The organism is Oceanipulchritudo coccoides (assembly GCF_010500615.1).
Lineage (GTDB): Bacteria > Verrucomicrobiota > Verrucomicrobiia > Opitutales > Oceanipulchritudinaceae > Oceanipulchritudo > Oceanipulchritudo coccoides.
Genome location: NZ_JAAGNX010000001.1, coordinates 1,043,559 through 1,101,229, shown reverse-complemented (window position 1 = coordinate 1,101,229; position 57,671 = coordinate 1,043,559). Strand labels below are relative to the sequence as shown.

Here is a 57,671-nt window from a genome sequence, read left to right as displayed (position 1 = left end):
TAACCAACATCACTTGATCACCGATGCCGTTTCGACAATCAATCTGGTCGATCTGGTATTTCAAACCTACAAAAGCCTTCTGGAGGGGTCAGCAACTTCCGCGGACGGACCTGACTATCTGGATACGATCAATTCCATCCAGAATAAGGCAAATGCGAGGCTGGAGTCTGCCCAGGGACACTTCGATAAACGTCCTGAAAGCCTTTTTACCAAGCCCCTGTTCTGGGGACGGCCCAAGCTATCTGAAACAACTGAAACCGAGCGCATTGTCATTCAACTGACCCCCGAAGAATCCAATAAATTCCGGAAGGTCATTTCAACGCCTCCGTTTGCCAGCCTCTTCCAGGAACTGTCCGTGCTAAGTGGTTTCTCGGCCATCCTATCCGCATGGCTCTACCATGTCTGTGGTCAGAGAACCTTTCGTTTTGACATGCCAATGGCGAACCGTCCGAGCCCTGTATCGAGAAAATCACTCGGACTGTTTCTCGAAATGTTGCCTTTCTGCGTGGAGATTGATGAGGAGGACACCTTTGCGACGCTTGGGAAAAACTGCCTCGCAGAAACGCAATCCCTGCTCAAAGCCTGTGGGCCCGGCAGCAGTTTTGTCGGTCAACGCAACGCAAGCAGCGCCATCCTGAACTATTCTCCCCAGCCATTCAAGAAGGTTGACGGCATTGCCCTGGAATCTGAGTGGATACATTCCGGACATTGCGACAGCGTTCACGGATTCCAGATGCAGATCCATGATTACAATGGAACAGGAGCATTCACGTTGTACCTGGATTTCAACAAGTCGTGCTTCTCCACTACCGAGCAGGAACGGGGAACCTTCCTCATGCGTTCCATTATCAACGCCTTTCTTGAGAATTGCGATACTTGTATTGGAGAAGTCCCTACGCTTTCTGAAGCTGATAAAGAAGCATTCCTTTTCAACTTCAATTCAACGGATGAACAACCGTTTCCGGAGAAGACGGTCGTTGAACATTTTCAAGCCCAGATAGACACTACGCCCGACAGGATTGCAGTCCGAGAGGGTCAAGAGAGCCTTTCCTACTCTGAGCTCGGTGAGAGGGTTGCCTCCCTGTCCGCGCTCTTGATTGAGCGAGGCGTTGGCTCGGGAACAGTCGTTGCGGTCTGCATGCGGCGCTCAATTGATGCCGTGACCGGGATTTTTGCCGTCCTCAACTCCGGTGCGGCTTACGTCCCGCTTGATCCGGAATACCCACCTTCACGACTTGCCTACATCCTCGGCGACTGCGGTGCCAAGTTGGTCCTCACACACCGCGGACTACAGGAGAAGCTCCACGGGTTTGAGGGGAATGTCTTGGACCTCGACAAGCCAAGGAACAAGGTTGCCACCACGGAAAGAAGCATGCCATCGCTTTCAGACCAAGCCTACATGATCTATACCTCCGGTTCGACAGGTCAGCCAAAAGGTGTCCCGATAAACCATGATGGGCTCTCGGATTACCTCGAATGGGCGGAACGTCAGTATGTCCGCGGGGAACAACTGGCCTTTCCCCTGTTTACTTCCCTTTCCTTCGACCTGACCGTCACCAGCCTGTTCCTTCCCCTCATGACCGGCGGTACGCTTGTCATTTACGAGGAAAGTGACGGACCAGTCGACTCAGCTGTCGTTGACGTGATCAGGGATAACCAAGTCGATCTGATCAAGCTGACGCCATCCCATTTGTCCCTGTTGCAGCAACTGGATCTCTCGACTTCCCGCATTCGGAGGATGATCCTCGGTGGTGAAGACCTGAAGGTCCATCTTGCCGATACTATCTCCAGACAGTTTCCCAAGCCGGTTGAAATTTTCAACGAGTACGGACCAACCGAAGCTGTAGTGGGGTGCATGATACATAAATTCGATTCGAAGGCCGACCGGGAAATCAGTGTTCCGATAGGGAAGCCTGCTGATCATGTGCAATTATACGTCCTCAATGGCAGGCTCAATCCTGTCCTTCCGGGAATACCTGGGGAACTGTGCATTTCCCGGCACGGATTAACCAGCGGTTACCACGGACGGGATGAACTCAATGCTGAGAAATTTGTCCCCCACCCTTGGCAGGAAGGGCAGAGACTATACCGGACAGGCGATCTGGTGCGCTTCAATGAGCGCGGGCTCCTTCAGTACTTGGGAAGGATCGACCGGCAACTAAAGATTTCCGGCTTCCGAATTGAACCGGGTGAGGTCGAACGCTCGCTGTTGCAACATCACGGAATTGAAGCCTGTGTCGTCAGCAGTTACCAACCCGGTCGGATGGTCGGCTACTATGTTGCAGTGGAACCTCTCAGGGAGGAAGACCTGCGAATCTATCTATCGAACCGCCTCCCTGATGAGTTAATTCCCCACCGCTTCATTCCTCTCAAGAGCATTCCCCTCACCCCGAATGGCAAGACTGACTTCAGTGCACTCCCGAATCCAGACGAGGCAGACCTTGAGGACATTGGACAGTTTATCGCGCCTTCCGGAGAGGTTGAGGAACAGGTGGCCGAAATCTGGAAATCCGTGATTGGAGCGGAACGCATAAGCGCCACCAGTAATTTTTTCCAATTGGGCGGGACGTCGCTGGCCGCCATGGAAGCAATGTTATTGACCGGCAATGCCTTTGAAGTGGACCTCCCACTACAAACCATCTTCCAGGAGAGCACGATCACTCGCATCTCCGAAAAGGTTAAAGAAGCCATCAGGCGGAAAGCATCATCGACTTCGGGAGAGGAAACGGAACCAAAGGCAAAGGGGTCACTCCGGGCGGATCACAAACAAGTTGATGGCATCATTAAGCGCCCCGCCAATGAACCGGCTCTGGCTTCCCCTGGGCAGCAGCGGATATGGCTTCTGCACCAGGTTGAGCCAAGCTCGCCTAACTATAACATCGCCCAGTATCTGGAATACCCCGTCGACACCATTGAGGTTGAGCGGATCCGTCAAACCATGGATGAGATGCTCCGGCGCCACCCTGTGTTGAGAACAACCTTCACGCTTCAAGATGGGCAACTCGTGCAGGTTATCGATCAGAGCACGCCCGCCCGGATGGATATCGTTGAGGGGGATAATGCTGAACTGCTCGAGGCTAAAGTATCCGAATCTCTTCTCCTGCCCTTCGACCTTGAAGAAGGTCCCCTTTACCGGCTGGTATGCGGAAGTTCGGATGGAAGAACTCTCATCGGGTTTTCTTTCCACCATATCATCTTTGATGAGTGGTCCTCTGGAATCTTTTTCAGGGAGTTCAGCAGAATCTTTAATGCCCTCTGTAAAGGGGCTGGACACGGATTGCCAGAGCCTCAGTTCGACTATACGGATTTTGCCTACAGTCAGATTCTGGATAACCAGTCGGGAAAGCTGGATCAGCAATTGGCATACTGGAAAGGCGTCCTTGAGAATCCACCAGGCCCACTCACTCTTGCCACAGACCGGCCGTACCCAGCTGAACTGACGGACATTGGATCGACGGAAAAGATCATCCTGCGAGGTCAGCTTGTCGACGCCATCAAGGAACTCGGCACAAGCGGGGGATCCTCCAGCTTCCCGGTCTTCCTTCTCGGGTTCCAACTCCTCCTCAGCCTGTACAGCCGGACAGATGATATCCTCATTGGAACACCGGTTGCCAACAGACGTTACCGTGAAACCGGTGGCATGATTGGATTTTTCCTGAACACACTGTGTCTAAGGCAGGAATTCTCTTCCAATCCCACTTGCCGTGAAGCCCTTCAGGCCGTGCGAGAGGCCTACCTTGAGGCTATTGCAAACCAGGACGTCGGGCTTGACCGGGTCTTGAAGGAAGTGGATTACGAGCGTGTTTCCGGGCGCCATCCACTCTTTCAACACATGTTTGTTTTCCAGCAGGAAGACGACGTTTCACCATCGGTCCGCTTGGGAGATTCAACTTCAACCACGAAATGGGTTGAAGGGGAAAGATCGAAGTTTGACCTGACTCTCTTCGTGATTGAAGGCAAAGACAGCTTTGAATTGGCTATCGAATACAGGTCCTGCCTCTTCAACGCGGACTCGATAAGAAGATTGCTTGGGAGATACTCTGTCATCCTCAGGGAACTCGTTTCTAATATGGGAACCCCTGTATCCAAAATAAACTACATGACTGATGAAGACATCAGTCAGGTCGATACCTTTAGTCAGGGAGCCGTTATTCCCGAAATCCTTAACTCCGGCATTGGTTCCCTCCAGCTGGAATCACACGAAGCCGGCGGCGAATCGCTGGCGATCATTGGACCGGAAGATTCACTCACCTATGCGGATCTAAAATGCCGTGTGACCGCGCTGGCCAAGGCCATTTTGCAGCGATGCGGCGGACAGGATGAACCCATTGGCGTGCTAATCCCAAGATCAGCCGATGCCATCGTCGCCCTGCTGGCCGTGCAAAGGGCGGGAAGGCCGTACCTGCCGCTTGATCCAGACTATCCGGATGAGCGGTTGCGCTTCATGGTTGAAGATTCGGGAGCCGGTATGGTTATTACCACCCCCGATTTGGCTGGAACAATTGCTTACGGATCATCCATTGAGGTATTGACGGAATCCGTCCTCGTTGCCGATGCGGATTCCGGAGCTTCTCTTCCCCTACCTGCGGAAGAACAGGCTGCCTACATTATCTACACCTCGGGCTCATCGGGGAAACCCAAAGGCGTATCGGTCCCATCAGCCTGCTTGATGCATTCAACCGGAGCCCGCTTCCACTACTATCCGGAGAATCCTGGAAACTTTCTTTTGATTCCCAGTCTGTCATTCGACAGCTCCGTTGCGGGAGTTTTCTGGACCTTGATGAGCGGCGGGACCCTGTGTCTTCCTGACCGTCAAATGATTCAGGATCCTGAGCAACTGGGTGCCTTCATCCGGGAACACAAGGTAAAATCCCTTCTGTGCGTGCCAAGCTACTACAGGGAAATCCTGCGATTGAACGGGTCAAACCTCCAGAGTTTGAAGATGGCCATTGTGGCTGGGGAAAGCTGTCCCCCGTCACTTGTGGAGGCCCATTTCGAGAATCTTCCGGACTGCCGTCTATACAATGAATACGGTCCAACCGAGGCAACAGTCTGGTCGACAGTACATGCCATTGATAGGGTTGAATCAGCGACTGGGAGAATTCCAATCGGGAAGCCTATTCCGAATTCCATTGTTCATGTTGTTGACAGGCACAATCGCCTGATGGCTCCCGGATTGCCCGGGGAAATCTGCATTGGGGGCAAAGGGGTCACGCCGGGCTACCTGAATCGACCAGAATCCACCGCGGAATGTTTCCACGAGCTTCCCCCGATCGGCCGAATCTATCGCACAGGTGACCAGGGAATCTGGGACTCATCCGGAAACCTGCATTTTCTAGGCCGTCTGGACAATCAGGTGAAAGTCAGGGGCTACCGTATTGAGACAGGTGAGATTGAGGAGGCATTACTATCAAATCCCCATGTTACAGCTGCTGCGGTAATCATCGTTGAGCGTGAGGATGCCCCCAGCTACTTGGTTGGATTTGTCGAAACCAAGGAGAAGGCCGAATCATCCATCACGCAGGATTTAAAAGCACATTTGGCGACGAGGATCCCTGAATACATGATTCCGGCTCGGCTAATCGCCTTGGCCCAGCTCCCTTGCCTGCCCAATGGCAAGGTCGATCTGAGGGCCCTTCAATCCCACCTTCAGCTTGAAGTGCAGGTATCGGTTCCCGGCAGTGATCTCGAACACAGACAGGAGAGAGAAGATTCAATTTCGGAAATCCTGAAGGGAGTGTTGGGAATTCAACAAATAAGTCACGAGGACAATTTCTTCAATCTCGGCGGCGATTCCATTCTGGCTATCCAGGCAGTAGCCCGCGCCCGGGAGGCTGGGCTATCCATTACGGTTGGACAACTCCTCGCATCCAAGTCCATCGGCGAACTGGCTAATTTAGCCAACCCTGCCACTCCACCAAAAACACTTAAAGATAAACCGATCGGCGAAGCTCCATTGACGCCCATACAATCGTGGCTGCTCGAAAAGAAAAACTTGGACCCCAGTCATTGGAACCTTTCCGTCCTCTTGAAAGTGGATGCTGTCATTAAAATTGAGGACATACAGGAAAGCATCCTTAAGCTGATTGACCACCATGATGCGCTCCGGACTGCTATCTGCAAAAAAGACTCTGAATGGAAACAGGTTATTCTTCCCAACAATGGCAGGTCCTTCCAACTTGAATCTGTCCATTGCCCCGACGGGGACAGGCAATCCATCATCCGACGCACTGCAGACGAGCTTCACAAGTCAATCAATCTTGAGAAAGGTGAGCTGGTCAGAGGGGCATTCTTTCACAGCGAGGACAGGGAAGAAAACCAACTCCTCCTGATCATTAACCACATCGCTGTCGACTGGGTTTCCTGGAAGATCCTTCTGGAGGATCTTCAATCATTGCTCGATATCAGCCCTGGCGCCCCCTCTGCCCTTCCTCCAAAAACGGCCCCCTTCCGGACATGGGCAAAGGCCCTCGCGGATTTCTCGGGAAGCAAGGCCATTCAAGGGGAAATTAATTTTTGGAAAAACCAGGCCTATAGAAGATGTCCTAAGATCCCTCTCGATTCAGGAACTCCTGAGGATAATCTGGAGGGCAGTGAGGAAATCCTCCAACTGGAATTCAATCAAAAGGAAACTGGGCAAATCATTGAAGTTGCCAGCAAGCTTGGCGTCACTGTACAGGCAATCCTATACGGCGGAATTATTCGGTCCTTGGGGAAATGGTGCTCTTCCAGTTCGATCCTTGTCGACCTCGAGGGACACGGCCGGGAAGACTGTGTTCAACCTCTCGATACAACACGCACCGTCGGCTGGTTCACCAGTCAATTTCCGGTAGTTCTGAATGCCCGGAATTCCTCCTCTGACCGTGTCTTTTTCAAGGGCATCCAAGCTGAACTGGATGATATCCCGAATCGAGGCGTGGGATTTGGGATATTGAAGTACCTTGCACGGAACGACCCGGAAATTTCCGCGGTTCCTGATGCTGAGGTCACCCTCAACTACCTTGGAAGACTGGAAACGGCCGTCGATAAAGGGCCCCTCAGCGTAATAAAATGGTCGATAGGAGATGATCGAAAGAAGGAATCACCAAGAACGGCCATCATTGAGGTAAACGCTTTCCTGTCAGCTGACAGGTTGGTCGCAAACTGGTCTTTCAGCAGGAACCTCCACCGAAAGTCCACGATCACAAAACTCGCGGATGATACCCGCGCATTTCTTTCACAAGCGACTGATACCATTCTCCAACAGGAAAGCGGGCAACTGGCCTATCCGCTGACCAATGCGCAATCAACCCTCCTCGCCCATCACCTCCAGAAGAACTCTGAGGACCAGGGTCAAATTCAGCTAAAGCTTGCCCTGACGGGTGTTTTCAAGGAGTCCCTGTTCCGCGAGGCATGGCAACACGTCGTCGAGACATTCCCTGTAATGCGGACAACTGTCCATTGGGAAGAATTGTCTGAACCCGTGCAGTTTGTTCACCAAAAAGTGGAGTGGGACGTCTCGATTGTCGACTGCATGAATTGTTCAGATGAGGAGACCGCATCACAATTGGCATCGATCACGGAAAAGGAGGTGGCCACTCCGTTACAATTGGCCACGGCCCCGACCTTCCGCTTGTCCATTCTCCGGGCATCGGAAACATCCACATGGCTGCTCTGGACCTGCCACCATATCATCCTCGATGGATGGTCAAGTGCACTGATCCTCCGGAGGATGGTGAAGGCCTATAACCAACTGCTTTCCGGAGTGGCTCCTGAAAGGGTTGAAAGCGCTCCTTTTAAGGATTACTGCGAATGGCTTTTCTCAAGGTCACATACGAGGGCGCGCATGTTCTGGAGGTCCCAATTCAAGGGAATGAAAAACAGCCCGCTCGTTTCAGCCACCCTGCAACTTGAAGCAGATACGGACAACCAACCCAGGGAGCGGCACAGGGTCTCCTTGAGGATGGAAAGTCTTGAGCAGGGCGGGTTGGAAAAGGTCGCCGGAGAATGCCGCATCACACCGTTCGCCGTCTTGCTCTCGACTTGGACAGTTCTTCTGTCCGAGCTGCTCGAGACTGACCGGGTCGTAACTGGCTTAACGGTCTCCGGCAGGTACGACCGGGTTCCGGGGGAGGAAAACATGGCTGGAATGCTCGCCAATACAATCCCGGTTGTCGCCCATCTAAACAGGAGGTTGACATTCAAGGAGTGGTGCCGCGAATTCTTCGGACAACTCCAAAAGTACCGGGAGTTTGATTACTGTAGTGAAAAACAGATACTTGAATGGACAGACCTTCCGCGGACTCTCCCGTTGTTTGATTGCCTTTTTATTTTTGCAAACCAGCCAATTGATCAGAATAAAGAGGATGATCCAGATTCGCTTTCCATATCGGATATCAAGGGAGGATTCACTTCGGGTTACCCGTTGACGGTCATTTTCCGGAATTGGAATGGATTCTACATTGATGTCATTGTTGACCGGGAGGCTATCGATCCTGCTGTGGCTGATCATCTTGCTTCACGCTTTAGCGACATTTTCTCAGGCTTGGACAAGGTCTTGGACCAGTCGCTTGCAGACTTGAAATGCGCTCCCAGTCCCTTCAAACGCGTTGATCCGCTGGAATCTGAGCCCGAGAGTGCATTTCTGACAGGAGGAACAGTTCCCGGAAACCCCGTTGAATCACACATTCAGGAAATCTGGCAGGCAGTCTTCCAGAGGAAACCCCTGGGACTCGAAGCCGATTTCTTTTCCATCGGAGGAAACTCCCTGCTGGCCACTTACCTGATCGCGGAGCTCAACGATGCCCTCGATCAAGAAGTTGCCATGGACGCAATTTTCCAAGCCCCGACAATCCGCTCACTAGCCAATCTTGTTCAGACCAAATCCTCTGCAAGCAATAATGCAAAAGACGACTCCCTGCTTGTTCCAATCAAGGCAATGGGTGACAAGATCCCCCTGATAATGATTCACCCGCTGGATGGGGATATTTACCAGTACCATCTTCTCGGACAACATTTGCCGGATGATCAGCCCTTTTATGCCATTCGCGCACCAAGTAGGACATTCACAAACGTGGATGAAATGGCTGAACATTATACTGACCTTGTCCTTCAGAATTTTCCGGACGGGCGATTTCTTCTGGGTGGCTATTGCTTCGGAGCGGGGGTCGCACTCCAGATGCTGCATAAAATGAGCGAGCAGGGCCTGAAGCTGTATCCGCTTGTGGCCATCGACTTCATGTACTTGAACCTGGTCCGCTACCGTCCGAGATATCTTCTGAAACTCCTGCGCGACGAAAACCTGCATAGCCTCACCCAGCGGATACGAGGCTGGAGTTACAAGATCGGGAAACGCCTGAAGCGGCTCTTCAATTCAAAAGGAACAGGACTTGAGCGGGATATTGAAGACCACTTTGAATTGCCGGAACTCCCGGAAGCCACCCGCCAGCAAATCGAGGCGAATTTTTTCCTCTTGGATGCCACCAAGCCAAAACCCTACTATGGGGATGTCGCCTTGCTGTTGTCCGATTCGGTTTACTCAAGGAATGACAAATGGGTTGGCTGGGACCGATTCGCGAAGGGTCGCCTTTACCGGGAAATTGTCGATGTCGAGCACACGCAGATGATGGAGGAAGCCCGAATCGGGAAAGTCGCCAAAGCTCTTGTCAGGCTCCTGGATCAAATACACACCAAAGCCTGAGGCAGACCACGGCTAAGTGGATATCAACTTGTCCATCAATTGACTGAAGCGCTTGCCTGCCTCTTCGCCCTCATACTGTGAGGCGGTTTCCTGCAGTTTCCGGGCAATTGATTCGTCCGTCAGGATTTCCTCGATGCGTTGCACGATTGCCTCAACACTATCTGATTTATCTCCCCGCAGGCCGATGCCGTGGTAAGCAACGCGGGCAGCGCATCCATTCTGGTCGAACATCCCACCGGAGTAGACAAGTATCGGAACCCTGAATACAAGACACTCGTTTATGGAGTTGATGCCACCATGGTTGATGGAGCAATGAGCCTGCCTTAACACCGCCAGCTGCGGAATCATTTCAAAAACGTGGGCATTCGGCGGGATATCCTTCAACTCCTCGAGAGTCGAGGCATGCCCAAGGCCGCCAATCAGAACCCAGTCAGGCCGGGAGCCCACAGCTTGGAGGATACGGGCAAGGAAGCTGACATCACCTGCATGCATTGACGTTGCCGCAAGATGGATGAGCCTTCTTCCGTTTTGCCGACAATCCTCAAGTACGCGTGTGACTTTTTCTCGAGTCCCTTCATCAACGCGCGCTTCCGCCCGTCGGGTTTTTACCATTGGGCCGATATATTGAAAATTTGGACGTACTGAGTGAGGAAAGTCCAGCTCACCGGCAGTCATGCTCAGCACGGGAAGTTCACTGTAAGTAAACGGCGGAGGCCAATTATAATTCTGTAGAAGCCTGCGTGGAAAGCCAATGGACTTGGCATAGCAACGCAGGGCCGAACGACGATCCGTGAATCCCGATGACCATGCCGAAGACTGGTTTTCCTTCCATCGCTTCATCATTCTCCTGGCCCAAGCCAGACGGATTCCCAGCCGGCTTCCCTTGAATCCGTTACCGGGAACAATTGTTGATTCGATCGGTGGAAGACCCGGCCGATTCCAAATGCTGAACCATGAGCAGAACAGGATAACGTTGAACTTTTTCGCTACCGAAGTGATGATAAATTCGTGCAATTCGACATGGGCGAGCACCACATCGGGAGAGAGATCGTCCAACATGCCGGAGAAGGATCCCACACCCAGTCGGTCAACTGCCTCTGCTTGCCGGATTCCTTTACGACGGACCTTCCAAAGGAAACGTCGGAAGTCGCCCAATTGTTTGATTCCCTCCGGCAACGGAGGCTCCGTTTGGCCGGTAACAGCTGGCAATTGCAGAAATTCAACCCCTTCCGCTTCAATAATGTCCCCAACCGGCCGGGGACTCGCATAGGTGACCCGGTGCCCCAATGCCTGTAACCGCGCCACCAACTGCAAACTGGAATTCAGGATTCCGGATGTGCCGGTCGACATGCAAAGAATGTGAGCCATTATCTGTTTCTATGGAAGGATCAGGGGGTGCGGCAACAATTCAATTATTGAATGTCCATTGAGGCCTCCCTTCTTTTATAGAATTGCTTAAAGACGGGTCGGCCCTACCCTGCATTTTCATGACACCCCTCGGCATTCAGTTACGTCTTCGAAGATACGCGAGTCTTGTCTACCAGCGAATCGGCTTGCCAAGCTGGAGCCCGGAGGCCCGATACCTCAAGCAGTCTACTTCCCCGAAATTGCATATCGGTTGCGGACATCATCCGTTGGATTCCTGGCTGAATACAGACATGCATCTGGCCAGCAAGAATTCGTTCTACCTGAATGCGACAAGGCGGTTCCCATATCCGGACAACGCCTTTGACTATATCTTCAGTGAACATCTGATCGAGCATCTCTCCTATTCCCAGGGGCGGGTCATGCTTGACGAATGTTTCAGGGTCCTGCGACCGGGAGGAGTCATCCGCACCGCCACGCCAGATCTTGCCTTTGTCATTGGCACCTATTTCGCCGAGCCCGATGAGCTGACGAAGGCTTACCTTGATCACCAGCACAAAAGCAGCATGCCATGGGCACCTGCCGATGATCCGGTTTATTACATCAATAACTTTGTCAGGGACTGGGGGCACCAATTCATCTATGACCGCGAATCCCTGTCCCGGTCGCTGGCTGATTCAGGGTTTATTGAAGTCCGGGAACTCCCAGTATGCGAAAGTTCCGAGCCTGCCCTTTGCGAGTTGGAAAACACCACCCGCAAACCAAGGGAATTCTTTGAATTGGAAACAATCGTCATAGAGGCGCAAAAACCGCCTGTTTCAGAATAACAATCGTTCCTTCGGTTTATTCGGGCGATTCCCGGCGAATTACTGCGCTTGCGAAGACATGGGTATCCGTCATGTCGTACTTCCCTCCAATTTGGGCACAATATTGAGGCGTACCGGATTTCAAACCCGTGAAAACAATCTCGTAGGTCTTTGCCCCCGGATCGAGCCGTACCTCCGCCTGGTGGAATTCAATAAACTGACGGGTAATGGGATACTGGCATTTGTAGGCTGCCTCCTTGATACAAAATACCAGTTTGGCAAAAAGACCTGCCTGCCCAACCGGGTAACCGGATAACCAACCCTGTTCCCCCGCAGTACAAATCCTGCGGATCAACTTCTCATCAAGTGGCTCAGCCAATTCAATATCCAGCCCCAGGCCGATTATCTCCCCTCTTTGGCAAACAGCTGCCCCACAAAAACCCTTTGTATGGGATATCGTGCCAACAACCCCCGCAGGCCAGCATGGCGACCGGTCGGGATTTGAAAGAATGGGCGTCTTGGCTATGCCAAGCTTTTCCAACGCCAGATGTGCACTGACCCGGCCCCCGCAAAACTCAGCCTGGCGCTTGGCAACAGCGGACTCGACCAATGCCCATTCCTCGGGAAAGACCTGGTCCCGGAAGATTCCGGGCTCGGAACAGGAAGTGCTTATCTCAGGGGGAAAGAGGCCCTGCAGCAGCGCTTGATCAGTCGTTCTCATCCAGGGTAAACCCGATCTTCACCCCTACCTGCCAATGATCGACTTTGCCGTTGTCTATGTGTCCACGGATTTCCTGAACCTCGAACCATCGCAGGTTGTGCAGGGACTTGGATGCGCGACTGACTGCATTCTCAACGGCCTTTTCCACCGATTCCTTCGATGAACCAACTATTTCCACTTTTTTATATATATGATCTGACATGATTTTTCCTGAATTGAGGGTTTACCATACCCAAGATACGAAGGGAAAAGGCGCTTATCAAGCGTTCGTGCTTCCCCATCGCATGATAAACCATGTTCCTCCCGCAGCTTGACCGCTTTGACTGCAGGAAAAGTAAAAAACACTAGTATCCCGCAGACCGGGACAAAATTCCACCCCTATGAGACAATTTCACCGGGCAAATTATGGTGGAAAATGACATACTAGGTTGTCCAAAACTAAGTCTAACCCTTGGAATAACACCCCGAAGTCGAATTAATATGAAAAAACTCATTCTCACTCTGCTTGCGGCAAGCATAGCTGGTCTGGCAAGCCACGCCCAAGTAACCATTTACTCCACCGATTTCAGCTCTGACACGCTGATATTCGATGATAACACGGATGGTGGGCTACTTTATAAGAGCCAATTCACCGGTGAGGGCACTTGGGGAGCTTTAGCCTCGGGTGCGGTGGACATCACCACGACAAAAGGAAGTGCGGCTCTTACCTTGAAGGGACACGAAAATGGCAGTAATCGGTCGGCCGCTATGTTCATCAATTCCGCCACCATCAATGGATTGACCGGATTGAATACATTCGAACTAAATTTTGACATTCTCGATATCAATAACGCCGCGGGATCCACACTCTACGTCTCTGTGTTTGAGGCTAAATTCGGTGTGGGCTCTCCAAATGCCTACTACATGGATGTGGTCACTGCAGCAGGTGTAAATGGATCTGTAGGTAAATTTGCGGCATCTGATGCCTCTTTCAACCAACTGGGGACTACTGTCACCTATACTGATGCAGATACGGCTGGCGGAACTTCTGGTTTATTGGACCAGACAATCTCCTTCACCCGGTCAGATTCATCGTTTGATCTAGTGGTTTTCTTCGGATTCGACAGGGACGTGACCTTCTCCAATGCCGCATGGGTGGACGATGTCAGCATAACCGCTGTCCCTGAGCCTTCCATGTATGCCCTGTTGGGCGGATTCCTCACCCTCGGGTTTGTGCTCATCCGCCGGCGGCTGAAGTAAGGACCATTCAACCTCTTTTTATCGAGAGCTCCGGATACCCCGGGGCTCTTTTTTTTTGTTTAATCCATATACCCTGATTCCTCTACCCCTTGTGCCACTGGCCAGTCACTTGTGATGAATGGACAAGGCATTCGATACACTGGGACAAACATCTCCTTCCCAGTTGTGCTACAATATCCACGCTTTAACAACCCAACGGCTACCCAACCCCCAAAAGCAAACCCTATGAAATTCCGATTAATCGCCTCCCTGACGATCCTCCTTGCGCCCTTCGTCATGCATTCCGCCACCATCCAAGCTGGCGATGTGACCGCGCTCCTCGGGCCCGATTTCCTGATAGATGGTGCCTCCACCGGCGGAACCGACACCAACTCGGACGGATCCGGCAACATTTACATTCGAAAGACTCTCGACCTGAGCCAAGGACCCGATGGCAGCAATGTCTCTATCACCGGCATTGGCTGGGCTTCCTCGGGCACCGGCACCACGGCGACGGAAGTCACGGTGACAATCACCCATCTGGGTGCTGACGCCGTATTCGGCACGGCTGACGATATCGAGCTCGGAAGCCAGACCGATACGCTCAGCTTTTCCGGAGCGAGTGAATATTATTGGACCTTTGACACACCAATATCTGGAATCGTGACGTCCTCCACCCGGGATTTCCGGTTCAAGCTGACGGCCAACGCGCCCCTCAGCCTGAAGGGAGTCGACTTTGTCCCAAAACTCAGCGCCGCCGGAACATCGACGGCTATTAATCCCTCGGGTTATACGCCGGCAGAGATTGACCTGGGCGATGTGACCGCACAGCTCGGACCCGATTTCCTTCTGGACGACGCCGCCACAGGCGGGACCGACACCACGACCAGCGATCTCTTTGCCAAGCGTGTTCTCGGAGTCAATCAAGGTATCGATGGCAGTGAAGTCACTATCACGGGCATCGGCTGGGCCTGCGCCGGGGCTGCTGCAACAACCGCAACAGAAGCAACCGTTACAATAACCTACCTGGGCGCCGATGGCACTTACGGCACAGGTGACGATATTGATTTTGGGACCCATACCGCAGCCTTCAATTTTGCCGGGGCAGGTGAATACTTCTGGGCCTTTGACTACCCGCTGACCGGAACGATCGACGGCTCCGTACCCGAATTCCGCATCTATATCGCGGCCGACGGCAACATTCGCTACAAGGGCATTGATTTTGCTCCGAAACTCAGCCTTGCCGGCACCTCGAAGCCTATCAATCCAATCAATCAAAACCTTGCCCGCCTCGCCAATGTAACCGCTTCATCCGGACAAAGTCTTGCCCGCTACGCAACCGACGGAGTTGTTGGAAGCGATTTCAAATGGATCATGCCCAATACTGAGCCCGCACCAAGCTTTTCAGCCCCGCAGACGCTTGAAATTGAATTTCCGGGGCCGGTCGAAATTGGTAGCTACCACCTTTTCCACGGCGTCAATAACGGCCAGACAACTCGCAAGTTCCGCATGGATTATTACGATGAGGGACTTGTCGACTGGGTCATCATTCCGGGCTCATACAAGGACAATTCAACAGCGGACTCCGAGCACAACATCATCTTCTCACCCATTACCGCCAAAAAGTTTCGCCTCACGATTCTTGAAAACTACGGCGATGGCCGTCCCAGAATACGCGAGTGGGCACTCTTCCCGTTCAACGCCGGTGTCGGATATCCGCTCGGGACCGGGGTCACGCTCAATATGGCCAAGGATGGCCGCACAGAAGTCAGCGGAAGCGCAGTCGGACAGGCCCCGCGCCTTGGAGTCGATGGTTACCTCGGAAGCTACTGGTTGTCCGGAGCGACCGGAGGCCACACCTTTGAGGTCTACATCCGTGATGAGATTGACATCAAGTCGGTGCACTTGCATTCGGGGACTTCATCCTCCGGCACGCCGATTGCCGACTTTGATATTGAGTACCGTGACGACGCCGACGGCCTTTGGAAAGCCGCCCCGGGAGCAACCATCACGGGCAACACGGAGACCGATCTGGTCGTCGACTTTACCTCTGCCGTGCGAGCCAACGCGGTCCGGGTCAATATTAGCGATACCGCCCAGGTGGCCATCCGTGAACTCCAGGTTTTCCCGGACAATGGCGCCAGCGGATACCCGCTCGACATAAATGCCAAAAGCAGCACCCCGCCAGCTGAGTCATATGAGGACTACAGTGACGGCTTCTACCAGCTCCTATCCGTCGTCGATGGCAACGCAATGACTGCCGATTCGGTTGGCGCCAGCGTGGTGACTCCAGACACTGAGGACGACGCGCAGCTTTATAATGTCCTCCTCAATGCCGGATCTGAAAATTACCGGATATTCAACGAGGGAAGCCGGGAGGTACTCGCTGTCGCGGATGCCTCCAAGGCAGCTGATGCGGCCGTCATTGAGGAACCGTATACTGGATTTCAGAGCCAGCAATGGATTCTCGAAAGCGCCAGCGGTGGCTCTGTTAAATTCAGGAATGTATTTTCGGGTCTCTATCTTGAGGCAGATGCCGGCACGGTCGTGCAACGCGCTGAAGCAGCTATCGATGCCCAAAGATGGGATGTGAGCTTTGTCAGGATTTTTCCCAAGAAGGGAATGGCCGGTACTGAAAATGTGAATACACCTGCCTCGCCTACCCTTGGCGACGACATGGGTGCCAACTGGTGGTACGGCTGGACCGCCAATGACTTTGTCACACTCGATACCACCAAGACGGATTATACGCCCATGCAATGGGGCAAAGCCAATCTCGACGTGGACAATTACAATGCGGCAACCCAGCTGCCCTTGACACTGCGTTTTCCAGACTGGGCCACGCGCGGTTATCCGCTTATTCTCATGGGCTTCAACGAACCGGACAAGTCGGAGCAATCCAATATTCCGGTTAGCGAAGCAGTGGAGCTCTGGCCGCAGGTCATGGCCGGTTCGCTCCCGCTTCTCAGCCCGGCAACAGCCCAATACAACAACACATGGATGCAGAATTTCATGGCCGAGGCGGATGCCCGGGATTTCAAGATTGATTACCTTGGCATGCACTCCTACCGCGGACCGGACTTGAGCAGCGGAAAATACAACGATCCCAGCCAAATCATTTTGAATATCAATGATCTCTCCGCAACTTATGCTGACAAACCAGTCATCCTGTCGGAATTCGGGTTCTCCGCATTTGCCAATACGGTTTCATGGACCGAAAACGATCTCTACCATGCCATGCTTGAACTGCTCTGGCGTCTGGAAAACAACCCGGTTGTAAAGCGCTATTCAATGTTTGGATTCAAGGAGGTGAGCGATGCTGACCCAACCAAGGATTTCAGCATGCCGGTTGATCCCACCGGGCTCCTGCGGCGCAGTAACTGGAAATACTCGGATGGCACCTTTACTTCAATCGGTGAGCTCTACATGGGCTGGGACGGCACGCTCAGCCCGTTGGCCGACAAGCCCTACATCCTGCACAACCGTGGCTTTGACATGCGGGTGCATAACGATGGATCAGCGGTCGTTGACCAAGCCGATATCCGCACCGGGGGACCATCCGCGCAAGTCGTCTTTGAGGACATTGGTAATGGCTTTTACTACATTACCTCGGTCATCGACGGCAGCCGCCTGCGCCAGTCCAGTGCCTCGACAGTCGAATGGGCCTCGCCCTCAACGACAGGCACCGACGCCCAATGGTCATGGAGCCAGGTGGAATTTGGTTGGTACTTGATTACAAACCGCTCGACCGGAAGCCATCTGCGATACTCCGATCTCTCGGGGATCCATATTCAGGCCAATGCAAGCCCGGGGGAATTCTACCATTGGTGGTGTGTCCCGGCCCTTTTGCCGAGCACTTATGAAAACTGGGGCATCTACGCTTTCCAAGGCGCTCCCGGAGGCACCGCCGTGCTCGCTGGGGATGATCCCGAGAATGATGGTAAGACCAATTTTGAGGAGTACGTCCTGCTGACGGATCCCCTCAATCTGGATCCCGACATCTTGACCATTTTCCCGGGGCCAGCGTCAACCGTGAGTCTGGCCTTCGATATCAATCGCTACGCGACTGGTTACTCGTGGGACTTGTACAGCAGCCCGGATCTCTCCACCAGCGTCTCTAGCTGGCCAGCGGCTCCGTTTACAATGGAGTCCCAGACAGACGACCTGAGTTTCACACGAATGGTGATCCAGCCCACCGGTGCCGTCACCGACAAGCAGTTCTTCGTGATTCGGGTTGAGTGATCAATCCATCGCACTGAACTCTCGGTTTATTTTAAGAAGCCTCCCTGACACACCTGTCAGGGGGGCTTCTTTTTATCCGGGAATCAATCCCGATAAGCCATCGGGTTAATTCCAAACGACCTGCTCAGTTGTTGGACGGCACCAACCGGACAACCCGGCTTGGACCACCGTTACGGTTTTCATTAAGAATTAAATAGAGTGCCCCATCCGGACCCGTCGCAACATCCCGCACCCTGCCCTGCCCCTGAAGGACAATCTCGTGCTCTTCCACCTTGTCCCCATCCAGTTTGAAGCGTTCAAGCTGCTCCGATCTCAGGCCGCCGACAAACAAATCGTTTTTCCATTTCGGAAAGGCATCTCCCTCGTAGAAATCAATCCCGCATACCGCAATACTCGGTGTCCAGTAATGAACAGGCTGCGCCATTCCGGGAGCAGCGGTACGGCCTGTAATAGGCTTTCCATTGTAGTTGATACCGTAGCTGATAGCCGGCCAGCCGTAGTTGACCCCTCGCTCAATGCGATTCAACTCATCCCCGCCGCGCGGTCCATGCTCTGTCGACCAGATTTCACCGGTTATCGGATGCAGATCAAGCCCTTGGGCGTTCCGGTTACCATAGCTCCAGATAGAAGGAATCGCGCCCTCCTCTTCAAGAAAGGGATTATCCGACGGAATGCGGCCATCCTCGTGAATGCGATGGATTTTGCCATTGGGAAAACCCAAATCCTGAGCCTCCTGCATGACCCCTCGATCACCGATTGAAAAATACAGGTAACCATCCTGAAAAACAAAACGCGTTCCAAAGTGTACCCCGGACCGGCCATAGAATTTATCGGGCGCACGAAAGATATCCTCATGATCAATCCATTGACCATCCTTGATTCTCCCCCGGGCGATTACCGTCATGTAAGCATTTTGGCCGGAGGCAGCTTTTGATCTCTCAGAATACCCGAGATATATCCAACCGTTTTCCTCGTAGTCTGGATGGGCTTGGGCCTCCAGTAAACCGCCTTGCCCGTACCGATCCACTTCGGGCAGATCTTTAATCGGCTCACCAAGCTGGCCATCCCGCGCAACGAATAGTTCACCACCAAATTTCGCCAGCAACATGCCGCCATCCGGAAGAAAACTGATGGACCAGAAAATGTCTCCCTCCAACTTCAGCACCTCCTCCAATGTGAAGGAATGATGTTCGGAAGTGAAAACGCCTTCAACCGGTTCGCGGGCTTGGGTAGCTGTCTCTGCGAGGGCAATTTGCCTCATCTCGCGTATGTAAATCACCAGGGACTGGATTTCCTCGTCCGAGAGCACTCCCTCATAAGGAACCATGCCTTTATCCAAAACGCCTTCCCGGATCACCCGCGCCATGTCCGCATCGCTATCCCCGTGGATCCACTCATCATCGACCAGATTTGAGCCAAGGCCGCCCTCAAGGGATTGACCATGGCAAGCGAGACAATGCTGCTCGTACAGGTCGACGACGGCGCCCGTCCCTATTCGGCTCTGCGCCGGCAGGTTGCACGCCAGAAGGAACAGACTTACCACTAGGCATATCCTTTGCATTAACCCCTAAGCAAATTGAGTTTTCGGTGATTCTCAAGCAGCCAAAGTCCCTTAATCGCTTGAATGCGGCATTTTTATCAGACTTGACACTAGGGTTTTTACCTTATATTTACAGAACCAGTACTATTCCAACAGGCCGTAGCTGTCTGTCGTCTGGCCTTGGGCAACTGCGGGATAAAAGCCGAATTCATTCAAAGGAGAATACAAGATGAAATACCCCGTTGTCGCAATCCTCACTATCGCATTACTGGGTGGTGTCCCTCAGGCATATCCAGCAAAGATTAAAAGCCCCATCCTGCCCGAAGGCGATGGTAGCCAGCTTGTCAAAGGTCCTCCTGCCGAGCTGCAGCTCCCCTCCGTGGCAGTGGCAAAAGGGTTTTATAAAGACAAGAATCCCCCCAACGGATTCAAGCGTGTTGCCTTGATGTACGTGGCTCACGGCGAGCCGGCGACGGTCGAGGATGGCGATGAAATTATTGTCTTTCCCGATGGATCACCATTCGGTCCCCACGCGGTTGAACTCAATGTCCCCGAGGCATACCAGTACACCGAATGGGCTGCTGCGTATGAGGAAATCGCTACAGCGATGAGCTACATTTTCTGGGACATCAATGGAAACGGGATCCCGCACGAAGTGGGTATTGTTCCACATGGTGACGTTCCCGGATTTTTCACATGGGAGGCATTCCATGCATCCATTTACGAGCATTATGCACTGGTAAATAACTACAGCCCGCATAATGATGTTATTCGCGCTCACTTTGATTCTGTAGACGTCCAGGTCAACGGAGCCAAAGTCGATACCTTCCTGGCCTATCTTGATGATATTCCGAGAATTCCCGACGTCGTCTATGAAATTGCAGCCGGTGACTATGATGAACTCGTAGTCGTTCCGATGCTCGTGGCAAACTCCACCCACACGGAGGAAATTACCGGGATGATTGAAGAAGTCGGGCACCTCGCGGAAGGGATTGAGATTCTCGTCGCCGAGCCATTCTTCGAAGTTCCCTATATGAGGAAGAGCTTGAGGGACAGCATCCTTGCAATGGCTTTCCAACTGGCTGACCACATCCCGATGGAGGTCGAGGATTACAACATTGGTGTCGTCCTTGCTTCCCATGGGACTCCTTATGTTCCACCGATGCCCGAGTTCGGATGGGTAGAGGGAGAAATTTTTTCCGAACTCATTCCCACGGAAGACGCCTTCCACGAGGAAATTGCCAAATCCCTTCCATGGGCCTCCAAGACGGGCCGGATGAACTATTCCGAGCCTGCCATTGAGGATGCATTGGCTGACTTTGAAGCGGAGGGATATACCGATGTGATCGTTGTGCCGTCGGCATTTCCGACCGCAGCCATTCATACAATGTATGATGTGGCCAGTGCTGCCATGGAGCGGGCTGTTCTTCCCGAAGAAGGTGTTGTCACGCATGAGCGGTTTTCCGGAATGCGAGTACACTATACTTCAAGGGGCTTTGCTGACGCAGAACCCGGCGTGAGTGAGTTTCGTGATGGTCTGGCCTTCCTTGGAAGAATAGCCGTCATGGAAGCACTCAAGAAATCCCCGCCGGATATTTATGAGGAAACCCACTTTCCTCCCGGGGAGATGTTCATGATCCTCGATTCGGAAATGGATCCAGGCACCGGACTGCAATTCCTTTTCTATGAAATCACCGATGGTAATTGGCCTGCGGATTATGAAGGCATCCCTATGCCCGATTGGGTACTGACGGATCCTCCGTCCGCTTCCGGTAACTCCACATCGCGTATGATGATTTCACTACAAGACAACCTGACATCCCTCACAGGAAAAGACCTCAACGGCGCACAGCTGGGCCTTGTCGTCCTGGCATCGGATTCGATCACCCCGACTGACGAGGATCTCCGTGGATTCTCTACCCTCACGGGCACATACAACGCCGAAACGGGAATCGACTTTGGCCGGGTGGAATTGTCCCTGCCCAGCTCGGGAACTCCGTGTCAACCGGGAGATGTCTGTGTCACGGTTTATGCGGATGAGGTAACGGGTCCCGACTTCAAGCTGATGCTGTACAAGACAACTGAGGGCGAATGGCCACAGGACTTTATCACCCTCCCAACCCCGACTGCAGTGGTCACACAAACCGTTCCCGTTCCGGATACTTCCCCGGTGGAAATTCACATTCCGCTGGAAGGTAACCTCTTTACCTTCTCGGGAGAGGAACTGATTGGCGAACGTCTGGGTTTGGTCGTCGTGACAGGAGTCGCAGCCAACTTCGTCGTCGAAGCGACGGATGCACGCGGATTTTCAGCAGGCACAATGATCTATGTGCCCGGTGAAGCAATGGACTTTGGGGAAATCGAACTAACCATTCCGCTCGGCAATCCCAGCGACCTGAACCCGTACCATCCGCATCGCTTGTCCGGTCCCCTCATGTGGACCGAACACATGCTCGGAACGGATGACTTTGTCCCGGGAGCCATTTACCTGGATGTGGCCGATCTCGACGATGATGGCGTCAAGGACATCATCATGGTCGGCGAGCCCCACTTTGAAATGCCAGAGCTGCCTTTGACAGTCCTGAAACTCGGGGTCTACTACATGAACCCAGACATGACCATCAAGGATCAGGAAATAATTGATTCCTGGTCGGAATCCGATCCCGTGCTCTACAGCCCGTGGGGTGTCAAGGTGATCGAACACAGTGGCGCACCAATGATTATTGTCGGGTGCAACATTCCTGAACTGGCTCCGCTGGAGGATGGATCGGGCGCCGTCCTTTCCTATCGTCGTGTCGGCGATAACTGGGTCCGCTCGGCAGTGCGAAGCAATCCGAACCCGTTGGTGACAAATTACAATGCCATGATCGTCGTAGCCTCGGATATCGACCAAGACGGGGATGAGGATCTCGCCATGAGTGGCGCTTTCGCGACCTCTTCGGTTGGTAGTTGGTTGGAGAATACAGGCGATCCTTCAAACCCGTGGATTGAGCACCTGCAGCCGATGGCTCCCGGTACCGATCCGTACATCCGCGGTACCCTCGCCTACAAGAGTGCCGATCTCAATGGTGACGGCTACCCGGAGGTCTTCTACAATGCCATGTTTGACATTGCCGATACCAATCCGCCCCGATACCGCGGGGAAATCTGGATGGCTATCAATCCGGGACCCGGTGGCTGGGACAGCCCATGGGAAATGGTGGTCATTGATGATGATAACTGGGCCGCCGCAGACATGTGGGTCCACGACTTCGATAACGACGGATACCCGGACCTGATCGCCAACCAGATCTTCAACCAAACCGTCACCCGCTACTGGAATCCGGGTGGCACACTTACTGAGGCCTGGACACCTGAAGTCATAATCGATGACCTGACCTCGCCCAGCGACATGTGGCTTGCCGATATGGATATGGATGGACTGATGGATGTCTGCAGCGCCGATCACACCGCTCACCGGGGATTCTGGCACAAGAATCCCGGATTGGCCGGGACGGGTATGTGGAAACCAAACCTCATCTTCCGGAATATCCGCCTCCCGGGTGACTTCGCGATGGTGGATATGGATAGCGATGGCGACACCGACTGGGTGGGCACCTCCATGTCATACGGAAAGGCCTTCATTATGGAACAGATCCATCCCGAGGAAAGCCTTGTCGTGAATATCTCACTACCCGATGGGTTCTCTGGAAATATCAGTCAGCTCATGGTCACGCTGGCAGGAAGCCTTCCGGTAATGGGTCCGCCCGCAGCGGTTCTTGCCCAGATCCAGAATGGAGATGTCGATGGAGATGGAATCGGGGATGTGGATAATATTCTCAACACCTCAACGGACCTCACCCTCGCCTTCGAGGATGTTGGCCTGACCGGCGAATACCATGTCGTCGTCGCCCTCTTCATGGAGGGAGGAGGCGTCTTCGCACCGGTTCCCGGGGTGGATTATATGGGATCAACCCAGAAACTGCTCTTTGGACAGGGAGAAGTCGATGCGAGTGTGGAATTGCAGCTGGTTCCTCCGATGTAAATCGGAGGGGCCTGTGCCCTAAAACCGCGACGAGATGCTCAATGCGGCCACGGGAGTTGAATCCAAGTCGTCCGAGCCGATCTTTTTGCCCTTGCGATTCTCAACGGTGATTTCACCGGAGATGAACTGGCCAGCGTAGAGATCTATGGAGACAGATTCGCTGGCCATCCAGGTGAGCCGCAGAAAAACCGGAATTCCCTCGATTTCACCAATGCCGTCCGGATTCGTTCCATCTTCATCCAGGCGGAACCGGTTTGAGCGCCAGCCGCCACCCAAGGCAACCTCCCAATCTGTATTGGGGGAATAGACCATTTCCAGGCCGGCCGGTCCCGCAGGGCCTGGGCGGAATGGATTGCCTACACGCCAGTTGTCGTTGATCTGCCAGTCAACCAGCAGGACGGGAAAGGCTGAAGTTTCCTCCAGCCCGGTAAATACGCCGGCACCAACTCCAATTGTCAGGGTCTCTGAAACCCGGTATCCGTAGCTGAGGATTGTCCCGAATGTGAAAGATTTGCTCCAGTCAGCTCCCTTACCCCGCGCAATTTCCATGCTTGGTGCAATGAAGAGGACACCGTCATCCCCGATAGGCCGGCGCCAGCCCAGTCCGATTGAATAGTTGACCACATCCCCCCATGGAGCCACGAAGTCGGCCGAACCAGCCTGTCCAAAGTCGTAATCCTGGAAGCTTGCTCCAATCGAGAGACCGAGGTTTGAACCCCGTCCGAGGGACCAGTCGACCCCGACCTCAAGATCGGTTTGATCCACTCCCAGTTCACCGCCCTGATCCAGATCCGCCTCGCTGATCCAACTCTGCGTGACCGAGAATTCGGTCCGGGTCTCTGAGCCGACTAAAGAACAGGCCCAGAACAAACTGGCAATTAGACTGAGATGAACTCTTTTGCTGAAATACTTCGACATGAATGAAAGATTTTCCATCTAAATGGAAATGGCAAGGCAGGCAGATGCTTTTACCCCAGCCTTCAGGATCCTATCCCCGAATTTTCCTCAAATTGCTTTTGCTATTCCCGAAATGGAAGCATAATTTTCCCCACAATATTCCCACCAAATATGCACCTTTTTAAAAAGTACTCTGACGCCAGCAAGGCGAGCCGTTGGGATCGATGGCGGAAAATCTTTGACCTGCTTGAAGACCGCCATGTCATCCATATCAGCGATATCATTGCAGAGACGGACGCCAAACCCAGCGTCATCGAGAAGGATATTGCGACACTCTCCTCGCGCGGTTTGGTCAAGCGTACCGCAAAGGGCGGCCTGACTCTCGAGCGCTATCATGGGGAAAAGTCCTACGATGAGCGCTTAAAGGAGGACGTTCAGGGTAAGGAAATCATCGCCGCTCTAGCTTCCGAGAAATATATCGTAGAGGGCATGACACTATTTCTCGATGGAAGCACAACGGTAAAGGCAATCATCCCTTTCATCGCCAACCAGAAACTCCGCATCATCACCAATAATCTCTCCATTATCTCCGAGCTTAGAAAAAGCAATTTTCCCGGAGAGATTCTCTGCACAGGAGGCCATTTCCGGTCCAACGCCAATACCGTCGTCGGCGAGAGCGCCTGCATCATGATCAACCGCTATAAGTCAGATTTGACAATCTTAGGCGTCGAGGGCGTGTCATCCGAAATGGAGCTCATGGAGGCCCATCCCGGCGAAGCCCTCCTCAAGCAGGTCATGATCGAGCATTCAAGACGCACCATCATCCTCGCCATGCCTAAGAAATTTAATGATGATTCCCTCCTCACCTTCGCCACCCTGAAGGATGTCGAGGCCCTCATCTCCACTCGCTTCCCACCAGGCCCGTTTGCAGACGCTGCCAAGGCTCAGGGAGTCCGCCTCGAATGCCCCGCTTCATCGACCGGTAACCAACAGGTCTAGTTCTCGCAATACAACCCGTGAAGGGTCGCCAGAATCTCCATCACGTCTTCGCGCCCCACCCGGTAATATATTGTCTGCCGGTCCTTCCGCGTCTGCACAAGGCCCTCCTTGCGCAACTTCGCCAGATGCTGTGACAGCGCCGAGCCGCTCAGGGGAATCCGCTTCAGGATCTCCCCCACGTTCAATTCTCCCTCAACCCCCAAGTGACACAATATCTTCAGCCGCTCAGGATGGCTCAATAACCGCATCATCGTCGAGGCCATCTGCACCCCCTCCGATTGCGCCATCCCGTCCAATAGCTCGCTCCCAATTGTTTCCTCGCGGTTCACGTTTTTCTTTAATTTAGATTTGACTAAATTAGAAAATGCTAAAGTTATGGAGGGATGCAAGGAAAAACAGAAAAAAAGCTGAGTATTGAACAAGGGGTAATGGCGATGGCGGGGAGCTTTGTGCTAGTGAGCGTGATTCTGGGGATAATCTGGACACCATGGGCACTTGGGTTCACGCTATTTGTGGGAGCGAACCTGTTGCAGGCGGCCTTCACGGGGTTTTGCCCGGCAGCGATGGTATTTGCGAAGCTGGGCCTGCGCGGGGGCTGTGTATTCAACAAGTAAAGGGGAATGAGGATGCGAGTAAAAGGGATAGTGTGGCCATGTGTGGTGGCGATTTTTCTGGCGGGATGTGGGGGTCATGGAGACGCCCCTGGGCAGGAGGAACGCTTACCGGCATTGGAAGTTAGGAGTTTCACCGTTGAAGCGAAGGAGCATCTGCAGCGGCAAGGGCTGCCTGGCACGGTCAATCCGGCTGACCAGGCAATCATCGCCTCGAAGCTGATGGGAACGGTGGCACAAGCGGATGTGGATATTGGCCAGCGGGTCTCTGAAGGTGAGCTGCTGATCACCCTGAGCGCGGGAGAGATTGAAGCACAAGTCGAGCAGGCGGAGGCCCGTCTGGCGCAGCTGACGCGCAACCTTGAGCGGGAGAAGGCCCTTCTGGCGCAACGGGCGACCACAGCGGAATCCGTTCGGACTTTGGAGGACGAAATTCGCCTGGCGCAAGCGCGCTTATTGGAAGTGCAGACGATGGAAAGCTATATCAGCATCCGCGCACCCTATGACGGAATTATCACGACAAAGAAAGTGCGCCGGGGAGATCTGGCGATTCCCGGAGTACCTCTCCTGACAATTGAAGGTATCGGAAGTCTGGAAGTGCATGTACAGGTGCCCGATTCCCTGATGCCACTGCCCTACGGGGCAGAGGTGAATCTAATGGCGAAAGGCATTCCGGAAAAGGCCCGTCTGGTGGAGTGGTCACCTGCGGCGGATCCGGCCAGCCGGACGCGCCTCGCGAAACTTGAATTGCCGGAGGAAACCACCCTCCGCTCCGGGCAATACGTGCGGGTTGATTGGCCGGTTAAAACAACCCTTTCCATCTGGATTCCGGAATCCGCACTTTCCCTGATGGGCCAGATGGAGCGGATCTTCACGATAGAGGACGGCCGGGCTGAATTGAGGCTCATCAAGTCGGGATTGAGAGAAAACTCCATGGTGCAAGTTCTCGCCGGTCTTGAGGCGGGCGAACAGGTGGTCATGTCCCCCACCCGACAGCTTAAGGATGGTCAACAAATTATTGTAACACCGTGAACACGACTCCACCACTTGGAAACGCCGGGCGCTTTGCCGCGCTCTTTATCAATTCGAAACTGACATTGATCGCGGTCATTGCCTCGATTCTCATGGGCATCTTTGCCGTCCTGCAGCTTCCCCGGGAGGAAGAGCCACAGATCAAGGTGCCCATGATTGACATATTCGTCTCCATGCCGGGGGCCAGCCCGGAGGAAGTCGAGAACCGGATTACCCGTCCGATGGAAAAGCTCCTCTGGGAGATACCGCGTGTTGAATACCTGTATTCCACATCCAACCCGGGCGGCGCAATGGTCATTGTCCGCTTTGAAGTGGGAACAGATATTGAATCGGCCCTTGTCCGGCTGAACCAGAAATTGCAGACAAATTTTGATCGAATTCCGCCGGATGTGAGCCAGCCCTTGGTGAAGCCGCGAACGATTGATGATGTGCCGATCCTGGCCCTCACATTTCACAGTTCCGAGTACGATCACCTGACCCTGAGGCGCCTTGCCGCGCAAGTGGATGATTCCATCAAATCAATCGAGCAGGTCGCGGAAACGACCTTGATTGGAGGCAGCACCCGGCAAATTCGTGTCCAGCTGGATCCCGCCGCCCTGGCGGCACACCAGATCAATCCATTGGACCTCATACCCGCCTTGCAACGGACCAACCGAAGCATCCAGCTGGGCGCCCTGCCCTTTGACAACAACTCCGTTCTTTTGGAGACGGGCACCTTCCTGACCAGCGCGGAAGATGTCGGGTCCATCGTGGTCGGGGTGTTTGCCGATCGTCCGGTTTATCTGAGGGATGTAGCGAAAATCCATGACACCGCATCCGAGCCGTCAAATTACGTACTGCACAAGGATAATTCAGGAAAGCTGGAAGCAGCTGTCACGCTGAGCTTGGCGAAGAGGCCGGGCGCCAATGCCATTGATGTGGTCAATTCAGTCCTCAAGAAAGTTGATAGCCTGAAAGGCAGCCTGATTCCCAATGAAGTGGAGATCACGGTCACGCGTGACTACGGCCACACCGCCGCGGAAAAAAGCAACGAGCTTCTCCTGCACATGGGGATTGCCGTGTTCGGGGTCGCCTTATTGATCCTCTTCTTCCTTGGCTGGCGCGAATCCCTGGTGGTCCTGCTGGCCATCCCTTCCACCCTCGCCCTCACGCTCCTCGTATTCTATCTCTATGGATACACCCTGAACCGGATTACGCTTTTTGCCCTGATCTTTTCCATCGGGATTCTCGTTGATGATGCCATTGTCGTCGTGGAAAACATCGTCCGTCATGTGCGGATGAAAAGGAACCGGAACCGGTCAGTTACCGAGGTTGCCCTCCAAGCAGTCGATGAAGTGGGAAATCCGACAATCCTTGCAACCTGGGCAGTCATAGCGGCGATCCTTCCCATGGCCTTTGTCGGTGGATTGATGGGCCCCTACATGCGTCCCATTCCGATTGGCTCAACGGCAGCCATGTTGTTTTCCCTCGTCATTGCCTTCACCATCACACCGTGGGCCGCCCTGCGGGTCCTCAAGCGCCATCTTCCGGCGAAGGAGGAACCGACTGGCGAGGCCAGTGCACCCGTGGATACGGAGGACCATGAAGTCCCCGATGACTTTTTCACCCGTCTCTACCACAAGGTCATGGAACCGATGCTCGATAAGTCCATCTGGCGATGGTCCTTTCTAATGGGAATCGCGGTGCTTCTGCTGGGAAGTGTTGCCTTGGTTCTTATCGGAAAGGTGGAAGTCAAAATGCTTCCCTTTGACAATAAGTCAGAGTTCCAGGTGATTATCGATGCACCCGAAGGAACAACACTCGAGGAGACGACCGATATTGCACTGGCAATGGCCAATGCCCTCCGGAAAGAACCGGAAGTCCAGGACATCCAAGTTTATTCTGGGACAGCCAGCCCTTTCAATTTCAATGGTCTCGTCCGGCACTACTTTCTACGCAGTGGACCCAATGTGGCAGACTTGCAAGTCAACCTTGTCAGCAAGGAAGAACGAAGTGAACAAAGCCATGACATCGCCAATCGTGTGCGGCCCATGCTGGCAAAAATTGCCCATGCCCACGAAGTAGCCATTGCCATCGCCGAGGTTCCACCGGGACCTCCTGTGCTGCAGACAATTGTCGCGGAAATCTATGGCCCGGATCCGCAACAGCGCCTCGAGCTGGCTAAAGCCGTTCGCTCCATCATGGAGGAGACGGAGGGTGTCGTCGATATCGATTGGTATGTGCAGGATCCCCAACGCAAGGACCGGTTTGTCGTGGACAAGGCCAAAGCCGCCCTTCACGGCCTTTCAGAGGCCGAAGTGAGCCAGGCCCTCGCGATGGGCGCCAGTGGAATTCCCGCCGGGCTGATCCACCTTCCCAGGGAAGTGGAAGATGTCATGATCCGCTTTGAGATTCCGAATTCCGGAAAGTCCAAGCCCGAGGATCTGCTTGCCTTGCAAATCCGTTCACCGCAGCAACCCGGTGCGCCTCTTGTTCCTCTATCCGAATTGGTGACCTTGGCAAGTGAGCCAGCTCCGCAATCGCTCTACAGGAAAAACCTCAAGCCGGTGACCTATGTCACGGCCAACGTGGCCGGGGCGATTGAAAGCCCGGCTTACGCGCTGTTCAAGATGAACAAAAAGTTGGCCGATCTGAATCCTGCGGACTTTGGAGGAAACAGCGAAAGTCTTCCCATCTACAATCTGAACCTGCCCTTTGATGATGAAGAACCGGCAATGAAGTGGGATGGCGAATGGCACATCACGCTCGAGGTCTTCAGGGATCTGGGAATTGCCTTTGCCGCCGTTCTTGTCCTGATCGCCATGCTCATGGTTGGCTGGTTTCACAGTTACAAGACCCCGCTTGTCGTGATGGCGGCCATTCCGTTTTCCCTTGTCGGGATTCTTCCCGCCCACTGGGCCATGGGGGCATTTTTCACCGCCACCTCCATGATCGGATTCATGGCCGGCGCTGGCATTGTGGTGCGGAACTCCATTATCCTCGTTGACTTTATTGAGCTGCGGCGGGAACAGGGACTCTCCCTTCGCGATGCAGTCGTTGAGGCCGGTGCGGTCCGCTTTCGTCCAATGCTCCTCACCGCCTTGGCCGTGGTCGTGGGAGCCAGCGTCATCCTTGCCGACCCGATTTTCCAAGGCCTTGCGATCAGCCTGATGTTCGGGGAAATTGCCTCGCTCCTGATCAGCCGGATGGCCGTGCCCGTCCTTTACTTCATGTCAGAATCGAAAAATTCCTAAATCTCCAGCAGGGAATTGCAGGCAAGCGGGGGCAACTCAACGGCACAGGTGGCCCATGACAGCCCCACCCCGAATCCGGAAAGGAAAAACCGGTGGGAGGCCTTGGTCAGTTTATCCCCGTAATGATCGGTCAGCGTTGCCGGTATGCTGGCACTGCTCTGGTTGCCAAATCTTTCAACCGTCCCGGAAGGCACCTGCTCCGGAGGCAGTTTCAAGCGCCGACGGATGTTGTCGATGATGTAGCGATTTGCCTGATGGAAGACAACTCCCTCAACGGACTCGGGTTCCCAAGCGGTAGCAGCGAACATGTCACTGATCGCCTTCGGTTCAACTTTCAGGGAAAAATTGAAAATCTCCGCCCCATCCATGTGAAGGTTACAACGGCTGCGCTGGATACCTTCACCCAGCGTCTTCACTTCCGCGCTCTCAACTGACCACGGTTCACGGAAGGCTCCTCCGGGTTGCCAGAGCGACTCGTAGCCTGTTCCGTCGGATTGCAGATCAAACAGGGCTTCAGGTGCTGACGGGTCCGCCTCCAGAAGAGTCGCACAGGCCGCATCGCCAAAAAGCGGCCGCAGGGCGCGGTCGTCTTTTGAAACAATCTGGCTGATGGTGTCGCCAACAACAAGAATGACGCGCTTCAAACCGCCACCCGCGATAAAACTATGGGCCGCCCATAGTCCGTAGACATATCCCGAGCAGCCAAGATTAAAATCCATCGCAGCGCATGTAGTGGGCAGACCAATACGTCCCTGCAGGAGAACGGCATTCCCCGGCTGAAGATAATCGGGCGTCTGCGTGACCATGAAGATGCCGTCAATTGATTCGGGATCTGTTTCGGTTTCCTCAAGGAGTTTCCTCACCGCGGCTTCCGCCATGTCGTTGGCCGTCATCCCCGGGGGTGCGACCCTGCGCTTGTCCAGTCCGATGGTTGCCTTGAGGCGGTCGATCTGGGCGTGGTTGTTGTCAAAAAGATAAGCCTCGTCGCTCAGGCTGACCTCGTTTTTTGGCACGACTGTCACCAATCCGCCAATACGCACGCCACTGATCCGCAACAAGCCCATCGATCAGCCTTCCACGCCACCAAGGTAAATCACCTGGCCGGTTACAAAGTCACTTTTTGGAAGGAGGAAAAAATCAACCACGTTGATGACATCGTCGAACTCCCCAAGGCGGTGAATTGCCTGACGCTCAAGAAGCCGCTCAATCGCCGCGTCGGAAACCCCGCGGATCAGGTCGGTCTTCACGGGCGTCGGGCCAACTGCGTTGACGGTGATCCCGTTCGGCGCCAGCTCACGCGACATGATCTGGGTAAGGCTTTCCACAGCCGCCTTGCTGGCGGCATAAGCCAGTTCTCCTTCAAGGCGGAGCGGGCGCGCCACAGTGGTGAAGAAAACAATGCGCCCCGTCTTCTGCTTAAGCATGAGCTTGGCCGACTCGCGGGCAAAATAGAAGGCGCCGAAACAATTTGTCCGGAAGACCTTTTCCATTGTGCTTCCGGGGGTCAGCAAGGCTGAATTCATGGAAGCGATGCCGGCATTGTTCAGAAGGGCATCGATCTGTCCGTACTTTTTCCCGCACTCGCGAACCATTGCCGTGACAGCCTTTTCATCTCCCACATCCAAGCAGGTGTGGTGGTATGCCGGGTGGTCAATGGTCGATTCCCCTCGGCTGCATCCGGCAACTTTCCATCCGCTTTCCAGATAATACTCGGCCAATTTGGCCCCGATGCCCTTGCTCGTGCCGGTGATGATGATAACTCGACGATGGGTGCTCATGATTGCGGGGTGGTTTCGATAACAAATTCACTCAGGTCGGCCACGCTGCGGAATGGCGAGCGTTTCCGGCTCAGGGCACGCTCATCGGCGAGAATCCAGTTTTTGCCAAAGGCTTCCTCAAGGCGGCCTTCCAAGTCCACGATCAGGTGAACCACCGCCATGCTGTCCAGATCGGAATCTCCTCCGAGAATCGGGGTCGTGCCCGAAATCTGACCCAACTCGGGAAGGGCGAGGTCCTGACGCAGCTGCACCAGGCTGGCTGCGATAAGACTTTCCACCTCTTTGCTTTCGGGGCTCATGAATTTTGTGCCTTGGACGCCTGTACTTTCGCGTAGAGGTCGGAAACCGTGTCGCAGGCTTGTAGATCGGCCCCGCTGAGGACAACATTGTATTCCTGATCCAACATCGAGAGCGTCGTCAGGATTGCCAGGGAATCCCAGTTGGGCAAATCCTGCAGTTTATTATCGGGAGAAAATTCAGCCCCGGGCTGGTTGATGGCCTCCGCCAGGTTCTTCAAGAAATCTTGCATAATGATGCTTCAGCAAACGGCCAACGACGTGGAAAATCAAGCCTTTCCCTGCTGGCGGAGGCGTTTACCGACAGCAGTCTTGGCAAGCTCTGTCACGGCTTCAATCCGGGTTGGGACATGCGCAAGAGAGAGTGCCTTCTCACGCGAGGCCTGTCTCAGCGCTTTCATCAGGCCTTGCACATCAGGTTCGCCCGCAAAAATCACCTTTGCACAAAGGGCCTGACCGGTGAGCGGATTGGGGATTGCCGAAACGGCTGCATCCCGTACCCCGGGCTGCTCAAGAATCATCGCCTCCACCACTTCCGGCACGACTTTCGTCCCGCCGATATTGATCAAGGCTTCGCGACGACCCAAAACGCGGATTGAGCCATTCGGCGTTTTTTCCGCCAGATCCCCGGTCCGGTGCCAAACACTTTCCGGATCGGCAAGTCCCTCTTCGAGCGTTCCCAGCATTCGCGTCGGGCTTTTGATCAGGAGCTCCCCGTCCTCAACTTTCCAGTCGTATCCGGGTTCATCGAGAAACATGGCATCGGGATATTCCGGGTCAGCGCGCACCGGTAGCGCGCCCAGCTCGGTCATTCCAAACCGTTGCAATAAGCGGGCATTCGGAAAATGTGCGCTGATCCGCTGGCGCAGGGCTGCTGGCATGGGTTCCGCTCCGTGGGGAATGGTTGTCACGCTGCTGAGGTCGCGACCCTCAAGCTCACCGCTGAGAAGCAGGAACTGGAGGAAGGTCGGCGTGGCTGGCAAGACCTGCACGGATTGCTCTTCAATGCACGAGGCAAGGGCTTTCGCATTCATGCTGGAAGGGATGACCAGCGTGCTTCCCCGATGAAGGGCCTGGAAAAAGGCATCAATACCGGCGATGTGGTCAGCGGCATACAGGACAAGAAGCCGGTTCTGCGGGCGCTCCTCAAGCGCATAGGGTGTGAGAAGTGTATTGACCGAGTGGACAACATGTCGCGGCTCGCCGGTGGTTCCTCCCGTTTTCAAAATCAGGAGTGGTGCAGATGCCGCAAAAAGCTCAAACCCGGATAGCGTGCTGGAGTTGCCCAGTACAACTGATTGGCCAGCGAGAAATCGCGCCAGCAAATCGGCAAATGAATCGGCACGCCATTCGAGTCTGTGAAAGTGAATCGGCTGGCTGGATGAATCCGAAAGTGCCTTTGATCTGGCTTCCACCAGTTCAAGGAAGGTGCGGTAATCAATTGATTGTCGCGGGCCGGCAAAAAGGCACCGGTCCCCGTAGGCAGCAACAATCTTCTGCAGGTCAATCATGCCGGGACAACAAACGTGCCGGGTTTCCAAAGACGGTCACCTTTTCCGGGACATCAGCCACCACGACCGAACCCGCACCAATTACTGACCGGTCACCGACTTGCTTGCCCGGAATAATTGACGCGCGGCTTCCAAGAAATACTTCATTCCCGATTTTCACATAGCCGGTAATATCACAAAAGCTGCTAATCTGACAATCCGTGCCAATGGAGGCATCATGGCCCATCGCCGTGCTGACATTCATGGCCGTGTTGGCCCCGATGGAAATATCGCATGTCAGGACCACGCGCGGGCACAGGATCACACCTGTCCCCAGCTCGACTCGACTCCCGACAACACAGCTTTCGTGAATCAATCGAGTAAAGACTGCTCCTTTGGCCTCAAAGCGCTTGCGCATTTCCATCCGTAACTGCGGTACGCCGATGGCACACAGGAAAACATCATCTTTCCGGGGCTCGTAGTCGTGCGTGTTGCCAAGAAGTGGAAGCTCCAGGCCGGAAAAGCGCTCGAGACAATCCGCCCGGTCGTCCAGAAAACCGGCAATTTCCCACTCGCGCCGGTAAGCAGGCGATTGTTTAGCCCACTCTAGGACTTCACGGCCAAATCCGCCGGCCCCGATGATGATGAGTTGTTTCATTTTGCCGCCACTTCGGTCGTAGGCTCGGGTTCGGACAGGCAGAGATCGGCCAGATCAGCCATCACGGTCTGGAAACCGGGCATCTCCCAAAGTGCATCCATCGGTTGGGCACTGACCACCCGGACAAAGAATTGCTCACGATGAACATTCAGGCCGAATTTGCGGAAATCTTCCCAGATGGAGGAAAGCGAGGATCTTGTATTGATCCGCTCGCCTCCGTACCAGTGAGCCTCTTCGCCGACAATATGCCAAAAGTACGTGTAATTCTTGCTGTCACCCAATTCATAGACGCCCCACTGTGCGGGTTGAAGATTCTCCCCCTCTACGCTTCGCAGGACATTCCAGTCCCGGTCAATGCAGGTAAACCCGACTTCCGTCCAGCAGCGGTCCGGCGAATGCTGGTTCACAAGGCGCACAGGCATCTTGCCGGGCTTCCAGTAGGCGACATAGACGGAGAAGGACTTGTCTCCCCGCGTGTACTGCCGGTGTATGAAGTCATCGAGCTTCAAAAGATTATACGAACGCTGGGTGACCGACTCGGTTGGTCCAAGGTCAAGATCCTCGACATTCCAGCCGGACAATTCAGCAGGAATGGAATCCGCGAGCGGGGCCTCAAGGCTCCCCTCCGGAACAGGCTTCATGCCAGCCACCAATTGAATGCCGATTGCCCCGAGCAGGACAACCGCAGCAAGAGAAGGAATCCCCCATCGCTTGAACCAAGATATCATGATACTTAAAGAAAGAGGTTTTCAGCGCATTTCAATGCTGAATCGGTTTCTCCCAGAACTGGGCCGCCCCGGTTTCCGGGTCCAACTCGTATGGCTGGAAGCCCCAGCGCTGGTAAAGGGCCTTGGCTCTTTCATTCCCTTCGAGCACTTCAAGGGTTAATTTACAACAATCCCGCTTGAGGGAGACCTTCTCAACTTCACGGAACAGCGCCGAGCCGATTCCCTGGCTCCGGTAATCCGGATGCACAGCCACATCGTGGATATTCATCAACGGGCGCGCGGCAAAGGTGGAAAAGCCCTCCATCGCGATTAGAAGGCCAACAGGCTGGTCTCCAATCAAGGCCAGCAGCGTGACCACCCAGGGGCGCCGGCGCAGCTCCGGCACCAAGTCACGACGGGTAGTCTCTGGGAGTGGCTTGGCCCCGCCCATTGGATCCTGAGCGTACAGGTTCAGGAGTTCGAAAATGGCCCGCGCGTGGCTCACATCCGAATATGGGTTGATCAATATGCGAAGCGGCTTGCCGGAAATCAGGTTATCTGTGTTGGACATGAAATCAAAGGGGAATAATTAAACCGGCAACTTAAGTTGGCTCATCAATCTGGTCAATGGGCAATCCCACCCACCTTGACAGCGTGGTTGGAATTACCTAGATCTCCCCATGTCCAATCGGAAGGGGCATTTGCATGAACAGAAAAGGATCATCATGAAAACACTCGGATTTCTTATACAGCTCGCTACCGCAGGCCTGATGGGCTATCTCGGCTATATTTTCTTTCTTAATCTGGCCATTTTCCCGGTGGCCGCCTTCGGGATCCTCTTTGGGCACATCATGCGCCGGAATGCCAAGCTTGGTATTTCCGATTTCTTCTCAGGCTATTTCGTGGCCTTGCTCCTCTGTGTGGTTTTCTTCGGCGTAGGCTATGGAATGATGCACATCCTTGACTTGCGACCAGCCGAGGGCGTGGGCCGTTACTAGGCCTATTCGGGCTTTTTGAAGACCAGACGAATAAAGCGCGGTGCTCCGGGAAGCAGAGGTGTCGCGTCACGCACGGTCAGTCGATCAGCGGTATCCTCCAGAATCTCCAGCGCGGGATGATTCCCCGGCACAGCCGGGTTGGGACTCCAGTTCACCAGATCAGATGAGACCTGGGCCACATACCAGAGGCCGCCTTCAGCAGAGGCCTTGTCCACACTGATCTGGAGATAGTCCGACCCACCCGAATCAATCGGCTCAAAGCTACCCATCAGGTTGTTTGCATAGACCAAATAAGCGTCGGCAAACTTGGGATCTGTCCCAAGAGCCAGCTCGGTGATATTGTCAAAGCCGTCACCATCCAGATCGAAATCCGGGTCAGCCAAGCCCGCAGCAATCTGCGCCCTGGTGAAGGTCTCACCTGCCCAGAATTCATAAGGGGAGACCCCACTCGCCAGCCGGACAATCGGACGGGAGCTTGTCCCGTTGTATCCGAAGAAGTTCCCGCCAACCCAAAGGGAGCCGTCGGGGCCATGGACCAATGTGTAGACGCGGCTTGAAGGCCCGCCAGAGGAAGTAAAGGCCGTATCGTGGCTCAAACTGGAATCAACCCGCATGAGCCTCGAATCCGGGGAGTTGAATTCCCCACCGAATAACACCCCGCCAAAGGGTTCGACCAGAACCGTCCGGATCAGACTGTTCAAGGGTGAGGCCAAGGTGCTGTCAAAGGTCCCGTTGGTATTTACGCGGGCAAAATTTTCAGCGGAATTTTCATCATACGCTGAGAAGGATCCCCCAACGATGATATCACCGTCCGGACTGATCCCCATCGCATATCCTGTCCGCAAACTTGAAACGACCGTATCCGCATGCAATCCACCGTCCGGATCAAATCCAACATCCCTGGACCCATCGATATTCAGGCGTGCAATACCCGAGCGGAAACCCGAGCCAGTCCAGCCGATATAAAAACTTCCGATCACCAGGATATCCCCGTTTGGCTCAACAATGATCTCCTTGATTCTCGCACCAAAGCCCGTGTCAAAGGGGAGCGCAAGCCCCGCACCCGGGTTTCCGTCCGAGGCTAGGCGAACCAAGCCGAGGTTGCTGGTCAGGACTCCATTAAAATCCCCGAAGTCCCCGCCAACAAGGATTTCCCCGTCCTGCTGGATGGCGATTGTGTGAATGGAGTTATCAAAGCCTGTTCCGATATTGGACAAGAAAGTTGTATCGATGGAGCCATTACTGTTTAGCCGGATCAACCGGTTGGCGGGTGTCCCATTGTATGTCGTGAAATCTCCTCCAACGAGAATCTTGTCATCATCCTGGACGACAATGCAACGAACGCGATTATTGAATCCTGTCCCCGAGTTATTGAACGAGGTATCAACGGATCCCGTCAGGGACAGGCGGGCAATATTGCCGGCCCCTTCGAATTCCCCGCTGGTATGACCAATCGTCCCCCCGATGATGGGGCGGCCATCGCTCTGGAAATCAATTGCATAGACGGAGTTGTTGAAAAAGCCCGGCGTAAAGGAAGCAAAGCGCTGACCGGCATCAAGAATGGAGACCGTGGCGGTTCCTTCGCCTGCGGGAATCGTCCCGATCGAGGGATTACTGATTGTCACCGAGAAATCCTCGATACCTTCGCTGAGGGCATCCGGAAGAATGGCGATCGTAATGATTTTGTCACTCGTATCGCCATCAGCCCAGCTCAACGATCCGCTGGCAGCGCTGTAGTCACTACCGGCAACTGCCGATCCATCAGCGGTTGCGTAATCGAGTGTCAAAGCCCCGGTGCCACCGAATGACCGACGAACCGTTACCGAAGCCACTCCCCTCGCCTCGTCAAATTCAAAGTCGGTGGCGGCAAAGCCAACGCGCGGATCAAAGGCAATCGTCACATCGATCCATTCATCCCCGGTCCCGTCGGTTCCGGTGGCAACCGGCGTGAAGGTGACACCGCTTGTGGAGTCGTAGAGGAAATTTCCAACAGCCAAGCCTGCGTCAAGACGGTCCGCCGTTTCAGGACTTGAAGAACCCGGTGTCATGTCGACCAAGGTGGGCCGTTCGGGACGCACCGGTTCAAGGCCGTCAGCGACAACATAGATGCCATTCACAAAGTTGGGAACCGAGGTGTACAATTGCCGGTAGCCGACCCAGTAGGTGACGCCGCCCCCCATTGGAATGCGCAGGGCAAGGACCGGATTGTCGAGGGCATTGATGTCATCAAAGCGATAAACCCGATAAGTCCCGTCGAGGGTTATGTCGGCGATGTTTACTTCCGGAAGCCAGTCGATGGCGTTCTTCTGGTACATGTTGAAGTGCGCCGGGTTCAAGGGATCGGTGATGTCCCCTTGGCCCATCAAATCAAAGATATCGCCATACTCGAGGCTGTCCCCGTAGTAGGAGCCACTGATACCCTTTTCAGGATGGTAGTAATTCGAGTGAAACAGGCCGTAGTTGTGCCCGAATTCGTGCGTGATCACCTCTATGCGGGATGTGCTGGTGGAGAGCCCGTTGATCCAGTGTCGGCTTCCGCCCACCGAGGCCAGGCCTCCGTAAGTGATCAGCGAGTCCGTGACACCTGACAGGCTTGGGAAATAGATCATCACCACATCATACGAGGAACTGGCAAGGTAATCAGGCGAAGCGTCATAGTCCGCCAGAACGTCTGTATAGAGTCCGTCATTGTCACCGGCCTGGGCATAGGATGTGCCAGTGCCTGACGGCTGGTACAGTGTCGAGGTCACAGAGTAAGTCAGCGAAGCAGTCCCATAGGACATCGTATTGAGGTGTCCGCTGATCGCGGCCAGATCCGTTTCCAGATCCAGTTGGCTGACGGGAGCTCCCGGAATATCGGAGAAATCACAACGAATCGCGAGGACCGAAATATTGTCATCCGCGAAATAGCTGGCCTCGGTTATTCCAGAGGTAGTGGCCCTGCCATCCTTGGCCTCCAGCCAGGCAAAGGGCATTTCAACCGTGTAGGAGCGGTCCTCAGCGGCCTGCATTTCCGCGAGCGTGAGCTCGTACTCCACTTGTTCAATCATCGCCGGAGCGGTGAAGCGATAAACCGTCCCGCCAATGACAGCGGCTGTTTCCTCATCAACGGGCATGCCGGTCAGCGGATCCGATTCCTGACCCTCCAATTGGTCAAAAAGGAATTCAGCGGCAGCGAGCTCCGGACCACTCACTGGCAAAACCGGCGATTCCTGAATCAGGGCGACGTCATCGACCAGATAAGCGACGACCGGCACACCGAATGCCGGACGCTGCTCATCGCGACGACCGGGTCCGTGCAGCTCGTAGCTGCTTCCATCCAAGTAAAGACGGTTTTCCGGCAGACAGATGCGGTTGCCCGCCTCATCAAACCGGGTGGCCCAGAGAAGATCAATATTCCCAAAGGCACTGACCGGTCGCTCAACATAGGCGCGGATTTCTTCTGGAAGGGCGGCATATTCCGAAAGCGAGATCACCTCATTCAAGGCGGCTGCCGGATCGCGGCGGATCAGGTCCTTCAGGTCTTCACGCCGGACCTTTGCCAGCTCAATTCCGCGGGAAAGCAAAGTGGGATCAGCCGTCCAGGCTGTCTCAACAGACCACTCCTCAAAGGAGGCAGCTGTTGAAATTTTTTTATCCTGATGGGGATTCGCGGCGGATTGCGCTATATCCCACGCGAAAAACAGGGCTACGGAAACGCTCAGTATGAGCAGGATAAAGACGAAACGACGGGCTATCATAGAACCCATATTGCTAAAGTCACTAGCCGAGGACAACCCTCTTTTTACGGGGTAGGTTCAATCCAGTCATCATCCACGTAATCGTAGTCTTCCCAGTAGTAGCTCGACTGGTCCTTTACAAAATATACATCCGGATAACCATCACTGCTGTAGGCCGGATCGTCGGTCTGGAAAGTGACCTGATCGAAGGATGTCGCACCTGAGTTACTGAGAATTCCAAAGGCCCCATCGGTGACAATCGCATTGAAGGCATGACTGAGAACCAATTGGCCATTCCAGACCACACTCAGCGTGCTTCCCTTGAGGGTCATCTGGAGGTCATGGTCTCCGGATCCCAGGGAAGAATCCGAGAATGCGGCATCGGTGACGAGTCCCTTGGAGGTCTGGTGCCCGATCAGGATCTCATTTGTTGCCTGTGAAAGGGTGACAAACTTGTAATCATCCGGTCCATAATAATCGAAGACAAAGCCCCCCTCGCCTGTCGTGTTGAGCGTTGTGGAAAGGATGATCAAGGCAGCCGGGGAAACCGCGCTGGTGATCAGATTGACAGCTGGCAGACCACCGTCAGCTGACCCGGTGTACCAACCGTCGGAACAGGCCCATCCGGCAGTCTGGACGTCAAACCCCATTCGCGTGGGTGATACAAAGTCCGAGGATTCCGTGAAAGTCACTTCCGGGGCGAGCTTTTGCACAACTACATTATCAATTGTCGCAACGGAGTTATTGGCGCCCAAGCCAACCATGCCCTTACTGAGGCCGTAGGTGTAACCTTGCTCATCGACACGCAGCTCAAAGGTGTGGGTCAGGGTGTAAGTATTGTCGACCACGAGTGTTACATTGCTTCCGTTAATGGCCAGGAAGATGTTGTAGTTGATCCCGGACTTGAGGGATCCGGAAACAGGTGACTGGACATCCACTACCCAAGCGTCATCCGTACGATGCCCGATTTCAAGTTTGTTGCTGGAGACATTGATCCCGGCAAACTTGAAATCAGTCTCGGTCTGGTAATCGAAGATAATGTAGGCATTGCTCTTGATTCCCCCTGTCGGCTTTTCCGGATTCAAGGTCGCCATCATTTCAAAGTATTGCGGAATGTATTGATCAACATAATACACGCTCAGGGCATCCCCGCCGGGCACTGCTGGTGCCACGCTGAATGCACCGGCCTCAACCGCCCACAATCCGCTATCAGCGAAGAAGCCGTCGGAATATCCGTCATTGAAACTGGAGGTGCGAAGGACATCACGCGGGCCTCCGGGAATATTACCGGCCTGCGGGTCAGCGGGAGCACCGGTCTGCGCCTGCCATGCATAATCCTTTTGCAGGACGAGGCCCAGCTCGCCAAACGGTTCACCATTGCGGGATGGGTTTGGATTATTGCGAGTTGGTTCAGGAACATTGGTGCTGATTGCATCTTCATAGCGTGTCGGATCAGCACCATCACCTGAAGACAGAGCATAAAGGAATTCCGGCAGGAACGGCTGCATAGTCCGGCTGACCGACGCCATGCCAAACGGGGCATACGGCACAAGGTAGCTATTGTATTCACCAACCCAGTCAATGAGACGGTCACCACCCGTATTAGCGATCAGGACATCACGCCCGGCACCACCGTAGGCACGGTCTTCATAAGTCGGATGTGTGTCTGGTGTATTGTTCAAGTCGCTACTATCATCATGGCCGTCGTGGTCATCATCCGCATTGAGAAGATCGTTGCCCCACCCTCCATAGGAATTATCGCGACCGGTACCACCAACGAGCCAGTCGTTGCCATTATCACCGAAGAGGGCGTCCTTGCCGTCATCATTGACCTGCGGATAATCTTCGGTCTGCTGCCCGGTTGGCTTCGGGACCAATCCGGCCTCGCGCACAACGCCTTCGGACTCGTCAAAGTTCAGCAGGAATTCATAAGCTACACCCTGCAAGTCGGACTTCCAAAGGTTCCCATCCGAATCGAGAAGGATCTTCCTGAGCGGGTCATATTCATCATAGAGGAAGAATTCCCCAGCACGGAAGCGGTTGTTCAAATGCTGTCCATCCAGATCAATTGGATTGAAGGCCAGGACATCTCCCGGATTCAGTGTCAGGTCAGGGACATCTCCCGGATTGATGGGATTTGTAATCGTGAAGGCATCGTATCCAAGATCGAGGATGCCGACAGCTTCACCAAGAAGATTGAAGACCGGAACATAGGCATGCGGAAGGGCTTCCGCGCCGGAGATGGCATCATCGCCGGAAGCACCGTGCAGGAAGTCGCTCCCAAGGCCGCCAAAGATAATATCATCGGCAAATGGGATGTTTGTATCGTTATCCGGGAACTCGTCATCCATTCCTATCCAAAGCGGATCATAGCTGAACGGGACCAGATCAATTGTCTTCTTCAGGGCACCCGTCACGTTAATGATCGCGATCTGGATGTCACCGGGTGTGGAAATGGTTTCATCAAGGGCGTCTCCATTGGAATACTTGCGGGTCGTATCGGAGGCAAGCAGCCCATCAATTCCATAAAGCGGTTCGCCGATCGTGCTGTTGCGACTGGTGAGAATCAACCCGTCGTCCCCGAGCACGCCGTCCTGCCCGGTACCACCAGAGATCCAGTCATTGCCGTAGCCGCCGACAATGTCGTCATCCTGGCCTTCCCCGTAGAGGACGTCGCTACCGGTCATGCCGAAGATGATATCATCACCGGATTCACCATGAATCACATCAGGCAATCCGTTATCAACGAGACCATTCAAAATGTCAGCAACGCCATCCGGGGTGTAAGTGCCACCGGCGTAATCCGCACCACCGAGCGTGTAGTCAAGCTGCTCCATGGCACGCGGGATAATCTTGTCAGCTGAAGTTCCCCGGTTTTCAAATTCCGTGGTCAGGTCGTAATTGAAGACGAGGAATGCATCCTCAGCAGCATCCACGAGGCGATAGACATTGGCATTGTCGCCCATGATGTAATCCGCGTCACGGGAGTGGCCTGTGGGATCGGTTGTGATGACGTGCGTTACTCCGTCTTCGGTGGCATCGCCAATGTCATTTCTTGCAATATCAATTCCTGCCCCGCCAAAGATAATGTCAGATCCGTCCGGTCGCAGGGCTTCCTCCTCGACTCCGAGGATCAGGGCATTTGCCGCATCCAACCCGAAAAGCGCCGAGCTGCCGCCAATGATATCGTCCTGGCCAAGACCGCCATACATGAGATCGTTACCGCCATTGCCTTCCATGTAATCATTCCCGTCCGTGACGGCTTCAGGAATATTGAAGTAAAGTGTTTCATCCGTGTCCGGATTGTTACCGGAGTCGCTCACATCCAGTTGATGGCTGATGTAGGGATTACCCACGGCAACTGATTCAATCGATCCGTCGCCTTGCATAAGGTCATCACCCAACTGGCCATACATCACATCTGAGTCGGCCCCACCGGCCATGACATCTGCTCCATAGCGCCCAAGCGGATTGGCCTGAACAGCATCTGAGTGGTTGAGGAGTTGAACATCACGCCCTGCGGCATCATCCGGATCGCTCTGGTAGACGGAACCGACGTTCGTGATGATGGTGTCAACCTGGTCCGGACCGGTGGTGTAGATCACGTCACCCATCACTTCCCGGAAGCGCGGTGTAATGTCGTCCCCACGACGCCAGATGATGGCATTGTCGCCTGCCATGGCGTCATTGCCAGTGCCGCCGTCCATGAGGTCGTTCATGGCCAGATTATCCGGAGGATTCAGGAGCGCATCGATCACGGGCGTTCCCAGCTCATCATATCCCTCGGCAACGTTGTGCCCGCCGATCATATCGTCGTCTTCACTGCCGCCCCACATACGGTCATCACCCTGCTGTCCAACCATCAGGTCATCGCCCTCTTCCCCATGCATGACATCGCCGGCACCGCCATGGGTATCGCCCGTGTCAATGGCGAAGAAGTTGCGCGAAGGATAATCAGCAGGGACCAGAACCGTGCTGTTCGGAAGCTCGAAGCGGGCAAACTGCGGATAGAGGCGACCATGGTCACCAAAGAGGACGTCGTTGTTGGTGGTCGTCCCGACTTCATCCCCGTCATCACCATAAATAATGTCGGTATCAGTTCCGCCAAAGACAACGTCATTGCCCTCGTCCCCATAGATCATGTCCCGGCCACCGAATGTCGGTTGCTCGGTTGTCACGAGGTCGAGGGTACCAAGGTCCGTATCGGTTCCAACATCGAACCAGTTGTACAAGTCGTAGTTATTCGCAAATACATCGATTCCGAGGACTTCCGAAAGGCGCCCGGTGGACAACCATTCGAAGGAGCCGTTGTCCCCCAGGATGAGGTCGTCCCCATCATCGCCCGTTGTCGTCGGATTCGGAACTTCCCGGTCACCGTAAATCAAGTCACCGAAAACACCACCAGCGATGATGTCGCCCTTCGCATTACCGGAAATTGTATCCACTCCACCGGTATTGCTCCAATCAATCGTATCTGTCGTGGTGATGGTCTTGACGGCCGTGTCGAGGACAACCTTCAGGTCCGGCCCCGTCGCCCCGTTTACGGCCACCAGGAAGATGTCAGCATTGTCGCCGATGAGCAGGTCTTCAAGATCAGCATCGGCTGCGGATGCAGTGGCGTCATCACCGTATATGGTGTCGCCTCCGGTCCCGCCGATTGCCACGTCAAGACCCTTGTTGCCGGAGATGATGTCAGTCCCTCCAAAAGTGTCCTCAGCTGACTGGATCAGGTCGAGCGTGTTGCGATCGGTGTCTGTGAGATAGGTAAAGTCGAGCAGGCCGTTGTCGCCAAGGAGGATGTCATTGCCGTCGTCAGCAATTGTCGCCGGGGTCGTTGAGTCGATGTCCCCGAACATCGTGTCCACTCCGGCATTATTCACGCCACCGAGCATGATGTCTGCCTTGGCATTGCCTGACATGATATCGGGACCACCGGTTGATTCAGCCGAATCCTTTGTCTCGATCAGGTCCACTGCGGTCCCTGCGGGCATTGCCGCGACTTGGACAAGGAGGCGTCCGGTAAGACCAATGAGGAAAATATCCCCATTGTCACCGAGCATGATGTCTTCGCCGTCATCCGCTCCGTTTGAGGCCGTGGCATCGTCGCCGTACATCGTATCACCAGCTGTTCCACCGATCAGGACATCATCACCCTGATGCCCGGAAATAATATCCGATCCACCCAGGTTGTTGTCGTACGAGCTGATGCTGTCCAGAGTATCGAGGTCAGCGTCTGCATCAAAGATGAGCTCACCCTGGTCACCGATGATCACATCGGAACCAAGATTCCCGTTCAGGATATCCTCGCTGCTGTTGAGTCCACCCAGAATGACATCGTTGCCTTCATTCCCCAAGATGTAATCGGAGCGACCTGAGTCACCGGCTGTGTAGGTGGTGTAGATCTTCTTGATGCGATTCTCCAACTCATTCGCATTGTAGTGGATTTCCCCGTTGTCACCGAGAATGACATCATTATCACTGACTCCCTCGAGCAGCGAATTTGAGAAGCTTACGGGATCCTCGAATCCATAAATCCTGTCTTCATCGCCACCACCAAAGATGTAGTCACCGTTGTCGTTGCCGGAAATGTAGTCCACTCCGTCGTTCGAGTCGGAAATGGCCTTTGCCTTGGCATACCGCCGGCCGAAGAGTTCAATCCGGCCCCCGTCACCAATGATCAAATCCTGACCGGATGGACGCGGTCCGATCAGTTCGACACTCGGGTCAAAGTCTCCAAAAATCGTATCCCTTTGCGGGCCTGTGGGCAGGACACCAGCATCACTACCGCCACCAAAGATGATATCCTTGCCGTTTCCGCCGACTATGTAGTCCGAGCCGTCTGTGGCGACCGGTGCAGTCACGATCAAGTCGAGGCTGAGAGTATCAGTGTCATCAATTGTGCCATAAGTGCCGATGAGGGAAGCATCATCATCGCCAATCAGCTTGTGGGTGCCGCCCGAATCAGTGCGGATCCGTGATCCGGTCTGTCCAACTGGGAGCAATCCGGTTGTATCATCAAAGTCGAGATAGGCGACGAGCCCATCATCACCGAAGACGATATCAGAACCTTCACCCGCGTCGATTGTGTCGTCGTCTGCTCCACCAAAGATAATGTCGCCACCGGCTTCATTGTCGTAGACAGGATAAACGGGGCTTGGATTCCAGGGTTCCATCAGGACACCGGCGCCGATGGTATCTTCCTCGGTGCCGCCGAAGATGATATCAGCGCCACGGTTGCCATGTAGGGTATCGTCGTTCGCTTGACCACGGATGTAGTCATTTCCATCTCCACCCTCGACATAGTCACCCAAGTCGTCGTCTACATTATCCGCGGCATCCGGTGTGAAGGCGCTTGGCGGATAAGGATCGCGCAACCCGAAGATAATATCGTCATTTTCGTTACCGTAAATGTAGTCGGCGCCTGTTCCACCATAGAGTGTATCAAACCCGTATCCACCGAGGATGACGTCATTCTGTGCACCACCGTCAACAAAGTCGTCACCAGCACCTGCAAGGATGGTATCCTTGTCCGCATTACCGTAGATGATGTCCTTGGCTCCCGGGCCGCGGAAACTGAGCTCATCCAGATCGATAAAGCCGCCGTTCATCGGAATATCACCACTGACAAATTCAAAATATCCACCGTCACCGAAGATCAGGTCATCACCTGCGTCACCATTGATCGTATCAATATTTCCTCCTCCGAAGATGATATCGTCACCCCCATCGCCGAAGATGGTATCCACCCCGTCCCGCTCACCTGAAAGCGCACGGATACGGAGGGCTATGTCATCCAGGGGTGTGTCAGTTCCCTGATCACTAACAGAAAGTCTTCCCGTATCCCCGAAGATGTAGTCGCGACTTCCACCACCATGAATAGTGTCGCTTCCTTCACCACCGATTATCAGGTCAGTTCCGTCTCCACCTGTGAGTGTGTCATTCCCTTCGTCGCCTCTAATGATGCCGCCGGCCTGTGCCCCGATAAGGGTGTCATCCCCAGCACCACCTTCAATGATGTAGGAAATGCCATCATGCGTGACACCCGAAAGGTCGATCAAATCATTCCCTTCTCCGCCATATCCGACGATGATCTTATTTTCACCAAGATCGTATTTCTGGGCAGCACTTTCCTTCACACCGAGATCTTCTCCCCAGACTTCAATGGTGTTGGAATCAAGGCTGCGGACATAAATCTTTTCGGCAATGTCCCGGGTATCGCCGTTCAGGCGCTGGATTGAATTCGGACCAATATTGAGCAGGACGGTCCCGTCACCCCGTTCGGTGGCCAGGAAGGGCTCACGTTCAAATGGAATACTGAATTCAAAGAGGGTGATCGGCGGTGTGATATTGAAAGTGAATTTGAAGAAGGCGGATTCAACAAAGAGCCGCAATTGTGCAACGACATCACCGAAGACATCAAAGATGGCGACGGGGGCCAGCAGCGGATTGCCGTATTGGAATTCGTACAGGAAGTTACCCAGCAATTCATCCACACGGACTTTACCGTCGCGGTCCGGATCGAAAAGGTCGAAGTTGACCGTCAGGATTATTCCGCCTTCAGCACCGGCACTGGCAATACCCAGGTTGAGCTCGGCCCCGGCAAAGAGCTCACCACGAAGGACCAGCTCGGGCACATCGGTCGGGCCAAGGTTTGTATCACTGACAAAGAAGCCAGCGAGCAGATCAAGCGGGTTGCTGAATCCGCCATCGGCAAATTCCCGGACGCCCTGAGTGTCATAGCCAAAGGCCAGGTCAATGGTCAGTCCGGCACTTCCGGTAATGCGTGCGAAGAGTCCGTCCCAAATCGGGAACTTCTGGGTGTAGGTGAAGTCCATCCCGAAGGGTGCAAGGTCGTAAGTTACCAAATCAACATTTCTCCCAAGAAGAAGTCCAAAGATAGAGGCAGGATTTTCGTAGATGGGGAACTTGAAGCCGCTACTCCCAGCTTCCGAGTCGCTGATGAGGTCCTTGGTCAGGTCAGCAGTGCTGCCAGTCTCTCCGGAAAGGAGATCCTTGAAAGCCCCGATATTGTCGATAAAGCTTCCGAGGCCACTGTCGGTCAAGGCACCATTCAGGTCAAAGACGGTGTCATTCGACAGATCGAAGGTTGGAAGGGAAAGGCTTTCAGCAAGGCTGGCATCGCCCACCCCGCCTGCCGTGTCAATCAGGGCAAAGTCTCCCAATGTCACGGTCAAGGAGTCGGAACTGGCGTCAATCTTGTTGATCAACTCGATGATGTCGGCAATCGCATAGATCATCGCAGGTTCGACATACCCCGTGAGGCCGGCAATATCGACAAGCGTCACTGGCTGTCCAGCCAGTTGTGAGATCACCGGTATCGGGAATGTCACGACATCAATAATCGGCTGCAAGGGACCGGTGATTTCCTGAATCTTGCCAAGTACCGGACCTAGGAAATCATTCAGGAAGGAACCAAGATCAAAAGTGACTTCCTTGAAGGCAAGGAGCTTGAGGCTTCCGCCAAGGCTGAAGTTATCGGCAAAGATATCCCCCGTTTCCCAATCAAGGACAAATCGTGCCTCCACTGCAGGAAGAAGCGCGGTGACAGCCTCGGGCAGCAGGTCTTCATTGAACTGGAGCCGCAGGAAGAGGTTCACTTCCGCTTCAGCATCCATGGAAACGACTGCATCCAGGCTCCCCAGTTCAGAGAAGGTGAGGATATTTCCGTCGTTCACGTCCGTCGGGTTTTTCTCGATCAAGTCGACCTTGAAGGTCGCCTCAAAGTAAGTGTTTTCGCCTTCGAGGTCGGGATCAGGGACTGTTGACTCCTCTGCAATCAGCTGAAGGAAGGCCAGTCGACCATCAAGATCGGAACCATCCTCAAGCTCGACCTCAAGATTCAGGACTAGTTCTTCCGTATCCGCATCCCCATCCGTCCGGCCATGGTCGCCAACGTAGAGGTACGCTCCATCGGTCAGGCTGATTCCAAGGCCAAGAGCGAGATCCCACGACATGGTGACATCAAGCCCCACGTCCATGTCCAGGCCGAGCGCATCCCAGCCCAGGTCAAAATCAAAATCGACAGGCGGAGTAAATTCGTCACGCAAGCGGAACAGCCAGCGGAAGTCATTTTCCGCAGGGTTGCTGGCGACAACAGCCGAGTCGATGACAGCTTGGGTAATGGTTCCGGGCAGGTCAGCTCCGGTCAGGTAATTGACAAGTAAATCAAGACCGGGAATCGGGCTCGAAAGGCCAAGGAAGCCATGGAGGGAGTCGCCTCCAAAGGTCACATCATCACTACCTGGGCCAAGAAGTGAGAAGATCAGCTTCTGGATCAATTCCTGTCCGAGCTCGGGTGCTTGTTCGACAAATTGCCGGATCGGTTTGATCACGTCCTTGCGGAGGTCATCTATGAAGCCGGCGGCGCTGGAAAGCTGGTCGCCAATCAATGGCAGCTCAAACCCAAAGACCTCACCATCGACAATATCCTGCAATCCCAAGAGGAAGAAATCGAGGGAATCCAGCATCAGCGGGATGCTGTTGAAGGGATTGATGGAGGAGAGATCAATGCCGCTGAAGTCCGGTATGGTAAGAATTCCAGGGTCGCTGAAATTCGGAATGACCAGTCCGTAATCCGGTGACAGCTGCGCTATGGAGATGGCATTTGTTCCCGTCAGGTCGAGCTTGATATCCCCAAGGAAATCGGAATCGGTCGGAACATAGACCGGCAAGGTTGCTGCAATCGACCCGGTCAGGCTGGGCGAAAAGTCATCGACATCATCACCAAGGAACAATCCCGCAAGGTCACTTGCAGAGCTGATTTCTGTGTGCACATCCGAGCCTGCAGCGAATGCTCCGTTATCCAGCTCAAAGGTGATCGACACATCAATGTTGCCGTCCTTGATAAAGACACCAAGCGGACCAAGGGCTGCATTAAAGGCGAGGTTACTGGCCTTTGCTGAGAGTTTTCCGAAGACACCACTGGCGTTGGTGAAGAGATGGATCTTTGTGGGATCGTTCAGGTCGATGCCAAATGACAGACGGGCATCGAGGTAACCGGTCAGGTTAAAGCCTGCCCCACCCTGTATATCGACAGGACCCAGATCGACGCCAAGGGCTTCGCCAAGATCCAGATCAATGGATCGGCCTTCACTGAAGCCAATCGGCAAGCGAAGATCGAAGCGAAGGAAGTCGCCACCGGTGAGGTTTTCCAAGGCAAAAGTGATCAGGTCTGTCGGGTCCGGAATTCCCAGATTGGCAAAGTAGTCATTGAGGGCGCTCGGATTGGCAAATTCAGGAAGCGTGAAGGCTTCACGGATCTTCTGATCCAGCAATTGCAAGCCACCGGCCGGATTCAATTCAACTGCTTCCACGGCATCACCAAATTTTTCCGCCACTTCGAGCAGGTCATTGACACTCACCCCGATGAGGGGGATCTCCTCCCCGAGGAATGTGTAGTCGGCAAAGGTATCCAGAAAGGCTGAAATTTGCTTCAATGCCGCAAGCACTCCATCAAACTCGAGGGCTGTAAAGTCAGCAAGGTCGCCGATATCCACACCCGTTACGGAGATGTCCGGCAGTTCAAACTCAACAACATTGCTTGGGTCACCAAGGTCGGGATGGAGGTACCCGGGATTGTTGATCGTGAATTGTAATTCCGGGGAAGCGCCAAGGGTCAGAAGACCTGACGGGAGCGACGGGAAAATGGATGCCTTTAACGTGAAGGAAGCTGGCGGATCCGGATTTTCATGCGTCTTCAAGGTGGGATATCCGATAAAAGTGAGAACGGTTTCTGTATCCACCAATCCATCGTATAGCTGGCCGAGGGTCATCTCGGTCTTAATAAACGGAACGGTCACATTTGCCGTGAAGAGCTCCTGATTCTGGCTTGTTGTCTCGAGTTTTACCCCGACAAAGCCAAAGTTAGCCTCTGCGGTCGCATCGGGTGTTGTGCCCGAATCATCCTCATCAACAGTGGAGACCGTCAGGCTCGCACTTGCGATGACATCGCGGATGAAGAACCGGTCAACTGGATCAACAGTCGCAACGCGGGCACCTTCAATGATACCGTCCGGATTCCCGAAGTTCGGATTGAAAATATAGCTGCCGGAATTGAGCGGACTGGTATCCGATCCGAAAATGCCCAGCTGGATGGCCGCTGGTGATCCGTTGAAAATGGCCACGCGCAAGACACCCGGGTCATCTGTGAAATCCGTATCACCCGGCAAGGATTTATCAATCAGGAGCAGGCTCACACCGTCGTTCGCCACCGCCAATTCCACTTTGCCTGAAGTCTCCGTACTGATCAGCGTCTTGAGAGCACCCAGCGTTCCGACCAGCTTGGGCACGCTGTTTGGAGCAGGATCCCGCAAACTGTCCAGGGAAACGGAATACATACTTCCATCACGAGTATAGATGAGCAGATCAGCCAGGTTCGCATTGTTCACCACATTCACGCCGCTCGCCAACTTGAGCTGATCAGCTGCTGAAGTGCTGGTGGGTTCGATACTGAAGGCGGTTATGCCCGCCGCGGAGGTTGCCGGGTTATTCTTTAATCCGTCATAGGGATTATAGAGGGCCGCGCCGCTCCCGTCACCGATCTTCGGACCAATGACAATCTTTCCTGCTTGGACAATGACTGCCAGCGGATTCACCAACTCAGTCGTGTTGGCCTCGTTGTAATCGATGTAAGCTGCATTGATCGCGCTGTTGATGGTCCCTGCAAGGTCGTAGATGGTCCGGTTGCGGATTGTGTTATTGTCGTCGATCGTCACCGTGAAAGTGCCGGCATTGGCCCCGCCAGTGACAACAAGTTCAAAGGTGGCATCGCTTGTGACCCCGTATGAAATCGGTGCGAGCTTGTTTGCCGTCAGGGAGAGCTCAAGGGACTTTGTTGTTTCCTCAAGCCCCAGTTCGCGGGCTTCGGTCGAATTCAATCCAGCTATGGTGAGCGAGTTTATCCCGGTATCAATCGAGCGCAGTTGAATGTAGCCAGCGATGTTCTCGACAATGACCTTGCCCTTCAGGGATGTTGCATTGATTGCCTGATTGAAGTCGAAAACAAGGTCATCGATGGAACTGTTGGTCTTGTTTGTCGCATCCTCATCAATTGAAATGGCAACCCCGTTTATCGTGAAATTCGCGTCTTGTGACAGGCGTCCGAAAGTGGAACCGCTCGCGGCATCATCCGTCGGGATGGTCGGCCCGCGGTAAACGACCGAAGCCACAAGGGAGGTTGGATCCACATCACTGGCGACCCCTATCTCCTCAAGGTTTCTTTGAAGCGTATAAAAGTCCAGACCGGTTGCCCGAAGGGAACGATTCTCATTCGCCACTACACCATTGGGCGTGACTTTAAGGGCGACAATATCCTCATGGGTGGCGCTGAAGACAAGGTAACCAAGAGCCTGGCTAACGACCACGTCACTTGCTCCATTGAGCCCGTACTCGAGTTCAAGGGCGGCTGAGATGACGGTATTGAAATCGGTAACGAGGTCATTGTAAGTCGAGTTACCGGTCGTCATTGCCGTAGTGACATTCAAATTGAAGACATCGGGTCCACCGGGCCGGTAAATCGTCAGTATAAATGGCAAATCCCACCCGGGATCCACCCCATCAAAAATGATGTTCGCCACCTCAAGATCCCGGTCGATCGGAGCAGGAGCGATTAAGTTGACCGTTGCAGCGGCCTCGGGCTGCAGTCCAAACTCAGTGAAGGCGGTATTACCGGAGTTTGACTGGATCTGGAATTGGATAATGGTCGGATCGGTCGCCTTCAGGACAATGTAGCCGGCTTCAATCTCAGCTGTGATTCCCGTGCCGATAAGCTCCCAGTTCAGGTCACCCTTGAGATCGTCCAGGCTGTCATTGTTGTCTGTGACACTCTTCAGGATTTCAATCGTGTGGACAGAGACACTCGGCGTTGACCGGATCACCGTGAGCTTGAATTCCGCATCCGCACTAAGGCGCCCATAAACCGGCGTGATGACATCGAGCGTGGTCAGGGCCAAGTGGTCATTGATGGTGATCCCGGCGCCGGCATTGAGGTCTGCCAAGTTTGCAGAATCAATGAGAGCCTCCACCGCGTTGCCCATTTTAAGACCAACGGTAAAGCCAAGCTGACCGGTGGCGAGTAGCTTCACTTTCCCTTCCACTTCGATGCCGGTCTGGGTGAGGGTGTCGCTATCCCAGCTGCCCAGGTCGCCCAGATCCATATCGAAATCAAGGTCAACCTCTTGCGGGATCAATTCATGATCCAGAATAAGTTCGTAGGTCAGGCGGTCATTAATTGGGTCATAGGTGGCATCGACATAATCCTTCGCGGCATTCAGGTCCGCAAAGCGCCCAAGTGAAAGTTCATCGTCAATGTCGTAAAGGATTCCAGCCAACTCAACCTCCAACTGCTGGGCAGTCAGGAATAAGGGTGAGAGCTGATCCTGGTCGTTGATTTTGACCCAATTCAAAAGACGATTGATATCATTGGTGGCTGCCTTCACCCCGTCATCGGCATCATCGATCAGCAGCGTGTCGGTGATGAGATCCGGGAAGTCCAGCAATTTCCCCAAAGCAAGATCCGCGAAGAGAATATCAAACTCATTGAAAAGCTCACTTGCGTTAAGGCGACCGAACCAGTTGCCCAACTGATTGATCAAGCCAAGGATCTCCGTCGTTGTGATGACATTGAAGTCTAGCAACTCGTGCATGTCCGATCCGGAATTGGGGTCGGCAAGCAAATTCCCGCCGGTATCTTTCAGGGCATAACGCGAACGGAGGACGTTATCACCGGTGACAGGGTTGACATCGACAATGACTGCATCAATCACGTTGCTGTCCCACGGATCGAGCGTGAAATCAATCGTTCCGACGGGTTCCCATACCGTGCTGTCGGGCTTTTCCAGTCCCGGCAAGGTGACCACGGATAGATTCAGCAGGAATTCACCGGGTGCTACGGGATCTACATCGAAGAGTTGACCACTTGCGAGCTCGGCAAGGGTGATTTCCGAAACGGTATCAATCGTCAAGGTATGGGTAATTTCCAAGGTGTGCCCAGCCCCCGCGGTGAAGGTCACTTTGCCCGCACCGTCAATCGAAGCGGTCACACTGCCAAGACCTTCGAGAACAAGGGAGATATTCAATCCCAGTCCGAGGGTAAAGACTGTTACTTCATCAGGCGTATTTGCGTCAGCGTCATGATCCACCACTGTGGGTGTGAAGCTGATTAATTTCGGAAGAGAGCCGTCAAGGGACAGGAGGAATCTGACAACTCCCGGGTTGGTGCTGCCGATGACTGACGCAGCGGAAGTTCCGGTGATGGAATTGCTTCCGGAGGCCTCATTGGCAAATCCAATTTTGTAAGTGGTCACGTTCGGCAGGCTGAGCTGGATCTTACCACCCGTGTGGCCCACACCGATCAGGCTGGAAAGGCTACCGGGAAGAGCGGCGTCAACATCCCCGACGAGATCAGCAATGGAAGTGTTGGGTGCCGGAGAATTTGTGTCCGGGAACGGAACCGTCACTTCGGTTGTCGGGCTGTAGGTGTTGGTTCCAACAGTCAGTGTGAAAATAATTTCATTCGGGAGGACATAATCAACCGGCTCAGGAACCGCGTCGGCCAGGATCACCCCGCTCGAATAAGGAACCCCTTGCTGATCCAGGGTAAATCCAAGGGCATCCGGATTACTTGGATCAGAAGCGCCGCCTTCCTGATCCATATCAAGCTTGATTTCACCATTGGTGACCGATGCCCCGAGGAATCCCACGTTAATATTGAAAGTCCGTGCAAGCGGAGATCCGTCGGCATCAATGGTTCCCGACTGATCCATTTCCACGCTCACGACCATGCCGTCATTCGGATCGGAGGGTTTGTCCTGTACGGCAAAGACAAAGTCGGAGGCACTGACGCTACCGCCCACATTGAGGAACCCGATCATGAGACCCTTGAAGTGAACTCCCGCATCGACATCAAGAAGGGTCGGGCTGGCGGTTGAGCCAGGAAGGGTCGGGTCTGTGACAATTCCGAGTTGCTCCGATTCATACCCGAGATAAAGCGTGTTGTCGTGTTTGAAGGACAGGGTCAGGTCCAGATCAAACTTCATGTCCGTCCCGATTGACTCAATACTCGAAGAAATGCTCAGGTTGAAGCGATCTGTCAGGAAATCAGGCAATTCAAAGCCCGGAATAAGAACCGCAATGCCACCGTTGAAGAAATAGTTCAGGTTTAGGGTGACGTCATCGTCATCAATTCCCGGATCTCCATCGAATTCCAGAATCGTCGCCGTGTTGAGATAGGAAATGATTTGTCCGACCACGAGGACGTTGAAGGCTTCTTCCCAAGTCACCTTGTCATCCCCATCCAGATCCATCGCATAGAGGGCACCTTCATCCTTGGCGATGTCGGGCGGGTAGAAAATCTGCAGTTCAAGGCTCTTTATCCACTCATACCGGTCCTGAAGGGTATCGGGCCCTGAGTAGTAGAATCCAGGATTGGCAGAGGGACTGAAGTTCTCCGCGATATCGGTTGGCATATCGAGGATCTGCAAGACGGTGGGTGCTGACTCGACGACGTCCTCACCTGTTCCCTGGGTCTCGAGGACTCCCGGAACAACATTCCCGAAAGCAGAATTGGATTCGAACAAATCCTGCAGGGCCGCAGTGATGGCCGTCAACCCTTCCTCGGTACTGGTACTCAGGCCGGCAACAATCGCATCTGCCACTGCGTAGCCAAGCTCAACAGGTTGAAGGGATGATGATAATTCGAAGCCACTGTCCGGAAGCAAACGAATCCCTTCGCTCACAACACCATCCATCAGATCGGCCGATCCGTTATACCCTCCATCTTCAAGTCCGAGCACGTGGCCCATCTCGTGCATGACTACGGTGAGGAGATCCACGCCGTTGCCACCAATATAACTGCCGTCACTCTGCAGGACAAATTCGCTATGGTCGCCAGGTGTGGGATCAACATACCAGCCACGCCCAGCCGCATCGATGTCCAGTGTGATATCCAGTCCGCGGGCCTCGCCAAGGATGCCACCCGGCAGATCGGCCACACTCACCGAGATCGCGTCAAGCCGCCCCAGAAGCTCCTCTGAATATACAAAAAGAGCCCAGTTTTGCCGGGCTTCATTGATTACGTTCTCCCACGCTCCGTCATTTGCAAGGAAGGTGGCGGATTGGATTTTGTTTGCAGCAATGTCTTCAACCAGTTGGTTAGCAACTGCTTCACCCGCAGGCGGGCCGTTTGCCGCGTGCAAGGTCGTGACAATTTGTTCTGTCATGACTGCGTCATTACCCGATCCATTTCCATGGATCATGACAGCGCTGACAGGCGCACTAAAATGTGTGGTGGACACTGTCCCCTTTAAGTCTTCCAACTCAAAAACATCACAATTCCGGGAATCAGTTTCCACCACTTGGCTGCCACTTGGGGCAGCATTGAGAATCGCTTCGTCCTCAATATCACTAAAGATATCCGTCCCGTTTTGCCCGTCCGTTTCCGCGGAAATTTCATTCTCAAACTGGACAATTATGGCGTCCGGGGGTTCTTCGAAAGTCTCCGTTTCCAAGGTCAAAAGCACTCCCAGTGAGTCTCCTGACAACAACAGACGGGGCTCCATGGCCTCGAGATCCAAACGACCTCTCACTTTGCTGCTGCTACTCATCCCCTAACCAACTAGGTAACTCCTAGACCTAAACCGCTCCATTTGTCAACCATAAATAAACGAAACCCCCTAGTTGTTGATTACCAATGGAATAAACTTGGAGCTGCCCGAAAACTGGCCTGTCGCGCAGCTATTTCGTCCGGTAAGACCAACTGGATCGGCGCAGCCAACCGGAAATACCGGAAGAGACAAGCAGTAGAATCGCAATGGCGGAGAGGTCCATCAGGGTCCGTCCGCCCCAGCCGAAGAGGCGACCCGCGTGGAGGTCCAGAATGACGCGGTAAAGGGTTGGTCCCCTGCCTTGGTAATTGGCGAGGATGGCCGCCCGGACGTCAGGGTCCAGGTTTGATTCGGAGAGTGGATTGACCGAAAAAGGCCCCTTGAATTCGAGGAATTCGAGCCAATCGGGATCCGGTTGCCATTGGCCACTGGCGGCAACCAGGACAGGATTCCCGGTGGCGTCGCGCCCGAGATGGAGCAGTTGGTCATAGGGAAGCTCCTCCGGCCGGATCTGTTCAATCAACTCACCGGATTCCGTGAGGTAAACGAGCTGGTCAGGGGTCGCTATGACCGTGAACGGACTGCCCTCAAGAATGCCCACCGGAGGGCCCGCATTGGCAAGCGGTTCGCCATTGTAGAACAACTGGTTTTCGAGATGAGAAAGTGTAGCGGTTTCATGAATACGATATGTCTGGATATCGGATCCGGACTGCATCCCGTAGCGCTTAAGAATAAAGGCATTGTCAATCGTGACATTATTCAGCCCAAGCCGCTCGGTGTGATTGAGAGCCAGTCCGGTCAGGGAGAGAATGACCAGAAACACCGCGGACAGAATCCCGAGCCACTTATGGAATGCGAGGATCAGTCGCTTGCGCGGAAACCACTTTTTCATTCGGTGGCCTTTGTATGCAGGAAGAGCGCCAGGCGACTCAGCCGGGTCAAGGCATTAACCGACAAGGTTGCCCCGCTGATCCCGTCAATTCGCTGGTCAAGCTCGGTATCCTCACCCAGCGTCCGGCCCTTGAACTGGCTTGTG

General features: G+C 54.1%; 28 protein-coding genes (2 of these 28 cut by a window edge). 10 read left to right on the top strand and 18 right to left on the bottom strand.

Annotation, left to right across the window (positions count from 1 at the left end; genetic code table 11):
• Positions 1-9,679 carry the 3' portion of a non-ribosomal peptide synthetase gene (locus G0Q06_RS04190; RefSeq protein ID WP_163962760.1) on the top strand. 428 nt of this gene lie to the left of the window's left edge, so the window shows 9,679 of its 10,107 coding nt (coding positions 429-10,107); its start codon lies off the left edge, out of view; it ends in the stop codon at positions 9,677-9,679.
• A 12-nt stretch (positions 9,680-9,691) separates the two neighbouring features.
• Here the strand turns inward: G0Q06_RS04190 and G0Q06_RS04185 are convergent, their stop codons facing one another.
• A complete protein-coding gene (locus tag G0Q06_RS04185) occupies positions 9,692-11,047 on the bottom strand; it encodes a glycosyltransferase (RefSeq protein WP_163962758.1) in 1,356 nt (451 codons plus the stop codon).
• Positions 11,048-11,166: 119 nt separating this feature from the next.
• On the opposite strand from G0Q06_RS04185, the gene G0Q06_RS04180 reads away from it, so the two are divergent.
• On the top strand, positions 11,167-11,871 hold the full coding sequence (locus G0Q06_RS04180; RefSeq protein WP_163962756.1) for a class I SAM-dependent methyltransferase: 705 nt from the start codon (positions 11,167-11,169) through the stop codon (positions 11,869-11,871).
• Positions 11,872-11,887: 16 nt separating this feature from the next.
• On the opposite strand, the gene G0Q06_RS04175 is transcribed toward G0Q06_RS04180, so the two are convergent.
• Both G0Q06_RS04175 and G0Q06_RS04170 read right to left on the bottom strand, forming a co-directional pair.
• Positions 11,888-12,571 (bottom strand): 4'-phosphopantetheinyl transferase family protein, encoded by a 684-nt coding sequence (locus G0Q06_RS04175; protein ID WP_163962754.1) that lies wholly within the window; start codon positions 12,569-12,571, stop codon positions 11,888-11,890.
• Entirely contained in the window at positions 12,558-12,773 is a 216-nt protein-coding gene (locus G0Q06_RS04170) for a dodecin (RefSeq protein WP_163962752.1), read from the bottom strand. The genes G0Q06_RS04175 and G0Q06_RS04170 overlap by 14 nt, the downstream gene beginning before the upstream one ends.
• A gap of 278 nt (positions 12,774-13,051) precedes the next feature.
• On the opposite strand from G0Q06_RS04170, the gene G0Q06_RS04165 reads away from it, so the two are divergent.
• Together G0Q06_RS04165 and G0Q06_RS04160 are read left to right on the top strand one after the other, a co-directional pair.
• Positions 13,052-13,810, top strand: a complete 759-nt coding sequence (locus G0Q06_RS04165) for a PEP-CTERM sorting domain-containing protein (protein ID WP_163962750.1) — start codon at positions 13,052-13,054, stop codon at positions 13,808-13,810.
• 225 nt (positions 13,811-14,035) lie between these two features.
• Positions 14,036-18,031, top strand: coding sequence for a glycosyl hydrolase (locus G0Q06_RS04160; protein ID WP_163962742.1), 3,996 nt, complete (start codon positions 14,036-14,038; stop codon positions 18,029-18,031).
• Between the two features lie 124 nt (positions 18,032-18,155).
• On the opposite strand, the gene G0Q06_RS04155 is transcribed toward G0Q06_RS04160, so the two are convergent.
• A complete protein-coding gene (locus G0Q06_RS04155; protein WP_338045105.1) occupies positions 18,156-19,574 on the bottom strand; it encodes a PQQ-dependent sugar dehydrogenase in 1,419 nt (472 codons plus the stop codon).
• A gap of 226 nt (positions 19,575-19,800) precedes the next feature.
• Between G0Q06_RS04155 and G0Q06_RS04150 the strand changes: the two genes are divergently transcribed.
• Positions 19,801-23,595 carry a ferrochelatase gene (locus G0Q06_RS04150; RefSeq protein WP_163962738.1) on the top strand — a complete coding sequence of 1,265 codons (3,795 nt, stop codon included), beginning with the start codon at positions 19,801-19,803 and terminating at the stop codon, positions 23,593-23,595.
• An 18-nt stretch (positions 23,596-23,613) separates the two neighbouring features.
• On the opposite strand, the gene G0Q06_RS04145 is transcribed toward G0Q06_RS04150, so the two are convergent.
• Positions 23,614-24,513, bottom strand: a complete 900-nt coding sequence (locus tag G0Q06_RS04145; RefSeq protein WP_163962736.1) for a DUF6268 family outer membrane beta-barrel protein — start codon at positions 24,511-24,513, stop codon at positions 23,614-23,616.
• Positions 24,514-24,663: 150 nt separating this feature from the next.
• On the opposite strand from G0Q06_RS04145, the gene G0Q06_RS04140 reads away from it, so the two are divergent.
• Positions 24,664-25,491 carry a DeoR/GlpR family DNA-binding transcription regulator gene (locus tag G0Q06_RS04140; RefSeq protein WP_163962734.1) on the top strand — a complete coding sequence of 276 codons (828 nt, stop codon included), beginning with the start codon at positions 24,664-24,666 and terminating at the stop codon, positions 25,489-25,491.
• Here G0Q06_RS04140 and G0Q06_RS04135 read toward each other — a convergent pair.
• Positions 25,488-25,820: an ArsR/SmtB family transcription factor gene (locus G0Q06_RS04135; RefSeq protein ID WP_338045104.1), complete on the bottom strand. Its 333-nt coding sequence runs from the start codon at positions 25,818-25,820 to the stop codon at positions 25,488-25,490. The two genes, G0Q06_RS04140 and G0Q06_RS04135, sit on opposite strands and share 4 nt — an antisense overlap.
• A gap of 78 nt (positions 25,821-25,898) precedes the next feature.
• Here G0Q06_RS04135 and G0Q06_RS04130 point away from each other — a divergent pair, with 78 nt between their 5' ends.
• The 3 genes from G0Q06_RS04130 (at position 25,899) to G0Q06_RS04120 (ending at position 30,367) form a co-directional block, all read left to right on the top strand.
• Positions 25,899-26,105: a YgaP-like transmembrane domain gene (locus G0Q06_RS04130; RefSeq protein WP_163963328.1), complete on the top strand. Its 207-nt coding sequence runs from the start codon at positions 25,899-25,901 to the stop codon at positions 26,103-26,105.
• Positions 26,106-26,219: 114 nt separating this feature from the next.
• A complete protein-coding gene (locus G0Q06_RS04125; protein WP_163962731.1) occupies positions 26,220-27,134 on the top strand; it encodes an efflux RND transporter periplasmic adaptor subunit in 915 nt (304 codons plus the stop codon).
• Positions 27,131-30,367: an efflux RND transporter permease subunit gene (locus G0Q06_RS04120; protein WP_163962729.1), complete on the top strand. Its 3,237-nt coding sequence runs from the start codon at positions 27,131-27,133 to the stop codon at positions 30,365-30,367. Before G0Q06_RS04125 ends, G0Q06_RS04120 begins: the two co-directional genes overlap by 4 nt.
• Here G0Q06_RS04120 and G0Q06_RS04115 read toward each other — a convergent pair.
• Genes G0Q06_RS04115 through G0Q06_RS04080 form a run of 8 tightly spaced genes read right to left on the bottom strand, consistent with a single transcriptional unit; the run spans position 30,364 to position 35,867 of the window.
• The gene (locus G0Q06_RS04115) at positions 30,364-31,431 is read right to left on the bottom strand and encodes a ketoacyl-ACP synthase III (RefSeq protein WP_163962727.1); all 1,068 of its coding nucleotides are present in this window, start codon (positions 31,429-31,431) and stop codon (positions 30,364-30,366) included. The genes G0Q06_RS04120 and G0Q06_RS04115 overlap by 4 nt on opposite strands.
• A gap of 3 nt (positions 31,432-31,434) precedes the next feature.
• A complete protein-coding gene (locus G0Q06_RS04110; RefSeq protein WP_163962725.1) occupies positions 31,435-32,145 on the bottom strand; it encodes an SDR family NAD(P)-dependent oxidoreductase in 711 nt (236 codons plus the stop codon).
• Positions 32,142-32,444 (bottom strand): hypothetical protein, encoded by a 303-nt coding sequence (locus G0Q06_RS04105; protein ID WP_163962723.1) that lies wholly within the window; start codon positions 32,442-32,444, stop codon positions 32,142-32,144. The genes G0Q06_RS04110 and G0Q06_RS04105 overlap by 4 nt, the downstream gene beginning before the upstream one ends.
• Positions 32,441-32,674, bottom strand: a complete 234-nt coding sequence (locus G0Q06_RS04100; RefSeq protein WP_163962721.1) for an acyl carrier protein — start codon at positions 32,672-32,674, stop codon at positions 32,441-32,443. Before G0Q06_RS04100 ends, G0Q06_RS04105 begins: the two co-directional genes overlap by 4 nt.
• 36 nt (positions 32,675-32,710) lie before the next feature.
• The gene (locus G0Q06_RS04095) at positions 32,711-33,952 is read right to left on the bottom strand and encodes an ANL family adenylate-forming protein (RefSeq protein ID WP_163962719.1); all 1,242 of its coding nucleotides are present in this window, start codon (positions 33,950-33,952) and stop codon (positions 32,711-32,713) included.
• A complete protein-coding gene (locus tag G0Q06_RS04090; RefSeq protein ID WP_163962716.1) occupies positions 33,945-34,589 on the bottom strand; it encodes an acetyltransferase in 645 nt (214 codons plus the stop codon). Before G0Q06_RS04090 ends, G0Q06_RS04095 begins: the two co-directional genes overlap by 8 nt.
• Positions 34,586-35,317: an exosortase-associated EpsI family protein gene (locus tag G0Q06_RS04085; protein ID WP_163962714.1), complete on the bottom strand. Its 732-nt coding sequence runs from the start codon at positions 35,315-35,317 to the stop codon at positions 34,586-34,588. The genes G0Q06_RS04090 and G0Q06_RS04085 overlap by 4 nt, the downstream gene beginning before the upstream one ends.
• A 31-nt stretch (positions 35,318-35,348) precedes the next feature.
• Positions 35,349-35,867: a GNAT family N-acetyltransferase gene (locus G0Q06_RS04080; protein WP_163962711.1), complete on the bottom strand. Its 519-nt coding sequence runs from the start codon at positions 35,865-35,867 to the stop codon at positions 35,349-35,351.
• Between the two features lie 154 nt (positions 35,868-36,021).
• Here G0Q06_RS04080 and G0Q06_RS04075 point away from each other — a divergent pair, with 154 nt between their 5' ends.
• Entirely contained in the window at positions 36,022-36,294 is a 273-nt protein-coding gene (locus G0Q06_RS04075) for a hypothetical protein (protein ID WP_163962709.1), read from the top strand.
• Between the two features lie 2 nt (positions 36,295-36,296).
• Here the strand turns inward: G0Q06_RS04075 and G0Q06_RS04070 are convergent, their stop codons facing one another.
• The 4 genes from G0Q06_RS04070 to G0Q06_RS04055 all read right to left on the bottom strand — a co-directional run.
• Positions 36,297-40,043, bottom strand: coding sequence for a Calx-beta domain-containing protein (locus G0Q06_RS04070; protein ID WP_163962707.1), 3,747 nt, complete (start codon positions 40,041-40,043; stop codon positions 36,297-36,299).
• A 35-nt stretch (positions 40,044-40,078) separates the two neighbouring features.
• Positions 40,079-56,635, bottom strand: coding sequence for a calcium-binding protein (locus G0Q06_RS04065; RefSeq protein ID WP_163962705.1), 16,557 nt, complete (start codon positions 56,633-56,635; stop codon positions 40,079-40,081).
• Between the two features lie 130 nt (positions 56,636-56,765).
• The gene (locus G0Q06_RS04060) at positions 56,766-57,527 is read right to left on the bottom strand and encodes a PepSY-associated TM helix domain-containing protein (protein WP_163962703.1); all 762 of its coding nucleotides are present in this window, start codon (positions 57,525-57,527) and stop codon (positions 56,766-56,768) included.
• On the bottom strand, positions 57,524-57,671 hold the end of the coding sequence (locus G0Q06_RS04055) for an FMN-binding protein (protein ID WP_163962701.1). Its footprint extends 377 nt past the window's final position; the window shows 148 of its 525 coding nt (coding positions 378-525); its start codon lies beyond the right edge, outside the window; it ends in the stop codon at positions 57,524-57,526. Before G0Q06_RS04055 ends, G0Q06_RS04060 begins: the two co-directional genes overlap by 4 nt.

Coding starts and splice junctions, on each gene's coding strand:
- G0Q06_RS04150 (WP_163962738.1), top strand. CDS start 19,801: ATGAAATACCCCGTTGTCGCAATCCTCACTATCGCATTACTGGGTGGT.
- G0Q06_RS04165 (WP_163962750.1), top strand. CDS start 13,052: ATGAAAAAACTCATTCTCACTCTGCTTGCGGCAAGCATAGCTGGTCTG.
- G0Q06_RS04100 (WP_163962721.1), bottom strand. CDS start 32,674: ATGCAAGATTTCTTGAAGAACCTGGCGGAGGCCATCAACCAGCCCGGG.
- G0Q06_RS04115 (WP_163962727.1), bottom strand. CDS start 31,431: ATGGGCTTGTTGCGGATCAGTGGCGTGCGTATTGGCGGATTGGTGACA.
- G0Q06_RS04145 (WP_163962736.1), bottom strand. CDS start 24,513: ATGTCGAAGTATTTCAGCAAAAGAGTTCATCTCAGTCTAATTGCCAGT.
- G0Q06_RS04170 (WP_163962752.1), bottom strand. CDS start 12,773: ATGTCAGATCATATATATAAAAAAGTGGAAATAGTTGGTTCATCGAAG.
- G0Q06_RS04175 (WP_163962754.1), bottom strand. CDS start 12,571: ATGAGAACGACTGATCAAGCGCTGCTGCAGGGCCTCTTTCCCCCTGAG.
- G0Q06_RS04095 (WP_163962719.1), bottom strand. CDS start 33,952: ATGATTGACCTGCAGAAGATTGTTGCTGCCTACGGGGACCGGTGCCTT.
- G0Q06_RS04065 (WP_163962705.1), bottom strand. CDS start 56,635: ATGAGTAGCAGCAGCAAAGTGAGAGGTCGTTTGGATCTCGAGGCCATG.
- G0Q06_RS04140 (WP_163962734.1), top strand. CDS start 24,664: ATGCACCTTTTTAAAAAGTACTCTGACGCCAGCAAGGCGAGCCGTTGG.
- G0Q06_RS04070 (WP_163962707.1), bottom strand. CDS start 40,043: ATGGGTTCTATGATAGCCCGTCGTTTCGTCTTTATCCTGCTCATACTG.
- G0Q06_RS04110 (WP_163962725.1), bottom strand. CDS start 32,145: ATGAGCACCCATCGTCGAGTTATCATCATCACCGGCACGAGCAAGGGC.
- G0Q06_RS04060 (WP_163962703.1), bottom strand. CDS start 57,527: ATGAAAAAGTGGTTTCCGCGCAAGCGACTGATCCTCGCATTCCATAAG.
- G0Q06_RS04180 (WP_163962756.1), top strand. CDS start 11,167: ATGACACCCCTCGGCATTCAGTTACGTCTTCGAAGATACGCGAGTCTT.
- G0Q06_RS04075 (WP_163962709.1), top strand. CDS start 36,022: ATGAAAACACTCGGATTTCTTATACAGCTCGCTACCGCAGGCCTGATG.
- G0Q06_RS04080 (WP_163962711.1), bottom strand. CDS start 35,867: ATGTCCAACACAGATAACCTGATTTCCGGCAAGCCGCTTCGCATATTG.
- G0Q06_RS04160 (WP_163962742.1), top strand. CDS start 14,036: ATGAAATTCCGATTAATCGCCTCCCTGACGATCCTCCTTGCGCCCTTC.
- G0Q06_RS04090 (WP_163962716.1), bottom strand. CDS start 34,589: ATGAAACAACTCATCATCATCGGGGCCGGCGGATTTGGCCGTGAAGTC.
- G0Q06_RS04105 (WP_163962723.1), bottom strand. CDS start 32,444: ATGAGCCCCGAAAGCAAAGAGGTGGAAAGTCTTATCGCAGCCAGCCTG.
- G0Q06_RS04085 (WP_163962714.1), bottom strand. CDS start 35,317: ATGATATCTTGGTTCAAGCGATGGGGGATTCCTTCTCTTGCTGCGGTT.
- G0Q06_RS04185 (WP_163962758.1), bottom strand. CDS start 11,047: ATGGCTCACATTCTTTGCATGTCGACCGGCACATCCGGAATCCTGAAT.